Origin of the sequence: uncultured Campylobacter sp. (assembly GCF_938045345.1) — a bacterium.
Lineage (GTDB): Bacteria > Campylobacterota > Campylobacteria > Campylobacterales > Campylobacteraceae > Campylobacter_B.
This window is the reverse complement of the sequence record NZ_CALIMS010000025.1, coordinates 1-41,094: the sequence shown is the minus strand read 5'-3', so window position 1 is coordinate 41,094 and position 41,094 is coordinate 1. Positions and strand designations below refer to the sequence as shown.

Below are 41,094 nucleotides of genomic sequence, written 5' to 3'. Positions count from 1 at the left end.
GCGCGGACGAAGGAGCTCTTTGACGAGGCGATCAAATTTCAAAAAATGGGCGGCTACATCGACATCACGAGCGGCGGAAGTAAATTTGCCCCGCTTCACGAAGCTATCGCCTATGGTCTTGAAAACGGCTTAAATTTAGAGCGTCTAACGATGAGCTCGGACGGCAACGGCAGCGTGCCTAGATTTGACGAAAACGGCGCGCTAGTGGGCTACGGCTGCGCTTCGTGCGAGACGAATTTAGAGGTCATTCAGGCCTGCGTCAAAAATAAAATCCTAACCATCCCGCAAGCTCTAAGTATGATGGGCAAAAACGTCGCAAAATACCTAAATCTAAGCGGCAAGGGCGAGATAAAAGTAGGCTTTGACGCCGATTTTGCGGTATTTGACGAAGCCCTAAACCTAGATAGCGTGATCGCAAAAGGGGAGTTTTGCGTAAAAGAGGGCGAGCTCGTGAAAAAGGGATTTTTTGAGTGAATTTTAGAGCAAATTTGCCGTTTTTTAAATTTAATGAGTTTAAATTTGATAAATAATCTTGCTCGCGACCTTTGCTAGCGTCTCATCTTTACGGCACAAAATTTAACCGCGCAGGGGCCTGGATTATATTAAATTTAGCTTTAATTTAGCTATTTTTAAATATAATCCCACCTTCAATTCACACACACCAATCCTAAAATTTGGTTGCGTTTGTTAAAAACAAATGTTAACGGGTGTGGAGGAGAAACCTAAATTTCGGGGAAACCCACAAGGAGAAAACTCATGGTAACAATGAGAGATTTGCTAGAGTGCGGCGTTCATTTCGGACACCAAACGCGCAGATGGAATCCGAAGATGAAAAAATTCATTTTCGGCGAGAGAAAAGGTATCTACATCATAGATCTACAAAAAACTATCCGCTACTTCCGCTACACTTATAATATCGTACGCGACGCGGCTGCAGAGGGCAAGACGATACTTTTCGTAGGCACCAAAAAACAAGCCGGCGCGACGCTAAAAGAGTACGCCGAGAAGTGCGGCATGCCTTATGTGAGCCACAGATGGCTAGGCGGCATGCTAACGAATTTTTCCACTATCAAGCAATCGATCCGCAAGCTCGAAGTAATCGAGACCATGGAAGAGGATGGCTCGATAAATTTACTAACCAAAAAAGAGGCGCTAATGCTTCGCCGCAAAAAAGAGAAGCTCGAGCTTTATCTAGGCGGCATTCGCAATATGAAGGGTCTTCCTGATATGATCTTCGTCATTGACGTAGTTAAAGAAAAGATCGCCGTAGCGGAAGCTAACCGCTTAAAAATGCCGGTTATTGCGCCTTTGGATACAAACTGCGATCCGGACGTAGTCGATTTCCCGATCCCTGGCAACGACGATGCGATCCGCTCGGTTCAGCTTTTCTGCCAAGAGATGGCTGAGGCGATCAACGAGGGCAAGGCGCTTCGCGATCAAGATGCGAGCGAGGATGGCGAGCAGAGCGAAGCTGTCAGCGACGAGGAGAAAGAGGAAGTCGTAGCCGAGGCGATGAGCGAAGAGGATTTTGACGTAAGCGAGGACGAAGAGTAATGGAAATCAGCGCGCAAATGGTAAAAGAGCTCCGCGAAAGCACCGGAGCGGGGATGATGGACTGCAAGAAGGCTTTAGTTGAAACAGACGGCGATATGGATAAAGCCGTCGATCTGCTTCGCGAAAAGGGTCTCGGAAAGGCTGCTAAAAAAGCCGACCGCCTAGCTAGCGAGGGCCTAGTGAGCGTCGAAGTGGGCGCGGATCACAAAATCGCCACCATAAGCGAGATAAATTCCGAAACCGACTTCGTAGCTAAAAATCAAAATTTTATAAATTTAGTTAAAAATACCACTCTACATATCCAAAGTAAAGGCATTAGCAGCATTGATGAGCTAAATTCCAGCATCATTGACGGCGTTAAATTTGACGAGCATCTAAAGAGTCAGATCGCTACGATTGGCGAAAATTTGGTCGTTAGAAGATTTGAAACGATTAAGGCGGGCGCAAACGGCGTGGTAAACGGCTACCTACACTCAAACGGTCGCGTAGGCGTCATCATCGCCGCAGCTTGCGACAGTGAGCGGACTGCAGAGGGTGCGAAGGAGCTTATAAAAAATCTCTGCATGCACGCAGCTGCTATGAAACCGCAGGTTATCAGCTATAAAGAGCTTGATCCCGATTTTATCGAGAAGGAATTTTTAGCTCTTAAAGGCGAGTTTGAGAAGGAAAATGAGGAGTTCGTGCGCTTGGGCAAACCGCTTCATAGGATCCCGCAGTTCGGCTCGCGCGCGCATCTAACGGACGAAATTTTAGCCAAAGAGATCGAAGTTTTAAAAGACGAGCTTCGCAAGCAAAATAAGCCTGAAAAAATTTGGGATAAAATTTTACCGGGCCAGATCGATCGCTTCATCGCCGATAATACTCAAATCGATCAGCGCCTCACGCTGCTAGGGCAATTTTATGTAATGGACGATAAAAAAACCGTCGAGCAGGTGATCGAGGAAGAAGCTAAAAAACTAGGCGGTAAGATCGAGATCGTAAAATACGTCCGCTTCGAAGTGGGCGAAGGCCTAGAGAAAAAGAGCGAAGACTTCGCAGCTGAAGTAGCGGCTCAAATCGGCTAAATATGGAACTTCTAAAGGGCGTAAATCTTACTCACGCGTATGATTATACGCTCTTTGAAAATGTAAGCTTAAGCGTTCAAGGGGGCGAGAGCATCGCTATTTTGGGCGTTAGCGGCTGCGGCAAATCAACTCTGCTTCATATCTTATGCACGCTTTTAAAACCGAACTCGGGCGAAGTGATCTACGGCGGGCGCAGTATTTACGAGCTAAGCTCCGATGAGAGGCTTAAAATTCGCCGCAACGACTTCGGCATAATATTTCAATCTCACTACCTTTTTAAGGGTTTTTCCTCCGGCGAAAATATCGAACTCGTCGCCAAACTTACGAATAACGCGATAGATCAGAAAATTTTAAAAAAGCTTAAGATAGAAAACACGCTTGCTCAAGGCGTGGGCGAGCTTAGCGGCGGACAGCAACAGCGCGTGAGCATTGCCCGCATACTTTGCAAAAAGCCGCGCATAATCTTTGCCGACGAGCCTACTGGAAATTTAGACAAGGATACCGCAAACGAGGTCATGGACGTGATTTTTGATTACGTAAAATCCAGTCGTGGCGCGCTCGTGCTCGTGACCCACGATGAGAATTTAGCGCAAAAATGCTGCAAAGTTTATCGCCTAAATAACCGAAATTTAGCGCAAATATAAGCAATTAATAACCAAAAATATCTTACAATAGCCCAAATTCTTTCTAAAAGGTCATAAATGAAAATTCTACTTGACAATCACAATGAGCAGGTTGCAAGTGTCGTAAATATTTGCTGCGAGCGCATCGGTGCGGATCTGGTAGCATATAGTGCGGACGAGAGTGAATATGATTTGACGATAAAAAATTATGAAGATGGCGATGATATTTCAAAATTTGATCTTAATAAGACGCTGTTTCTGACGCCTAAGAATGTCTCGGCGCCAGGAGCGCGATACACCCTTACCAAGCCTTTTTCACCGCTTGAGCTCATCACGTTTATCAGCGAGTTTTCGGTTCAAAATATGAGCGTGCAGGCGAAAGAAAAAATGGCGAAAGAATTTGCCGATGCAAGCTCTGTGATGAAAGAGATCGATGCGATTGATCAGGCAAATTCCTCTTCGGGTAGTAATTTTGAAGAGCTTGTGGATAGCTTTTATGACTCCGGCAAGGATATACCGCTTTCGCAGCTGGCAAACGATATAGCGCCCGAGATTGCAGATGATGTGCCGCTTTCGCAGTTGGTAGGCGATATGCCGCGCACGGACGAGATCGCAGATGATATTCCGCTCTCGCAGCTTGCAGATGAAGCAGCTCTTGCGGACACTATCGCCGATGATACGCCGCTTAACGCCGTTGCAGAAAAGATTGCGGATAATATCGCAGACGATATGCCTCTAAACTTAGCTGCTAGCGATATCCCTGAGGATGTGCCGTTAAATAGTATCGGCACAAGCGAACCCGCCGAAAGTAATCACGCGCCTCAAGATGAAATTCCACTCGCAAAGGATGACGCTCCGATAGCTTTAGCAGCTCTAGACGATGAAAATCCTAAGAATTTCAAAACAAATAAATCGCAGACAGAAGATGAAATTCTGGTCGCACAGGCAAGCGAAACTTTACCGCTTGCGCAGCAAGACGAGCCGCAAAGAGCTGGCAGCTCTAATGAAACTACTGTTGAAAAAAAGACAGACGCTGCGCCTAATCTAGAGGAAGCGAAAGACTCTGCGGACGTTACGCTTAAACAGCATGAATCAGACGGCTCATTTGCCTATAAAACAGATGAAAAAAATTCTGCTTCGCAAGTAGTGCAAGATGCAGCTGGCGCGTCTGTTAACAGCGGATTTGATATGGATTTTTCCAGGCTTTTCGATAGTGCCGGCATGCCCGTGGAGGAGTTTGGCGGATATGATAATTTTGCCGCGGCTGCGTTTGCTTCCGATGAAAAAGAGGAGAAAAGATCTGCGCATGATAAAAATAAAACGGCTACGGATTTTCAAAAAACGCAAATTTCGTCTCAATACGAGGTCGCTTCAGATATGCCGATTGCGTTAGCGGGTGCGGGCGATATACCTCGCGAAAATCTTTATAACGCCGTTCCGTTTCAAAGTATGGAATTTACTGGTGGACTTGCACAGAATACGCCTATGTCTGCTCATAATGAAGCGGGGGATTCAATTGGCGCAAATTTCGCAGCTTCTGCAAATTCTAGCAATACCGGGATTATAAATTCTACTCCTGCGCCAAATTTTTCGGAGCTAAACTTGCCGCACATATTAGATGCCTCAGATTTACCGAAGCAAAGCGAGCAATCTGATAGCGTTGCTGGCGGGTTTGCGGACGGATTTTTGCGCGCTATGGAGGGCGATTTTGCAAACTCGTTTGCCGCAAACTCTGCGGATAACGAGCAATTTAAATCCGGTAAGCCCGCAAAGAGCGCCGCGCAGCAGATAAAATTTAATGCTTCAAAGCCTATATTAAAGGCTTCGGAGCGCACCGAATTTAAAGCGCATAAATTTGGTGCGCCCGAGCAGGCAAATGAGATGAAATTTGGCGCACAAGCTATGCCGAATGAGCTTGCTGCTTCGGCTGCGGCGGAGTTTGCCAGCCTTATGGCAAGCGAGTTGGAGCCCAGCGCCAAAAGCGAGCCACTGCGTAACGAGCATAGCAAAAAACCGAGCGCCGAGGAGCTGAAAACCAAACTGCGCGATGATCTGGAAGCGGGCATCGCAAGTACAATCGAGAGATTTGCGGGCAGCAAGGACGCCAAAGACGCGCTGAAAGACTTTAAGATCAATATCGACATATCGTTTGGAGATAGATAGTGAAAGGCAAAATTTTGCTCGTCTCCGGTCCTAGCGGTAGCGGCAAAAGCACGCTTATAAAGCGTCTTATCGCAGAATTTGGCGAGCAGATATACTTCTCGATCTCCTCTACGACGCGCGAAATGCGTGCGGGTGAAGCGGATGGCGTGAATTATCACTTCATAAGCGAGAGCGAGTTTCGCGCAGGCATCGAGCGCGGGGAGTTTTTAGAGTGGGCGTTGGTCCACGGCAAATACTACGGTACTTCGCTAAAAGCCGCTACGAGCGAGCTTGAGCGGGGTAAGATCGTGATTTTTGACATTGATGTGCAAGGATATGAGATCGTGCGTAGCAAAGTGCCTAAAAGCGAGCTTACTAGCGTATTTATTACTACGCCGAGCTTGTCGGAGCTTAGAGATAGGTTGCGCGCTCGTGGCGATAATGATCCCGCCGATATTGCTTTACGCCTGCAAAACGCGCAAGAGGAGATGGAGCGCCTAGGCGAGTATGATTATTTCATAATAAACGACCGCCTGGAAGCGGCGTATGAAAATTTAAGATCAATCTACAAAACTATCAAACTAGAAACGGCAAGCCGCGACATAGGCAAGCTAATCGAAATTTGGAAAATTTAAAGGAGAAAAAATGGGCGTAAGCGTTCAACAACTGCTAATTATCTTAGCGATTATCGTGTTACTTTTCGGAGCTAAAAAAATCCCCGAGCTTGCAAAGGGCGTAGGTAAGGGCATTAAGACCTTCAAAAAAGAGATGGAGGACGACACACCTGAAAAGGTCGAGAAAAAGGCCGAGGAAGAGGTTAGAGACGCCGAAATTAGCGATAATAAGAAGGCGTAAAGGATTTGAAAAATTTAGTTTTAAACGAAATTTTTAAAATTTTATCTCGCAAAGTCGTTTTAGAAAGACCCAAAGATAAAAGTTTGGCTCATTACGCTTCGCCCGAGGCTTTTGCGCTGGCTAAGGAGCTGCGAAAGGCGCCTAAGCTCATCGCCGAGGAGCTTGCGGCTAAATTTAAAGACAGCGAAATTCTAAGCGCCACGGCGGTGAACGGCTATCTAAATTTTCACCTAAAGCCTGCTGTGTTGGGCGCACTTGCTGAAAATGCTCTTAGCTTGGGTCGTGATTTTGCAAAAAACGACGCGAAGCTCGGAGCCGGAATTTTACCGGCTTCGGAAAGGATTTGCGCGAGTGAGCCTGCTAGCAAAGGCTTCGCTGCAAATCTGGCTGCGAGCGGCAATGACACCGCCAAATCGCAAAATTCCGCCACTAGGCAAAATTTTATTTCGCAGAATTCCGAGGCGGCGTCAAATTCCGTCGTAGCATCAAATTGCGATGAAGCGCAGAATTCTGCCGCTATGCCGCAAAAAATTTTGCTTGAATACATCAGCGCCAATCCGACCGGTCCGCTTCATATCGGGCACGTGCGCGGCGCCGTTTACGGCGATACATTCGCGCGCATCGGGCGCTATCTGGGGCACCGCGTCGATACCGAGTACTACATCAACGACGCGGGCAATCAGATCGAACTTTTGGGCACTTCGATCGCGCTTCGTGCGCGCGAGCTTGCGGGCGAGGACGTGAGCTACCCCGAGAAATACTACCGCGGCGAGTATATCGACGAGATCATCCCTCTTGCGCGCGCCCAATTTGGCGATGAAATTTTCCGTGACGAATCGCGCGTTTTGATCCTTGCGGAGTTTGCTAAAGATGAAGTGCTAAAGATCATCCAAAAAGATCTCGCAGACGCGGGCATCCATATACAAAACTGGGCTAGCGAAAAGAGCCTCTACGGCGAGCTTGAACCAACGATTAGGAAGCTTGAGCGCAGCGGCAAGATGTATGAGCAGGAGGGCAAAATTTGGATCCGCTCATCGCAGCTCGGCGACGAAAAAGATCGCGTCGTCATCCGCGAGGATGCGCGTCCGACCTATCTTGCGGGCGACATCGTTTATCACAACAACAAATTTGAGCGCGGATATGAGCGCTGCATCAACATCTGGGGCGCCGATCACCACGGCTACATCGCGCGTCTAAAGGCTGCCGTGCATTTTCTGGGCTATGACGAAAGCAGGCTCGAGATCATCCTAATGCAGATGGTAAATTTGCTCAAAGACGGGCAGACCTACAAGATGAGCAAGCGCGCGGGCAACGCGATCTTGATGAGCGACGTGCTCGCCGCGATCGGCAGAGACGCTATGCGATTTATCTTCATCAGCAAAAAGGGCGAGACGCCGCTTGAGTTCGACGTGGACGAGCTCGCGCGCGAGGACAGCAGCAACCCGATCTTCTACATCAACTACGCCCACGCGCGGGTCAATCAAATTTTTACCAAAGCGGGCAAGCGCGAGGCGGACGTCCTAGGCGCGGACTTCTGCACGCTGGATGAAGCGGGGCTCGGCCTAGCTTTTGCGGCGCTTGGCTTGAATGAAATTTTAAACGACGCCTTTAACTCTCGCGGCTTGCAGAAGCTGCCCGATTTCCTAAAGGCGCTCGCGGCGGACTTTCACAAATACTACAACGAAAACCGCGTCGTAGGCAGCGAGAACGAGGATGCGAAGCTCAAGCTGTTCGCGCTCGTGGCGCTTAGTATCCGCACGGCGTTTGCCCTGATGGGCCTAAGCGCGAAAGAAAAAATGTAGCCGCACAGGCTACATTCGCGCCGATAGCCTAAATCTCACGAACGAAATTTTATGATTTAAAATACAAAGCGAAATTTTACTTCTATGAAATTTTAAGGCTAGTTCTAAATTTACAGCTCGTAAAATTTCGATTTTAGAATTTTACGAGCAGTTCGCGATATTGCTACTGCGCCGTTCGTAAAATTTAAAATTCGATCGTAAATTTACCGCTTGCGGAATTTCAAAATTTCAAAATTTTAAAATTTTACGGCGTGGAAGTTCGAAGTAAAATTTTAAAACAAGGCTTGAGGTACTAAAATTTTTGTGCAGATTAAATTTCATACGAGGAAATTTAATTCGTAAAATTCTCCTTGGCGGGATTCGCCTGGAAGAGTACTCCTTAAGTCCCGCGGCGCATCGCCGCAAAAAGGATAGATATTAGAAAGATCATCGACATAGCGGCGCTTTCTATCGCCGTTTGCGTCTTGGTTATGGTGCTTTTTTGCCGTCACCCGTTTTGTCGTTTAAATGCTACCGCGGCGATGGCGTAAGCTGCGCACAGCTGGGGCGCGACAAGCTCTCCCGCGGAGATTACGAAGGCGCCAGGCTCGCTCTTGCTAAGGCTTGCGAGGCGGGTGAGAAAGATAGCTGCTTTGATCTGGGAGCCCTATACGACGGCGAGGGCAATGCGACGCAAGCGGGCGTATTTTATGACGTAGCGTGCGATAAAAACGTCGCCGTAGCCTGCCACAAGCTAGGCAACCTGTATCAAAGGGGACGGCTGAGTAGGGACTTCTCCGCGGCAGCTCGGCATTATATCAAGGCCTGCGATTTGGGCTACGCCAAGAGCTGTCATAATGCGGCCGTGGTCTATTTCACGGGCGGTTTTGGGCTCGCGGCGGATCCGGCAAAGGCAGTGAGCTTTTTCGAGCGAGGTTGCGACGGCGGGCTAGTGGATAGCTGCTATAACGCCGGCGTTGCGTATGATAAGGGTCTCAGCGCGCCGCAGGATCGCGACAAGGCGGAGAAGCTTTACACTAAATCCTGCGAGCTGGGCTACGGCGATGCCTGCAATAATTTAGGCTATTTGTATGTGATCAAGGGGGATCTGCGCGGATTTTCCAAGGGGCTCGGATGCGTCAAAAAGGGCTGCGACGCGGGCAATAAAAAATCCTGCCAGCTCTACGAATTCATGAAAGAGCAAATTTTAAAGAAGTAGGCGCTTGGTAGCCCGGCGCACGTTTGTTGGTTTGCACTGCCTGCCGTGCGCCGTCTGTTTTGTATTGCTCGCCGTGCGCCGTTCGTCGCAAGGCGTCTGTCGTGCGCTGTCTGCCTTGCGCCGCTTGTCGCGCGGTATTAATTTTGCGGTGGCTTGATTGGGATACTACCACGGCGGGTTTGTGAGCTTTTATAGCGCGCGGAATTTCGCCGCGATTTTGCGACGTGCGAAATTCGGCAAGGCATAGATACCCCATGCATGCGGCTTGCTAAATTTAGCATCGGAGCTTTACTTGAAATTCTATCGCTATGAAATTTTAAGGCTTAGCTCTAAATTCAGGGCTTGCAGAATCTCAACTTTAAAATTTTACGGACGGCGCTGCAAGCAAGGTATAAATTTAGATTTTAAAATTTTACGGCGCGGAATTTAGCGCGAAAGCAAAGTGCAAAGCTGTGTTTGAGGAGGTAAATTGGAATATGAGATCACGGGCGAGGTTCGAAATCTCCGCGTCCACGCTGCAAGAGGAAATAGCAAAATTTGGGTATTTTTCGAGATAGACGGCGTGAAGCTGCGCGGCGAGTTTAACGATATCCCAGTGGAGGAGGGCGAGCTTGCGCGCGCGTATTTCATCCGCGGAGGATACGCGGGCAGCTACGTGATTACGCGGGTTCAGGTAGCGCGCAAACCAAGCCCCCTGCGCCGCAAGCTGGGGATCGCGACCGCCGTGTGCATGCTTGGCTTCGGCGCGGCGCTGTGGATTGTAGGCTTTAGGATTTTAAACGTCGGCGGGAGGGGCTCGCTAATTAATTTTGTCTGTATTGCCGCGGCAGGATTTGGGGTGTTAAAAGAGGGCGCAGACAATCTGGGAGCGCGGCTAAATCAGCGCACGTCCGAGTAGATCGCCGCTGCGGCGTAAATTTTATAAATTTAATCCGCCGAATAAAATTTACTCGCGCCGCCGTATCTTTGCGGCGTAAATTTTGCTAAAATTCGCTCCAGGCGCGAAATCCGCTGCGTAAATTTAGAAAAAGGTAAAATTTTGAATATAAACGAAGCAATAGTTGCCACCGCCAAAAAGCAAAAAGAGTGCCGGCTAGCATTTATAAAGTATCTGTTTTTAGGAATTTTATTTATAATAGCGCTGCCCGTAGGCGGCGGATTTGCCGTATGGCATCTTTTTGAAAATCGCCTTGCACCGCTATTTTTCATCATTATCTATATTCCGTTTTTTCAAGCCGCACTAATGGCTAACGCGAGCCGAGTGACCAGCGAGCTGGGAGATTACAAAGCGTTTTATAAAGACGTTTTCGTCCGCGCCGCTATTCACGAGGTAGATCCAAATTTTAGCTACGATCCGTTTGCCGGCATCAGCCGTAAAGAATTTCGCAAAATCGGCATCTATTCGCCCGATGAGTTTCGCGCCGAAGATCAAATCGGAGGCATTTATAACGGCGTCAAATTTAGCCTCAGCGAAGCGATCCGCATCCCAAACGGCGCGACGCTGGAGCTAAGCGACTCGGCGGCGCTAAATTTGCTATCCGCAATAATTTTTGCATGGGAGGCCATGAAGGATATGCAGGCGTTCAGCGGCTCGGTCTTGGTCTGCGAGTTTTACAAGAAATTTAGCGGGCAAACGATAGTGGCAAGTCGCACGTTAAATACTAAATTTATAGGCGAAAAAGAGCAGATGGACGACGTGTTTTTTAGTAAAGAATTTCGGGTCTTTGCGGACGATAAGGTTGAGGCGAGGTATCTTTTGACGCCCGCATTTATGGAGCGCCTGCGAGAGCTAAAGGAAAAATTCGCGGGGAAAATGGGGCTGAGCGCGGCGTTTATGGATGATAAGCTTTATCTATTTTTAAACGGAGCGAAAAACAAGTTTGAAACAACGCTTTTTTCGCCGCCGCCGAGCTTAGAGGACGCCGCGCAGATAAAAAAGGAAATTTCAGAGCTTTTATCTATCATAGACGAGCTAAATTTAAACCCGGATTTAAGCGGGGCGGCGATTTTGGCTGATTAAACGTGCGCCGCTATTTGGCGGATAAAATCAACTTGCGCTGCAGCTAGGATCGCCGCTATTCTCCGCTGCCGACCGAGATCCGCTACGGATCGGATCGCTCATTTTTGCTACCGGCGGGGGCGTGCTTAAGTAGCTCCTGTTCTCGAGCGAATAATCTGCAAAATTTTTCCCAGTCGTGCAGATATACGAGCCTGTGCTCTTTGCCATTTTCGTCTATATAGATACCTTGCGTCGAGCATAGGCTCATCTTTTGCCAGTAGTCGAAAAACGGCAGTGCCTCGATGTCCTCTTGCAGCACGCCTCGCATCATGCCGTTATCGTAAATTTTTAGATCGTAGTAGGTCCTTTTCATTTTAACCTTTCTAAATTTTATCGCGACGGAATTTTATCGTGGTGGAATTCTTAAATTTGCATCGCGATAAAATTCCATCTTTTAGAATTTTGCCCGCCGCGAAATTTACCGCAAATCCCGCCCCTTTAAATTTTGTGGCGTCAATCCTCGATAAAATTCTGTAGAATTTCACCGCAAGTAAAATTTAGCCTGCCAGCGCCTTTAGCTGCTCGGCGTTTAGCCCATCCACCAAAATATAGCTTGCATCGATGAAGCGGTAGTTTTGCTTCGGCAGGCGCGCGATAAACTCGTCGTATTCCAGCTCGGCGATTGCATGGTAGTTATCGGCGTCGTTTTCGTCGCCCTCTATGCCTATGAGCGCGATCTGCCAGCGCGCGACGTCGTTATTTTTCAGCATCTCCGCGTTTTGCCACTCCACAAACGGCTTGTAAGGCAGGATAGTGGGCAGGTCCTGCGTGAGCGCGTATGAGCCCATTATCGTGCCGTCATCTCCATTTCGGTAAAACCTCTGGTGCGCGCTGTAAGCGTCAAGATATTGCACTTCGGTCAGCCGCTTGCTAAACTCGGCGGTGGGGTTATACGAGGCTAAAATTTCATCCATCATCGCGCGGTTTATCGCAAAAGGCCTCTGCACCCCGTAGCAAAAATTTACCTCCGTATCACCGTTTAAGTGTTGATCTATCGAATGTAGCCCCGCCGCTATATCGCGCTCGTAGTCGAATTGTTCTATCCTGTCGTGAGCGTAAATTTCGCCGTTTTCATCCGCGATCTCGCCCCCCCCAGCTGCTTAGATAGCGCCTGCAGATATGAGATCGCCAAAACCCAATCAAAGACCGTCGCGGGCGTATTTACGCGCACGGCGTAGCTTTGCTGATCCTCATCGTAGCTAAGCTCCATTCCGCGCCCGCTCTTGCCCCGCACGCCCAAAATCAAACACTCATACTCGCTCAAAGGCGATTTTAAAAACGCCCTCTCGTCAAAGTCCTCGGCGCTCTCGTCTATGCCAAATACCGATAGATCGGGCAGGAGATCCAATGCCTTGCTAACGCTCATGGCGTCCGAATACCCCATAAATAGCGGTCGCTTTTTATTTTTAACGCGGAATTCTACGCTCATCGTTTTCTCCTTTGCTAAATTAGCAAAATTATAGCGAAATTTTACCCGCCGCGGCGAGCTAAATTTACGCTCGCAAGCCCGTATTGCTGGTTGTACGAGCGTGCGCCGCAGCCCGCACAAAACTCACTAATAATCGCAAAATCTTACGCGCCGACCGCGTCTTTTAGGCTCTGTGCGCACAAGCCTGCACTCTTGAGCTCGCGCAAAATTTCACTCATCAGCTCCTCTTTGAAAACGTCAAGTATCATCGCGTCCGCGTCCAGCTCAGCATAGCGCAGGGCGGGCTCGCTGAAGTTTTTAAGCTCTTTAAACCGCCGCTCGCCCCGCCTGGCAAATCCGAGCCGAACCTCGTTCGGGCTAAGGCTCAGCACGCCGCCCTCGCGAGCGAAATTATACACGCTAAAGCCGTAAAGCTGCGGATCGGCAGCTTTAGCTCGCACGCCCAAAATTTCCTCCAGCCGCGCCTTCGTGCCGTCTAGATCGAGCTTTGTTTGCAGCGCGATCTTGCCGCCCGTGTCGAGCCGCAAAAGCGCCAAAAACGAAGCAAAATCCTGCGCGATGATGCTTTGCTCATCGCATTCGACATCGATGTAGGCGACCGCAGGCTCCTCGCTCGCGCGATAGTCCAGGCACAGATACCAATGCCCGTCGCCGCTGAAGGGTACCAGTCCGTCAAGCTCGAAGCTCACGCACTCGCGCTCCTCGCCCCAGCTAAAGCGCGTAAGCGACGGATGCGCCTCACCGATGCCGCTGACGGCGTCCAGCGGGTAGCCCTCTAGCTCGTAGCGCAGGTAGCCGCCATTTTGGATGCTTAGCATCATGACTAGTTCGCGCGGCAGGGCGTGCCCCAGCTCCTCTTCTGCGGCCATCAGTGCCTCGGGCGTGAGCGGATCTTGCAGATATGGCAGGTAGATCGGCTTGCGCCAGATGTTTGCAAGCTCGTTTGCGTTCATTTTCGCTCCTTTAAATTTACGGGTTAAAATTTCAAACGCGCCTTAAATTCCAAGCTCGAAGCCGAAATCTCGGGCTATAAAATTTTAAAATTTTGCGGCGCCGAATTTTTCACAGCCCGCTCGCTGTATTCGGCTCACCTGCATCTATTCGGCTCGCTTCTTGGCGGCTTAAATTTAACCTAGATCGGGTGCCGTCTAAATTTAATCCGCGCCGAGCGAGCTCAAGGCTGCACGCCGATAAAATTTCATCATAAATTTACTCGCTCCCGGCGTCTGTTTGAAGCGGCGGAATTTTGCAAGCGAGCTAAATTTATCTTCGCACGCCTAATCGAAATCATAATACAGGCTCCACGCACCGCTTTGCGGGTTTTTAGCAAACATCAAGCTGCCGCCGTCAATGACGTTAAAGCCCGCTTTTTCGTCTGAAGAGACCTGAAAAACGAACTGATAGCCCTCGCCGAAGCTCACTCCTGACTGGCAAAAGGAGGGGTAGCCGCCGAGCTTCGTGCAGTTGTGATACTCCAGTCCAGCCGTGACGTCGGAATAATAGAGCCCGACCGACCTTTTAAGCTCTAAAATTTCATGCACGACGTCAGGCTCCAGCCCGCCGTCGTCCCAAACGGGCGTATCGTCCACGGCAAATTTGGGCTGCAAAGGAAAGGGTCTTATCTGTGAGCGCGGATTTGCAAGCTCCTTTATGACGAGCTCGCTTACGTCGCTATACTCGCGGATCGCCCACAGGCCGTCCATATTCTCATCAAATTTGCCGATGAGATCGTGCGAGATGAAGACCGCAAGCAGCTTGACGCCGTCCAAGACCTGCGGCACGTAGGGTAGCGCGGGCAGGTAAAACTGCGCCAGAGGGAGCATCGGCACGCCGTTTTGATCCACAGGCAGCTCCTCGTCCGCCGCGTAAGCGAGCACGCGACCGATCCAGCACTCATCGATAGCGCCTCGCGGCCTCACGCCGCCCGTCTGAAAATAGGTGATTTCGCGCGCGATCTTGCGCTGCAGCTCCTTAATCTTTTCTTGCAGATCCGTTTGCATTTGCGTCCTTTTCGGTTGGAATTTTAGCGCTTTTGTGAAATTATAGCGTAAATTTTACCCGCCGCCGCGAGCTAAATTTGCAGCGCAAGGAGTTGCGAAAAGTAAGCTTAAAGCTTTTTGAGAGTAAAATTTAGACAGACCCATGTAGGCGGCAAATTTAATCAAAGGAGCGAAAATGACGAAAGATCAGTGCTGCGTCCTAAAGCATTTGACGGCAGGCGAGACGGGCGGTTTTGAGAAAACGGGCGAGATGAATGACGGCGAGTTTTTGAACGCGCTTATCGCAAAAGGGCTTGTTTGGATGCTTGACTGGGTCGGCGAGGACGAGACGGGCGATGTAGGCAAATTTATCAGCTCTAGGCTTGATGCGCTGCAAAGCGGCGTGTCACTAGACTGCGATAAAATTTACGCAAGGCTCGAAAAAGAAGCGAAAAAAGAGGGTTTCGAGCGCGGCGATGCGAGCCTATTTTTGATGAACGAGTTTCAAAAGGCGCTGAAGAAGAGCGATTTTAGGCTTTTTACTTTGGAGCTTCATAGCGACGCTTATTATCTATTTATCGCGCACAAGAACGCCGAGCGGGATTTTAAGAAAATGGCAAAGCACGAGGAGCCGTTTTGGGATATCGCGCCGTGGGGCAAGCGCCGCAAAAGGCAGATCCTTTACGTCATAAACTGCAAGTGCGGCGAGATGTTCGCGTGGCAGCTGGACGCGGACGAGCCCTCTCCTAGGAACGAGGTTTGCGAGGTCTGCGGGCGGGTGCTTTTTGACGCCGAGGGCAACGCGATGCAGCCTTTGGAGAAGGAATTTATCTGATCTTTTTGCTTATCGCGGCTTTGCGTGCGAAGCTTCGGCCGGATGAAAAGTTAAATTTTATTGCGCAGCTCGGCAGGATTTGGCGCACAGGTTTGGTTTGTAGCTCGGCGGCGAAACGCGGTTTAAATTTAAGGCTCGTTCGGGCGGCGGAATGTGTTTTGATTTGCAGCTTGCTCTGGTAGTAAAATACGCTTCGGTGCGGCTTGATTTGCTGCTCACATGAGCGGCGAAATTTTGCAGTTTGCGTTTGTGTCTTAATAAGACTGCGGCGCAAGACGCACTATTTTAGCTTTTACGTTCTTGCTTCTCAAGTTCGCAGTCGTGAGTGCATCTACCTATGCTGCGCTAAATTTTGATTTTAATGGTCACAGACATCAAGCCTATTTAGTTAAAATCAAAATTTCGCCCTGCTGCGAGCGCTAAATTTATAATCCTGCAAATTTAGAATTTTAAGAGCGAAATTTTGAATTAAAATTTCCCAAAATCTCTAAATTTTAAAATTTTAAATGCAATACGAGCTTGCCGGCTCGTTTACCATAAGGTTCGTAAATTTCGCCGCAGCCGCAAGCTCGTTTGATTTAAAGATAAGACAAAATTTAGCTAGCGTGCCCGCACAGAATTCCGATATTAGCGCGAACGCAAACGCGCTATGTTTGAAATCCGAAACCGACGAGGTGCGGCGAGGCTAACTGCGAGCTTTGGCGATGCACGCCTCGATCGCCGCCATCACCGCTGCGCGAAACCCAGCCGCCTCCAGTGCCGCGAGCCCCTCTATCGTCGTGCCCGCGGGCGAGCAGACGGCGTCTTTGAGCTCCGATGGGCGCCTGCCGCTTTGCAGCAGGCGCGCCGTGCCCTCTACCGCCGCCGCCACCGCGTCGTAGCACAGCGCCCGCGGCAGTCCGCCCCGCACGCCCGCATCCGCCGCAGCCTCGATAAAGGCGCACACATACGCAGGCAGACTCCCTGCGATTCCAGTAAATGCGGCAAAGCTAGCCTCGTCTATCTCGTAGAATTTACCGATTTTTGCGGCTAGCGCTCGCACGATCTCCCGACTGGCCTCATCAAAATACTCGCCGTAGCACAGCGCCGTAGCCGACGCGCCGATGCCCGCAGCGACGTTTGGCATCGCGCGGGCCACGAAAACGTCCGCACCTACGATATTTTGGGCGCACTCCAGCTTGAAATTCGGCGCCAAAAGAAGCAGGATTTTGCCCGCGAGCTCGGGCGCGATCAGGTGCAAAATCCCCTCGTAGCTGGCGGGCTTGGTCGCAAGCACGATAATATCCGCCGCGTGCGCCAGCTGCGTCTCGCCTTGCAAAATCTGCACGCCGTAGCGCTTACGCAAGGTTTCGTTTTTGCTTCTAGCATAAGCTAGGACTTGAAGCTTCGTATCGGAGGCGGGCTGCGCGCAGGCGGAATCACATTCGCGGCTCGCAAAATTCTGCTCTAAATTTGCGGAATTCTGCCCGCAAGCCGCAAAGCTTTGAGTATCTGGCATAAAATTTTGCCCGTCGTGCGCGGAATTTTCTCTGCTCGCCGTGCAATTTTCTTTATTCTCTGTAAAATTTTCTCCACCCGCTGCGCAATCTCGCCCGCCGGCTCTGCAAAGTGCGGCAATCATCGCCTCGCCCATATTTCCGCCGCCGATAAATCCCACTTTCATTTTCGCTCCTTTTAAAGCTAAATTATGCCTCAATGATAGCTCAAAATTTCTTTATCCGCCCTTGCGGCGCGCGGTTTATCTACGTAAAAGCAAATTTTAGCTACAATCTCGCCTAAATTTTTAAAAAAAAGGATGCGTTATGGCAATAAACGTTTTTTACGACAAAGATTGCGATTTGGGCTTGATTAAGGCTAAAAAGGTCGCTATGATCGGCTTCGGCTCGCAGGGGCACGCTCACGCCGAAAATTTGCGCGATAGCGGCGTAGAGGTCATTGTGGGTCTAAAAAAGGGCGGCGCGAGCTGGAGCAAGGCCGAGGCGAAGGGCTTTAAAGTAATGAGCGTCGGCGAAGCTACGAAGGCCGCAGACGTCGTAATGATCCTAACGCCTGATGAGTTTCAAAGCGACATTTTCAAAGCGGAGATCGAGCCGAGCTTAAGCGAGGGCGACGCGATCGCGTTCGCGCACGGCTTTAATATCCACTTCGGACAGATCGTCCCTCCAAAGGGCATCGATTGCATTATGATCGCTCCGAAAGCCCCGGGCCACACCGTCCGCAATGAGTTTGTAAGCGGCGGCGGAGTGCCGATGCTGATCGCCGTTTCGCAAAACGAAAGCGGCAGAGCCAAAGAGCTTGCTCTAAGCTATGCAAGCGCGATCGGCGGCGGTCGCACCGGCATCATCGAAACGACCTTCAAAGCAGAGACTGAGACCGATCTTTTCGGCGAACAGGCTGTACTTTGCGGCGGACTTTGCGCGCTCATCAACGCAGGCTTTGAGACCCTTGTAGAGGCTGGATATGAGCCTGAGATGGCGTATTTTGAGTGCCAGCACGAGATGAAGCTGATCGTGGATCTCATCTATCAAGGCGGCATGGCCGATATGCGCTACTCGATCTCAAACACCGCAGAATACGGCGATTACGTAAGCGGCAACCGCGTCGTAAACGAAAGCAGCAAAGCGGCGATGAAAGAGGTGCTAAAGGAGATCCAAAACGGCAAATTTGCAAAAGACTTCATCCTCGAGCGCAAAGCTGGCTACGTGCGAATGAATGCCGAGCGCAACATCACGGCAAATAGCTTGCTTAGCAAAACCGGCGAGAAGCTTCGCGCGATGATGCCGTGGATCGCCAAGGGTAAGCTCATAAACAAAGATAAAAACTGATTTCGGCTGAGCTTTGGCTAATACAAATCCACGTGGGCGCCGCAAAAAGCGCCCGATCAATTACATAGCGATCGCCTTTGTCGTAATCTTATGCTTTTTAAGCGGTGCGGTTACCTACGCGGTTTTGGATCTCGTATTTTCGGGTAATAAAGCCGCGTTGCAGCAAAGCTCGCGCAAACAAGCTCCCGAAAGCCCTTCCGATCCTCGCGGTAAAAAGCCTCGTTTAAGCGCTGCACAGAAGGAAGCGCTGATTCAAAAGGAGCTCGATAAGATCGCCGAGCAAAACATAACCGCACCGAAGCTTCCCGTAGAGCCTGCCTCGCAAAATTCCGCAAGACAAAATTCTGCAAGCGGCGATTCGCAAAATTCCGTAAATTCTATGGCTTCCGCAAATTCCGCCGCTGCAAATTCAGCGAGCGGCGGATCGGACGTAAATTTTACCGCGGCAAATTCCGCTTCAAAAAATTCCATAAATTCTACCGCGCAAAGCCACGCTTCCGGCAGCGCAGACGATCTTTCTAAATCGCCGCGCAAGGCTTTGCCGGCAGGCTCTCGCGCAAAGCTAGCGATCATTATCGACGACGTAGGCACCGGCGAGCAGGCGCAAAAGATCGCCGCTCTGCCCGTGCGCGTGACGCCGTCCATCTTTCCACCCGAATATCAGCGCAAGGACACGAGCTCGCTCGCTCGCGGCTTTGAGCATTATGCGATCCACCTGCCGATGGAGGCAAGCTCTGCTAAAAATAATTCCGCGACGCTGCGAGCTTCGGATAATTACGAGAAGCTGCGCGGCGTCATAGCCAAGCTGCGCGCGGACTTTCCGAACGCTAAATTTATAAATAACCACACAGGTTCTAAATTTACCGCCGACGAGCGCGCGATGCAAAACCTACTGCGCGCGATGAACGAGCATGGATTTTTATTTATCGACTCGCGCACGAGCCCCGCTACCAAGGCTAAGGCGGCGATGAATGAGCTTGGCATGCGATACGTGCATCGCGATGTATTTTTGGATAATCAAAACAGCGTCGCCGCGGTGCGCAAAAAGCTGCGCGAAGCCGTCGCGCTTGCTAAAAAGCAGGGTTACGCCATCGCTATCGGCCATCCCAAAAGCTCTACTCTGCGCGCGCTTGCAAACAGCGCCGACATCCTAGGCGAGGTCGATTTAGTGTATTTGGACGAAATTTATGAGTACTACGAGTGAGCTCGGTTTTAAAATTCAAAGCCTAGCAAGGCTCGGTGCGAGCGAGCCCGCGCAGCTGTATTTTAGGGGCGAGCCGGCGCTACTGCAAAAGCGCCGCATCTCGATCGTGGGCTCGCGCAAGATGAGCGTTTATAGTAAAAATTTGATCCTGCGCCTTGCGCGCGCTTTGAGCGATGCGGACTTTTGCGTCGTAAGCGGCGCGGCGATCGGCTGCGACATAGCCGCGCACGAAGGGGCGTTTCCAAACACGATTGCGGTTTTTGGAAACGGTCTTGATCAAATTTATCCCGCGCAAAACGCCACCATGATCGGCAAAATTTATGAGCGTAGCCTCGCGCTTAGCGAGTATGAGGACGGCGTGAGCGCGCGCGGATTTCAGTTTTTGCAGCGCAACCGCATCGTCGTGGCGCTGTCCGAAGCTCTGATTATCGCTCAAGCCGAGCCTCGCAGCGGCTCGCTGCAAAGCGCGCGCCTGGCTCGTGAGATGGGCGTGCCCGTGTACGTGCTGCCGCACCGAATGGACGAGAGCGCGGGCACGAATGATCTGCTCGCAAAATCTCAGGCGCGGCTGATCGCGGATTTTGGCGAATTCGTCGCCTCTTTGGCTCCGCAGACGCCGCAAAACACTGAGCACGCACGGGATGAGGTGATGGAATTTTTAGCGCTAAATTCCGATTTGCAAGCGGCGATCGAGCGCTTCGGCGATAAAATTTACGAATATGAGCTAGAAGGTAGGATCGAAATTTTAGGCGCAAAGATCGTGGCAAAGTAGCCGGCGGCAGGCGTTTGCTCACCGTAGTTTGATCGGCGCCGTCCGCCCGCACGGCTTGTTTGCACGGCGCGTAGTCTGCGCGGTCGGTGTTTAAATTTAGAAAAAGGCGGCTCGGTAAAATTTTACTTTCCGCAAGTAGCACTTGAGCTTAAAACAAACCCGCGCGGCTTGCCGAAGCCGAACTAAAAAGGATGAAATTTGATAGTTGCGATCGATATTGGGCTTAAACGTATCGGCGTGGCGGCGGCACCGGATGATAAGACGCCGCTTCCGTGCGAGCCGATCCTGCGCAAAAACCGCACCCAAGCTGCGCGAGAGCTAAGCGAGCTGCTGCGCGAAAAGGGCGCCAGCGTGCTAGTGCTGGGCGTGCCGCGCGGCGGGGCGAGCGAGGATGAGATGAGCAGGCGCATACGGCACTTCGCTTCTCTGCTGGATTTTGACGGCGAGATAAAATTTCAAGACGAGAGCTTTTCGAGCGCCGAAGCGGCGGAGCTTGCGAGCAAAGGCGCTAAGGGGGGCGGCAAGGACGCGCGCTTTGATAGCATCGCCGCGACGATAATTTTGCAGAGGTTTTTGGCGAGCAGGGGCTAGGCGCGTGCGCAGCAACGTAATTTGCGCTCGGCTGCGCAAGAGGAAATCGCCGCTCGTCTGTTTTGCCGACCACTTAATGCTTGCAAAATTCTATCTTGCCTAGTAAAACGGATAGAACTTATGCGCGCCGAAAGTCGGTAAAATTTCATCGCCCGCTAAAGCCTGGCGAAATTTTGCTTTGCCTAAAAAGAGTCTCTAGAATTTATTTCGGAGCATCCGTAAATGACGCTTTAGGTGGTTAAACCGAGTGAGATTGACGGCGGTTTGAGCTTTAGTAGTGAGGCTTATGCATTTTGGCGATTTGTGCTCGCGCGCACGGCTGCTATTTAAGTTTTTTCAAGGTCTATTTAGACGCAAAGAATGCTAAGCAAAATTGCAAAAACGTGGATGCATCATAGAATAGGGCGCAAATTTTGTGATAAATTTCATTTAGGGAGCGGTTATGTTTAAGATCACGATGTTAGTAAAAAGGGCACCGGGTATCACGCAGCAAGAGTTTGTGGCGCACTGGGCGGCGCATTCACAAAAGGTTTTAGCTAATCAAAAGGCACTAAATATCGTCCGCTATGCAAAAACCATGCCCGTTTTCCCCGAGGGGCAGAGCACCGAGCGCGAGACGGCGACGTTTGGCTACGACGCGATGGGCGAGCTGTGGTATGAGAGCGTGCAGGCGTTTGCGGATGCGCGAAACAGTGAGGCGGCGCGAGCGGTGCTAGCGGAGCTGATGGCAGATGAGGCGAGGTTTTGCGATATCAAAAATTCCGTGATGTGGTTCGGCGAGGAGGAGGCTGTGATAGAGTTTGAGCGCTAGGGAGAGCGGCTTGCGCTTTGCAGCGAATAAAATTTTGAAGTAAAGCTCTTTAAATAGATAGAATTCTACGTGGCATTTGGGTTTTAAAACTATCAGAATTTTACGAGCTGGGCTTGCGCGGCTGAAATCGTAATCGCAGTCTACATAGATGAAATTTACATGCGTGATACAGATACTGCGCGACCTTGATTATTTTCAGGCTCAACATATATAAGCGGTGCGATATAATCTAATAAGCCTGGGTATCGGAGCAAAAAATGCCTAAAGGTGCATTACGCCTGCAGTTTTGGCATAGGCAAGCCAATTTCTAAGATAAATTTAAAGGCTAGTGGCATAAAATTTTTTAAAATTTTTAAGCAGCAATGCGAAATTTTCAAAAGTTTTCTATGGCACGGCAAGATGCTTACCACGGGCTTGGTATATGGCAAAATATTTTACACACTAGATTATCGCTCTGATAAATCACCATTGCAGAGGCTGTAGGTGTTTCAGACCTCAGGATTAAATGCTTTATTATAAATACTGCAGGCGCCGTGGATGCCGCATAGACGTGCGAGTAAAAATTGAGGCAAGCCAGCCATAAAAATAATCTTGCAAGTAAAATTTTAATTTGTCTTTTTGAAATTCAGCTCAAAGCTCCGTTTAAAATTTTATTTAAAATTTTGCTTGGGATTTTGATAGGAATTTTGCAAGAATTCGCCGTAAATTTCACAGCTATTATCAAAAATTAAAATTTTATCCCTCGCTTTTTGCTATAATTATTTTTAAAATTTAAAAGGAGCAAAAATGAAAATTTTAGCGTCGATTGCCGCACTAATCGTAGCAGCCTACTTGCTCGCGCAGATATTTTTCCCGCAAGGGGTCTCGTTTGTCGGATGCGGCGTCGGTAGGGCTAATTCGTGCGAAGACTATGGAGCGTATTTGCTTGAGGAGCGCGATTATGAGGAAGCAAAAAAGCCGTTTGAAAAAGCTTGTGAAGCGGGGCTGGAAAATAGCTGTGCTATCGCGGGAGATTTATATTACGACGAGCAAAATTTATATAAAACTACGAAGGATAAGGACAAGTCCGCGCGGTTTTATTCCAAAGCGTGCGAGCTGGGAGCTGCCAAAGCTTGCTACAATGCCGCGATAATCTCTTATAAAAATGCCGATAAGAAAAATACGTTCGCGTTTTTTGCCAAATCATGCGATTTGGGATTAGGCGAGGGCTGCTTAAACGCTGCGGTCGCTAGCTATGAAGAAAAAGACTATCAGGGCGCTCTTAAGTTTTTCCTAAAATCTTGCGATGCTGCTTTGGCGGAGGGATGCCAAAGGGTTGGACTAGCGTATTCAAAGAAGGAATTTGGCGAGCCGGATCTGGATAAGGCGATGATCTACTACGACAAGGCTTGCAAACTGGGAGCGGAGTTTAGCTGCAACGTAGTAGCCGCGATGAATAAAATAAATGCAAGCGAGGCTAATGCGACCAAATAGATGGCAGGGCTAGCTAGATAATACGGCGAGATCGAAATTAGTATAGAAATTTTGCGGAGCTTTATGGGATTTTATGAAATTTCGCGGAATTTCGTCTTTAAATTTTATTGCTGAAATTCCACATATTGCGATAATGGCGATGGATAGTGATTTTAAAATTTCAGTATCTTAGAAGTTTAGAATTTAATCTATGCTGTGGATTTTATTGACAGAATTTTAACTTATCATAGACTTATCCATCGCGATATAGGGATTTCATCATAATAATAGTGCTAAATTATATATCGTTGAAAGAGAAAAAATTGCGCAAACTAGCGAGTAGCTATGCAATCACAGCTGATATGGCAAAAATATCCGAAGAAGATCGCATGAAGTAATCAATCTGCGAAGTAAATAAAATCAATTCACAATTGTATAGAATCTATCAATAAACAAGTAAAATTATTCATCGCAAAGCAAGCAAAATCGATCTGTAAATGGGTAGATCAAGCTTAAAACTAACTCGAAGTAGCCTGTAAATAAGCTAAATTGCAAGCAAGATAAATTTTAAGTAGGCATATTGTAAGAAAGTAAAATTTTAGATGAGATAAGTGGGATAAATCGATTTCAAATCACCGTAGAAGTTGGATGACGATCCTAATTTAAAGCCCCATTTTTCCGGGATTTAAGATGCCTTTTGGATCGAAAGCCCTTTTGATTGCGCGAAATAGCTCCATCTCTGCCGCGCTAAAAGCTAGTGGCATAAATTCCGCCTTACTTAGTCCGATGCCGTGCTCGCCGCTGAGCGTACCGCCAAGATCAACTGCAGCTTTGAAAATTTCGGTGATTGCGTCATGTCCGCGTCGCACCTGAGCTTCATCTTTTTTGTCGGCGACCATGACGTTGGTGTGGACATTGCCATCGCCCGTGTGCCCGAAGCAGGGCACGCGCACGCCGTATTTATCGCCGATGCGCGCGATATGGCGCAGTAGCTCGGGCAGCTGCGAGCGCGGGACGGTGATGTCCTCATTTAGCTTAAGCGTGCCGTAGATATTGATCGCCTGCGAGCAGTTGCGTCTCGCAAACCAAATGCCCGCACGCTCCTCTTCGCTTTCTGCGATGCGAAAGTCGCTCGCGCCGTTTTGAACGAAAATTTCTTTTATGAGCGCTAGCTCCTCCAAAAGCATTGCTTCTAAATTGCCGTCGGTTTCGCAGATCAAAATCGCGCCCGCATCCCTTGGCAAGCCTTTATGAAATTTCTCCTCGACCGCGGCTATGCACAGTGCGTCTAAAAATTCCATCGCCACGGGCGTGATACCGGCTGCCATTGTTTTATACACGGCATTCATTGCTGCATCTACGCTAGGAAAGACGCCCATCGCGGTCTTTTTAAGCTTTGGCATCGGGATTAGTTTGAGCGTGATTTCGGTGATGACGGCAAGCGCGCCTTCGCTTGCGATTAAAATTCCTGCCACGTTGAAGCCTGCGACGTCTTTGATAGTGCGTTTGCCTGCTCGGATCACCTCTCCATTAGGCAGTACCGCACGCAGTGCCATTACATAGTCTTTGGTGATGCCGTATTTTGCGGCGCGCATACCGCCGGAGTTTTCGGCGACATTGCCTCCTAGCGTGGAATAATCCTGGCTTGCGGGATCGGGCGGATAAAAAAGCCCGCGCGCTGCGGCTGCTTTTTGCAGATCGATATTTATGCAGCCGGGTTGGACTACGGCGAGTAGATTTTGCATGTCGATTTCTAGAATTTTATTCATATGTTTTTCAAATGCCAAAATCACTCCGCCGTTTGCGGCTAAAGATCCACCAGTAAAACCGCTACCTGCGCCTCTTGGAACTATGGGGATTAAATTTTCGTTGCAGAATTTTAAAATTTGACTGACATCGTCCTCGCTTCGCGGGAAAAGTACGCCGTCCGGCAGGCAGCGTCTTTTCGTCGCGTCGTAGCAGTATGCCGTGCGATGAGCCTCGTCAAAATAGGCATTATCCGCGCCTAATAGATTTATAAAAAACGCTTGCGCAGCGCTATTTGTCGCCATCTAAGCCCAGCAAATAGCGGTAGTGTTTGTCGTAATCGCTGATTGGGCCGTTAGTAAAGTCCCAAATGACGGTCTTTATCTCGCCCACGCGTGAGTAAAATGGCAGCTGATAATAAGCCACGCTGCCGCTAGCGAACGTGCGCAAAGGCTTGAAGCTGCCGCAGTCGGCAAATACGCCCTGTTTATCCATCGCGATAAAAATCAGTCCGGCGCTGTTTTGCGCGCAAATTTTACGAAAATCGTCACGGCTGGGATTTGGCTTGTGGTTGTAGCTAAGATAGGCGCCGCCAAGATCTGGGTGGATAAAATTTATATTTGGAAAAGCCTTGATAACCTGCTCGTAAATTTCAGCGTTAGGCGCGACGATTATGGCGCGGTCATAGAGGAAATTTAAGATCACTTTATCGCCGCTTGAGGGTAAAATTTTAGGCAGTGGCAGTGCCTCTTGAGCTAACATATCAAAGACCTCAAATCGCACCTTTGCCTTGCCTGCGCTTTTTTGCGTCACGACTGCGCGCGCGATGATGGAGCTCGCGCCGCTACCGAAATTATGCATCACCACTCCACTGCTGCCTACGGCAATCGTAGGGCTATCTGTGATCTCGCCCGAACCATCCTTTACGCTAAGTAGGGCGGTTTCGTATCGCGGCATGTTAAATTCCGCCCCTATCGCCGCACTTAAAAATAGACCTAAAATAAGTAAAGCTTTTTTCAAAATTCTGCTCCTGAATAAAATTTCGGCTAATTATACATAAAACTTTGAAATTAGCGATAAAATTCCGCGGTATTTACGAAATATAAGCGTTTTTTCGTTACAATCCCGCCTTAAAATAATATTTCAAAGCGGTTTTATATGACTAGAATTTTTATATTGCTTTTTCTGTGGATAGGCGTAGTTTTTGCGAACAACCCCAGCGTAGAGAAGTTTGCCTGGCCCGATGGCGTGAGTCTGCTGCAATTTATGGAAACCGCGGGCATCCCCGCATCTGTATATTACGACCTAGATAAAGAGGATCAGGAGCTTGCCGCTGAGGTGCGAGCGGGCGTGGAGTGTCAAATTTTGCGTGATCCAGCAGGTCGCGTCTCCCAGCTGCTAATTCCCGTCAGTGAGGAGCTTCAGATCCACATATACCGCGATAAATTCGGCACTTTTAGATTCGTTTATACTCCGATAGTTTATGAGGAAAACAGCTACTCTTTAGGAATTCAGATCGAAAGCTCGCCCTATCAAGACATCATCAAAGCTACGGGCAATGCGGCTTTAGCGAATGAGTTTATGCTTGTTTTTAAAAACGAGGTAAATTTTAAAAAGCTGCAAAAGGGCGATCGGCTCGTGATCCTATACGAGCAAAAAACGCGCCTTGGCAAGCCTTTTGGCGGAGTAAATATCACCGCAGGAATGATCGAGGAAAATAAAAAGCCCAAATCGCTATATTTTTTCGATGATAAATACTACGACCGAAGCGGCAAAAAGGTCGAATCTTTTCTGCTAATTACACCGCTTGTTTATACTAGAATTTCATCGTATTTTACCCCTAAAAGATTTCATCCGATTTTAAAGCGATATCGCGCGCACTTAGGCGTAGATTATGCAGCCCCCAAAGGCACTAGAGTAAATGCCGCAGGGGCGGGCAAGATTAGCTTTGTAGGGCGTAAAAACGGCTACGGCAACACCGTAGAGATCAACCATGGCGGCGGTATCAGTACGCTTTATGCACATCTTAGCGGCTTTGCTAGCGGCACAAAAGCAGGCGTTAGCGTCAAGCAAGGTCAATTAATCGCTTATGTGGGCTCGACCGGGCTTAGTTCGGGACCGCATCTGCACTTCGGACTTTATAAAAATAAGCAGGCTATAGATCCGCTTAAGGTAGTCAAGATTGAAAAAACTAACGTCATAAGTGCCGAAGAGCTTAAATTTAAAGCTCTCGTCAAAGATATGGACGCTAGAATGGCTGCGGCTAAAGACGGCTCGAAAAACCCTATTAAATTTGAAAACTACGAGTCGCTTATCACGATAAATTAAGGCTGAAAATGGAAAATAAAGAGCAGCTGGACGACGTCGAGGAAGCTAAGGCGCTTCTTGATGCGCATCTAGGCGATACGCTTGAGCATGAGCTGAGTGCCGCCGATCTTACGGAGCATTTAAAAACTCTAAAAAAGCACGACGAAGAAAAATACGTAGAATTCTTAAAAAAGCTAGATCCTGAGGATCTTGCCGATGCTGCGCTTGAGATGCCCGAGCATATGCTCGAAGATGTCATCGAAACTCTGCCTCACGAAAAGATCGTAAAAGCGATCGAGGAGCTCGAAAGCGACGATCAAGCGGAGCTTTTGCAAAACATCGGCGAGATTGACGAGGACAAGGCCGAGCAGATTTTCTATGGGCTTGACGAGGACGATCGCCACGACATTCTTACTATCTCCAAATATAGCGAAGATGAGGCGGGCGCGTATATGCAGACTGAGGTCTTTAGCGCGAGGCAGGATCAGACCCTGGGGCAGGCGGTTGAGATGCTGCGCGTTATGCGCGAAAAGGACGAGATCGAGAATGTCTTTCAGCTCTTCGTGCTCGATAAAAAGGGGCATCTGCTTACTACCTTTTCGACGTCCGATCTGATTTTATATGATTTCTCGCTCACGCTGGAGCAAATTTCACAAAAATTCGGCGCCGAAAACAAAATCCACTTCGCCACCGATACCGATAAGATCGACGATGTGATCAAGGATTTTGAGGAGTTCGACCTTAACGTCATCCCCGTAGTCGATGCTAACGGCGTGCTCATCGGGCGTATCACCGCCGACGATATCCACGATCTCATCCAAGAGCGCGCCACCGAGCAAATTTACAACCTCGCGGGCGTCGATGACGAAGCCGAAGACGATGAGACTACGATCTTTAAGGCGGGACGCGCGCGCGCTGTGTGGCTAGCGGTAAATTTATGCACGGCGATCGTAAGCTCCACGATCATCGGACTTTTTGACGCCACTATCGAAAAGCTGGTAGCACTTGCCGTGCTTATGCCGATAGTCGCCTCCATGGGCGGCAACACCGGCACGCAGGCGCTTACGGTAACCGTGCGCCGCCTAGCCCTGGGCGAGATAGCGTTTAAAGACAAAAAGCAGGTTCTCTTTCGCGAGATCACGATCGCTTTCATAAACGGCCTCATTTTTGCCACGCTGATGGGGTTTGTGGCGTATTTTTGGTTCGGCATTAAGCTTTTGGGGCTGGTGATTGCGATGTCGATGGTGCTAAATTTAACGCTCGCAGGGCTTTTTGGCGCCGTCATTCCAATCACGCTTAAAAAATTAAATATCGATCCCGCCGTCGGCAGCTCCGTGCTGCTTACCACGGTAACGGATATCGTTGGATTTTTTAGCTTTTTAGGACTTGCGACATGGATACTACTATAAAAAATTTTAAAATTTCCGAGCTTAAAAGCTCAAATTTTGTTAAACCCTTTCGCTTAAATTTCGAAATGGATGGCGTAGCGCGCGCGTGGGACTGCGTAAAGGTGCACGATAGCGTCTCGATTTTGCTCTACCATACGCAGCACGACGCGCTTTTGCTAGTCAAGCAATTTCGCCCCAGCGTGTGGTTTTATCAAGAGGAAAATTTGATAAATTCGCCCGAAAAAGGCTACACCTATGAGCTTTGCGCTGGCATTTTAGACAAGGGCATCAGCGAGGAGCAAACGGCGATCGAAGAGGTGCTTGAGGAGACGGGTTATGCCGTGAAGGATCTGAAATTTATCACGAGCTACTACAGCGCCCTGGGCTTTGCGGCGAACCGTCAAATTTTATACTTCGCGTGCATCGACGAATCGATGAAGATCGGTAGCGGCGGCGGCGTGGACGGCGAGAAGATCGAGCTTTTCTACCTGCCTGCGGCCAAGGCGCGGGAGTTTATGTTTGACGAAAAGATCGTGCGCGCGCCGGGGCTGATCTTAGCGTTTCAGTGGTTTTTGAGCGAGTTTAAAGCTTAGCTGTGAGACGGATTCGTGTGCCATCGCGCGTTTTTGCGTCTCGGCTTTAAATTTAAAGGACGGCGATGAGGGTTTTACTTAGGCTGTGCGTCATCGCGGCGTGTGTTTATGTCTGCGTGCTAGCGGGACTTTATATCTTTCAAGAACGGCTGATATTTTTGGGCGAGCCGCTGGATAAAAACTTCAAATTTAGCTTTGAAAATTCCGAATTTACTGGACTTGTGAACGCGCCCGAGAGCGGCGCACATTTAGATACGCCGTCGTCCGCTACGCAAAATGGTGCGGCGACAAACGGCGCTGCGGACGAAAGCGCTTCCGCAGCAAGCGACACAAAAGAAAGCGGCGCCGCAGCGGGCGAGATCAAAAACGAAAGCGCTCAAACTAGCGGCGAGCATATTGGCGAAAATACTTCTCAGGACATCGCAGCGGGCAATAAGACAAACGCCGCTGCGATAAAATTTCAAGAGATCAATATCCCGTTTGGGGGCGGGTTTATAAACGGGCTGAAATTTAGCGCGGCAGAGCCTAAAGGCGCGATTTTGTTCTTTCACGGCAACTTCGGCGACGTGAGCGGCTGGGGCGCATACGGCGCGGATTTTGCGGCTTTGGGATACGATTTTTATATTTTCGATTACCCGGGTTACGGCAAATCGGACGGTAAAATTTCATCGCAGCAGCAGCTTTTTGCGAGCGCCGATACGATGAGCTGCTACGTTTTAACGCAGCATTCGCCAAGAAAGCTCGCGATGATCGGCTACTCGATCGGAAGCGGCATTGCCGCGCAGCAGGCTGCGAAGTGGGATGCGGCGCGGCTGATTTTGCTCGCGCCATATTTTAGCTTCGAGCGGCTTGCGCACGAAAAAATCCCCTTCGTGCCGAAATTTTTGATCCGATACAAGATTCCGACCGCGAAATTTTTGCAAGCGGCGCGCGGCACGCAGATCACGCTCATCCACGGCGCCGCCGACGAGCTGATACCGGTGCATCACTCGTATGATCTTGCGGGATCTCTTAAGGCGGGCGATCTATTTTATGAAATAGCCGCCGCGCCACATAATGGACTGCTGGCAATGCCCGGCATTTGGAAAATTTTAAAAGAGAGGCTGCGCTAATCTAGCGGAGCTCGGCGTAAAATTTCACGCAAAATTCGACCGCTAAATTTTAAAATTTTACGTAGAATTCCGCGCGGATTAGGTCATCGTAAAATAAGATGAAATTTTATAGCGGCAAAACACGGCGCCAAAAATAGGGCGCAATTTCAAATCAAAATTTGCGCACCGTTAGCGTAAGCATAGAGCCGATTTTGTAACGTTAAATTCTTTCTAGCGCACAGGTGCCATAAATTTAAAGCTAAAATTTGCGCTAGGCCGCAACGCCGTATGCTTTAGCTGCGATAAAATTTTATGAAATTTTATGAAATTTTATCCCGCGGGCATTTATAAATTTCAAGAAATTTCAAGTCCAAATTTTATATTTATGCCAAAGCGGCGCCGTATTTTAGCCGCTTAAAATTCTGCCATATGAAATTCTATCTCGTAGAATTTTAATTCACCGCGCTCAAATTTTATCCGCCGCTCTGAAATTTATATCGCCGCGTCTAAATTTCTCCAGCCCGTCGCGCTTTACCCAAATTTATATTTAGTTGTTGTAAAATGCGTTTTTAAAAGGATTTTAGCGGTTTGTGATATGAGTATTTTAGAGTTTACGGAGTGCGTAGGCATCGCTTCGGCGGCGCTTAGCGGGTTTTTATTCGGCGTAAAGAAGGGCTGCGATTGGCTTGGGATCTTTATCGCGGCGTTTTTGACGGCGCTTGGCGGCGGGATCATGCGCGATACCTTAGTAAGCCGCGAGATCTACTCATTCACGCACTACGCGCCCGTAACCATCGTGCTTGCGGTAAGCGCCGTAGCTATTTTTGCCAAACTTTACGAGAATCGCGATTTGGAGGGTAAATTTTTATTTATTCTAACCGATGCGATCGACGTCGTAAGCTTTTCGATCGTAGGGGCGATAGTTGCGCTAAGCTACAATCATAACGTTTTTGGTGTGGTGCTGATCGCGTTTTGCAACGGCGTGGGCGGCGGCATCTTGCGCGACGTGCTGCTGAACGAAGTGCCGTGGTTTTTGCGCACCGGGCTTTACGGTACGATAAGTATGGGCGTAGGTTTGATATATTTCGTGCTTGATGGGTTGGGGCTTAGCGGCGCCTTTTCGGTGATTATTTTGCTGGTTTTGGGGGTTGCGTTTCGCATGGTGGCTTATTACAAATCTTGGCATCTGCCTAAAGTGGAGTATAAAAAATGAACTATTTGATGGATAATTTCGCGCGCGTAAACGTGGCGCTGGTAAGAGGCGAGGGCTCAATAGTCTATGATGAAGCGGGCAAGGACTACGTGGATTTCGGCGCAGGCATCGGCGTAAACTGCCTGGGGCACGCAAATGAAATCGTGCTGGAAGCGATCGGCACGCAAGCCGCGCAGATCATCCACGGCTCGAATATCTATAGAATTCTGCCTCAAGAAGCCCTGGCTCAAAAGATTAGCGAGCTTTTGGGGTATCGCAGCTACGCGGTGTTTTCTAACTCCGGCGCGGAGGCGAACGAGGCGGCGATCAAAATGGCGCGCAAGTACGGCACCGTAAATTTCCCTAATAAAAAATTTGAAATTCTAACTCTGCGAAATTCCTTTCACGGTCGCACGCTAGCGACGCTACAAGCTACGGGGCAGGAGAAATTTCATCCGGAAATTTTCGCGCCCTATATGCCCGGGTTTAAATTTTTCGACGATATCGAAGAGATCATCGCGCATATCGATGAAAACAGCGTCGCCGTGATGATTGAGCTCGTTCAGGGCGAGGGCGGCATTAAGCCTCTGGATAAGGCTAGCGTGCAAAAGCTGGCGGCTGTTTTAAAAGAGAGAAAGTTGCTTTTGATCACCGACGAGGTGCAGTGCGGCGTATATCGCACGGGCGAGTTCGCGACGTCGCAAATTTACGGCATCCGCCCCGACATCATCACCTTTGCCAAAGGTCTTGCGGGCGGCGTGCCGATCGGCGCGTGCGTGGCGCAGCAAAATATTTTTGCTCCGGGCGAGCACGGCAGCACCTTCGGCGGTAACTTTTTGGCGACCTCTACGGCGCTTGCGGTGCTTTCGCAACTTCAGTTTTTAAAAGCGAGCGGCAAGCTTGATAAGACTATAAAAAGATTTATCAAAAAACTGGACGGGCTCGCCGCAGACTATCCTAGCCTGATCGAAAAGCGCGTGGGGCTCGGTCTGATGCAAGGCCTCGTGCTGCGCGATGAAAAAAATCTGGGCGAGATCTTTAACAAAGCCCTGCAAAACGGACTTTTGATCCTAAAATCCGGCAAGCGCACCCTTAGATTTTTGCCTGCGCTAAATATCAAAAAACCGGAGATCAAAGAGGGCTTTGCGCGCCTACGCAAGAGCTTGGATGAGATAGTGCGGGCGTGAAATTTAGCGATTTTTTTGAGAGTTGGCTAAACGAGAGATACTACGCAAATGCCGCTAAAATCGGCAAGAGCGGCGATTTTTACACTGCCGTGAGCGTAGGGAGCTTCTTTGGGATCTGCATCGCGCGCGAAATTTTACGCCTAAGCGCGGATTTTTGCGCAACGCAAGAGTTAAGCTTAGATGCAGCGGCAAGCTCGGGCGCATCGCGGCAAGGCCTTGAGGCGGCATGCGAGCTAAATTCAGATGCTGTGCTCACAGAAAAATCGAAAAATAGCGCTAAAATCGCTATCGTAGAGATCGGCTCGCACGACGGGCGGTTGCTTTGCGACATAGCGCAAGCTATCTTTACGCTGGGCGGTGCGGCGGCGCTTGATAGATTTAGCTTTGTGATTATCGAGCCGCACGAGCGCCTGCGCGAGCTACAGCGAGCGAGCTTTGCGGAGAGCTTCGGCGGCGAAATCGCGCTAAAGCACTTTACAAGCGCGCGCGAGGCGAAATTTAAAGATGCGATCTTTGTGGCAAATGAGCTTTTCGACGCCTTTAAATGCGAGGCGGTGGACGGCGAAAATATGCTTTTTATCGAAAGCGGCGCGGCAAAATTTGCTCCCATAAAAGAACGTGAAATTTTAACCCTCGCGCGCAGATTCGGCATCTCGCGCGGCGAAATCCCGGTCGGATACTTTCGCTTCGCGCGCGAAATTTGCGCCAGCGCGCAGCGGTTTTATTTCATAGCCTTCGATTACGGACAGATGGGCGCTAGCGGCGATTTTAGCCTGCGGATTTACCGAAATCATGAAGTTTTTAGCTTCTTTGAGGTGCAAAACTTGAGCGATTTTTACGGCAAAAGCGATCTTACCTACGACGTAAATTTTGAAATTTTACGCGCGGCGTTTGAGGACGTGGGCGCCATGACGGCGGATTTTAAAAGACAGATTGCAGCTTTGATGGACTTCGGCGCGGTCCAGCTTTTAGAGCTTTTTATGCAAAAAAGTGGCGAGAAGGGCTACCTAAACGCGCTTTTGCAGTTCAATCACCTGCGCGCGGAGTTTGGCGAGAAGTTTAAGATGATAAAATTTAAAAAGGGGCTTTGATGAAAGCTTTTATCGATTGCGACTGCGAAATTTTACAAAAGACGCTGGAGCTGTTTTTGAAGGACTGCGCTGCAAGTGCGCAGGATTGCGACTTTGTGATAAGCGATGAGCCGCAAAGCTCGGCAAAACCGCTATTTTTGATCGGCGAGGGCGGAGATTTGACGCTGCCGTTTTCAAAGAATACCTTGTTATCGAAGCTGGAGGATTTTCAAGGCTCGCTAAAGCGGGATCTTAGCGAATACGACGCGGCGGAAGAGGAAATTTGCGCTCTATTTGATGAGTTTAAGGCAAGAATCATCGAAATTTTAAGAAGGCAAAATGGCTAAATTTTCTAAACCCGACGGCACGTTCTTTACACAAATTTCAAGCGGTATTTATAGGGGTAAAAAGCTCGCTCTGCCCGCGCTTTCGAGTACGCGCAGCACGAAAAGCATCGTAAAGGGCTCGTTTTTCGATACTTGGCGGGCGGAGTTGCGCGGCGCGGCGTTTATCGAGTGCTTCGGCGGTAGCGGCGCTATGGCGCTTGAAGCGCTAAGTAACGGCGCAAAAAACGTTTATGCGATCGAAAAGGACGCCGCCGCGCATAAGATCATGCGGAAAAATTTCGAGCTTTTCGGGCTCGGCGCAAATGCGATTTTGGGCAATTGTTTCGAACGACTGCCCGAAATTTTACACGAGCTGCAAGTGGGCACGAACGGATGCTCGGGCGGGAATTCGCCAAATTTAAGCGGCAAAAATTTCAAAAACTATGCCGCCGCCTACTGCGAAAATTTAGACGGCGAAAAAGAGGGCTGCCGCAAAAGCTTTAGTGGCGTAGAGCAGGGCGAGAACGGATACCGCGCCGCGCAAAGCGTAGAAGCGGAAGGTGGCACGCAAAGTGGCGTGAAAGATTTGGCAAAATGCGGCACGCGAAGCAGTGTGCCTGACAGCGCGCAAAATGGCGTGCAGAGCGGCGTAAATGGCGATTATGTGGGAGATGAGAGCTTTGGCGGTTGTGCCCAGATTGGCGATTATGCGGGTGCTTCTAGTATAAAATACTGCGTGAATTCGCTAGCTGCGGACGCTGTGAGCTTTAGCGAAAGGTTTGACGATAACTGCGCTTCGCAATACGACGCGAGCGGCACCGAGACCGTTAATTGCAACGTAAATTTAAGCTCAAAATGCGGCGAGAGCTCTAATTTTGACGCAAATCGCGGTACGGGCTTAGGCGCGAGCTGTGAAGAGAAAGAAAGCTTAAATTTGAGCGAAAATTTTGACGCGGGTTGTGGAGAAAATTTACATTCAAGCATAAATTTAACCCACGATTCAAGAAAAAATTTCGCCGCTAATTCCCACGAAAATTTTGTCTGCAGTTTAGGTGAAAGTGCTGCCGCAAATGGTTTAAGCGAAAGCCCTGCTGAAAATTCTAGCGAAAGCCATACCGCAAATTCCAAAGAAAATTCCATCTCCGATCCCGCGCGCAGAGTGTTTGTATATCTAGACCCGCCGTTTGCGATCAGGCAGGGTTTTGGCGAGATTTACGAGCGCGTGTTGGCGCTGATAGCGCGCCTAGGCTCCGCGCAGTGTGAGCTGCTAATCGCGATCGAGCATATGAGCGAGCTTGAGCTGCCGCCGAAAATCGGCGATTTCACGCTGCTTAAATCGCGCAAATTCGGCGCTACGACGATGAGCTACTACGCAAAATGAAAAGCTTAAAGCAAATTTTAGATTATTACGCTGATTTAAAAAATTGCGACGCGGATCTTTTCGGCGCGCCCGATCCGCTGCAGGTCGCAAAGGGACATCGAAACGACGTCGTAGCGCTTATCTGCGCGCTGTTTGCTTACGGGAGCGCAGCTCAAATTTTAAAATTCCTCCACTCGCTTGATTTTTCGCTTTTAGACGGGAGCGATGAGCGCATTGGCGCGGAGCTTGCGGGCAAAAAATATAGATTTCAAAGCCCGCGCGACGTCGCTGAAATTTTTATAACTTTAAAGCGGCTTAAAAATAGCCTTAGCATCGAGGAGAGCGTGCTTTGCGGCATGCAAAAAAGCGGACGGATCGAGGATGGGATAAATTTTTTAATCGGCGAGATTTACAAATTAAATCCTTATCGCAGCCCAGGATATGAGTTTTTTTTCGGGCGCGGCTTCGCGCAAAAGCCCACGTCGCCGTATAAGCGCTACAATCTTTTCCTGCGCTGGGCGGTGCGCGACAGCGACATCGATCTGGGGCTGTACAAAAAGATCGAAAAATCGCGCCTCCTCATCCCGCTCGATACCCATACGCATAAAGTTTCGCTTAAGCTTGGGCTGATCGATCGCAAGAGTTACGATTTTGAGGCGGTTTTACAGCTTACGCAAAGCTTAGGACGCTTCGATCCGAGTGACCCTATCAAATACGACTTCGCGCTGTATCGCCTCGGACAGAGCGGCGAGATAGATAAAATTTTACCTTCACTGCTTGATTAATTCTAGCTTTAATTGCACATACCGAATGGACCAAAACACTCAGAGAATAATCTATTCTTTTGAATTATATTTTCTCCTGGATAGATAATAATTTCGTGTCCTTGCTTTTGCCAGATTTGTCCATTTTTTGCGCTTATGGTAGATACATCTAAGTGAGCTGTTGAGCCATAGACTAAATATATTTTATCAAATATATCACTATAGCCTAGATAATGAAAAAACGGCGCCGCAAACGTGATTTTTTTGAATTCCGTTAGATTGCTATCTTGAGCGACACAATTGGATTTATTGGAGGGTTTGTAGCCGTTTTCAATGAGTTTTTTTTCTGCTATGCCGTTAGTAGAATTTAACTTTACGTAATGAACATAGCAGATTTCATCTAGACTATCTGCGGCATTTGGTTGAATTTTTCTACGATACAAAAGTAATCCATCCATATCTGCATTGTCTGTTAAAATATTCAATTCTTCAAAATTATTGCTCTTTACGTTCCAAAAATCATTATATGGTTTTAAATAAATTGACGCAATAATAAATGCTATTATTAATATGATGATTGCCCCTAAAATAGATACGCTTATGATGAAAATTTTTAAAATCAGATCTATGATTTTTTTGAAACTATTCATTTTTATCCTTATTTTTTACTATTATAGCATACGATTTGCTATTGCGATGTACGGCGGTTAAAATTTAAGTTCACCTTTTGTAAAATATTGGAAATTAAAAAGGGACAAAAATGGAGCTTGAGCTTTGGCAGTTTGCGGTGCTTTTTGCGGCGGCGTTTTTCGGCGGATTTATCGACTCGATCGCGGGCGGCGGTGGGTTGATTTCGCTGCCTGCGCTGCTTGCCGTGGGCATCCCGCCGCATGTAGCGATCGCTACAAATAGATTTCAAGGCAGCTTCGGAAGCTTCACCGCCGCTTTAAATTTCATCCGCAAGGGCTATGTCGATGCTGCGGAGATCTTGCGCGGCGTGATTTTTACGTTCATAGGCGGACTCGTCGGCGCTTATGTCCTGCTTCTAATCGATGCGAAATTCCTAAACTACCTCATTCCGATCCTGCTGCTGGCGCTTTTCTTTTATATGATTTTTTCGCCAAACCTAGGCGAAGCGCCCGCCAAACCCAAGATGTCAAAAAATAGCTTTTACGCGATTTTTGGGCTTGTTTTGGGCTTTTACGACGGGTTTTTCGGTCCCGGTACAGGCTCGTTTTGGACGTTTGCGCTCGTAGGAATTTTAGGGCTTTATATGAAAAAGGCGGTCGCGCACACGAAGGTTTTAAATTTCACCTCAAACATCGTCTCTTTGGGCGTTTTTATCATCGGTGGGCAAATTTTATGGCTCGTCGGAGCGGTGATGGCGGTCGGACAGATCGCGGGCAGCTTCGCAGGCTCAAGCTTGGTGATGCGATGCGACGTAAAATTCGTGCGCAAGATGCTTCTGTTCGTCGTTGCCGCGACGATTTTAAAGCTACTTTACGGACTGATCGCAAGCTGAATACAGGACTGATTGGCGGGCTGATCGCAAGTTAATTACAGACTGGTTGAGGGCCGATCATAGGCCAATCTAAAGTCAAAATCATAGAATTTTATACAGGATTTCGTATAAAATTTCGCGTAAAATTTTATGAACCCTCGCCGATATGTTTTGATGACGCTGATCTTACTGCCGCGGCAGTGCTGATTTTGCTGCTGCGGCGTCGATTTTGCCGCAGTATCGCACCAAACTTACTGCGACACTGCAAATTTTAATTGTAGTGTCGATTTTATCGTAGTGTTACGCTGATCTTGTCACGACTACGCTAATTTCCCGCTGCTGCGATGTTGATTCTGTTGCCGTTGCGTCGGAGGCCTCGCTTATCGCGAGGTCTTTGATTTTATTATTTTAGTGGCGCTGATTTTACTCTGCTACATCGACAACTTCGTTACCGCGCTTGCTACTGCGAGGATTTTAGTTGCGTTGCGCGGTGTCGCACTGATTTTTTATGACGGCGCTGTTTTTTCTGCTGCGATGGTAGCGATTTTGGCTCTGCTTTTACCGCCCCGCCGCCCGTATCACTACCGTGGGGGGCTTGGTTTTGCTGTCGCGATATCGCGATCTTGATGGTGCAAGGATTTGATTTACTGCACAACGATGCCGATGAAGTTTCGTCCATTCGCATCAGTCAAATTTAGCCACACTGCCCGTATCTATTTCGTCGTATCGCCATGCATTCATTCGGTGCCGCTGATAGAGTCGTTGTATTGCCGAGCGCGCGGCGTTATCGTGCCCGTGCTATGAAATTTTATATGTTTATGCCCACGAAATTTTAAAATACCCTCCATAGATCATTTCGCCATGCCGCCCGTACGTACTACCAAATCCACTCGCAGCGATTAAATTTAGCCGCACCGCTGTGCCTGCCGCTTCATTCTGCTATCATAGGCGAAATTTTGCTTATCCATACCATTTAAATTTGCCGTATAGCTGCGTATCTGTTTCGCCTCGCCCGTCGAAATTTAGCCAATCTCTCGCGTCAATTAAATTTCATCGTACCCGCCGCGCCCGCAATCTTAGCCGCCCATCCGCAAAATTCCGCCGCCTAAAGCAATGCTAAAATATTTTGCGATAAAATGGACGAAATTTTTCACAAAGGATTTAGTATGCAGATCATTTCGACTCCCGATGCGGCACAGGCCATCGGGCCGTACTCTCAGGCGATCAAGGCGGGCGGGCTCATCTTTACCTCGGGGCAGATCGCGCTTAAGCCGGACGGCGAGTTCGTCGCGGGCGGCGTGGAGGCGCAGAGCAGGCAGGTTTTGCAAAACCTCGCCGCGATCCTGAAAGAAGCGGGCGCGACGCTGCAAGATGCCGTCAAAACTACGATTTTCCTAGCCGATATGGGCGATTTTGCCGCGGTGAACGAGATATACGCGGCGGCGTTCGGCGCGCACAAGCCCGCTCGCAGCACGGTGCAGGTCGCCAAACTCCCCAAGGGCGCGCTTGTGGAGATCGAAGTAATAGCGCTGGCTAAGTAGCGCTAAATTTAGATCGCAGGAATACTACCGTTCGTGTTTGCGGTTAAAATTTAGACGCGGGCTGCTGAAATTTTAAACGGCTCGCTTTGGTTTTAAAGCTACGCGTGCTTTTAAATTTAGATTTTCAAAGCCGCGCCAAACGCCCGTGGTTTTATGCAAACAGCGCGTCCGGTGCGCTAGGGCGTTAAAATTTCTCGCTCGAAACGGGATCAAAACGATAGAAAAACTTATTCAAAAATCTAAAAATATCACGGTCTCGGGGCGCAGCGACATAAAGCCCGCGTGGATCGCGTAGGCACAGCGGCGGCTCGGTTTCGCGCTGCCTGTGAGCTACAAGCAGATGCTACTAAGATACGCTAGCGTGAGCGCGGCGGGGACGGAACTAAAAACGATCGCGCCGCCAGAGTTTGCGGATAGTGCCGATGCCGACATCTGCTACACGTATGAGATAAATCTGAAAAATGGGCTATTCGCCGCGGATTAGCTTGTGTTTTTGCAGCTCGAGGACGAAGAGTATTATTTTAAAATTTCGCCCGCAAGCGACATAGCGGACGGCTCGCCGAATACGGCGTGCGGCAAGACGGCGGAGAGCACGAGCGGCGAAGCTGCGGGCGCGACGGTGCGCGATGCGGTCGTCGACGGTGCGGAAAATAGAGCATCGAACGACGAAGCACGCGTGGAGAGATCACTGGATGCGGCGCGCGATATGAGTGCCGAAGCGGCAGATGAAACGACGTGTAAAACGGCGGGCGCCACAATGAGCGAGGCGGCAGACGAGGCAACAAGTGGAGCGACGAAAGAGATAGCAAGCGAGCGGGCAGACGATGCGCCGTGCGAATACAAGGTCTATGTACGCGACTACGTGCAGGGCGAAGATAGGCTTTTCGCAGATGATTTTTACGGGTTTTTGGAAAAATTTTAAAACGAAATTTAACGCAAAATCAGGAGCGATAAAATGGGACTGTTTGGCATTTTTAAAAAGGATAAATTTGACGTCGACGTGCGTGCGGACGGCGTTTTCATCGGCGGCGTAAACTGCGAATTTGATCTGGCTAAGCTTAACGAAGCCTTGGGGCGGCCGCGCGTGATCGATGACGGGGAGGGCAAAAGCCGCTATTTTTGGGATGAGGCGGGGATTTTCGCCTTCGTGCGCGCAGGCGAGTTCGCAGAGCCGAAGCTTACCGAGATGATTTTGATGCTTGAGGTCGTAAAGGGCGTGCAGCACGAGGTTCCGCGCAAGCTCTACGGCGGCGAGTTCACGCTTGAGGGCAGACCGCCGCTTGAGGCCGTGCCAGAGCAGGAGCTGCGCGGCGCATATATATTTTTGGAGCTTAGCCTAGGCAAATTCGAAGTCTCGCTAGCTCTCGCAGAGGCCGTGCAGGAGCGCATAGGCGCGATGGATTTTGCTGAGCGCTTCGCTAAGCGCGACACCGACGAGATCACAGAGATCGTGCGAGCTGCGAAAATGCCGATAGGACGCGTCTGCATAAATCAAAAAGAGAAAAAGCTAAAGCGCAAGCCGAGTGATAAATTTAAGCTTCCGCGCGCGGCTGGCGAGACGCTAGCGTTTAAAAATTTCAATTTCAAAATCGCCGTGATGAACGAGCTGATGTATGAAAAAGCCCTGCTGGAGCCTAAATTTGACGTGTTTGAGTACTGCGAGGAGCGCGGCATCGATCCGTATGCGGACTTCGGCGCGCTGCCGCAAGCCAAAAAGTGGTTTAAGGACTATCCGGTTCCTGCGGATTTGGCGGAGCAGGTGAGCGAGCTCTATCTTGACGGCGGGAACGAAATTTACCTGCAAATCGCGCCTGATTGGGACGGCGAGGACGA

The 41,094-nt window shown here is 49.3% G+C and carries 45 protein-coding genes; 34 read left to right on the top strand and 11 right to left on the bottom strand.

Translation table 11 applies throughout. From position 1 onward, the window contains the following. The 9 genes from Q0144_RS05575 to Q0144_RS05535 all read left to right on the top strand — a co-directional run. Nucleotides 1-474: amidohydrolase family protein (locus tag Q0144_RS05575; RefSeq protein ID WP_298062463.1), on the top strand; the 474-nt coding region annotated here is incomplete at its 5' end. A 282-nt stretch (nucleotides 475-756) separates the two neighbouring features. Continuing rightward, nucleotides 757-1,554 carry a 30S ribosomal protein S2 gene (rpsB, locus tag Q0144_RS05570; RefSeq protein WP_297896475.1) on the top strand — a complete coding sequence of 266 codons (798 nt, stop codon included), beginning with the start codon at nucleotides 757-759 and terminating at the stop codon, nucleotides 1,552-1,554. After that, the gene (gene tsf / locus Q0144_RS05565; protein ID WP_298062461.1) at nucleotides 1,554-2,618 is read left to right on the top strand and encodes a translation elongation factor Ts; all 1,065 of its coding nucleotides are present in this window, start codon (nucleotides 1,554-1,556) and stop codon (nucleotides 2,616-2,618) included. Before rpsB ends, tsf begins: the two co-directional genes overlap by 1 nt. A gap of 2 nt (nucleotides 2,619-2,620) precedes the next feature. Continuing rightward, the gene (locus Q0144_RS05560; protein WP_298062459.1) at nucleotides 2,621-3,262 is read left to right on the top strand and encodes an ATP-binding cassette domain-containing protein; all 642 of its coding nucleotides are present in this window, start codon (nucleotides 2,621-2,623) and stop codon (nucleotides 3,260-3,262) included. A 57-nt stretch (nucleotides 3,263-3,319) separates the two neighbouring features. Continuing rightward, entirely contained in the window at nucleotides 3,320-5,404 is a 2,085-nt protein-coding gene (locus Q0144_RS05555) for a hypothetical protein (RefSeq protein ID WP_298062457.1), read from the top strand. Next, nucleotides 5,404-6,018, top strand: a complete 615-nt coding sequence (gmk, locus tag Q0144_RS05550; protein WP_291936305.1) for a guanylate kinase — start codon at nucleotides 5,404-5,406, stop codon at nucleotides 6,016-6,018. The genes Q0144_RS05555 and gmk overlap by 1 nt, the downstream gene beginning before the upstream one ends. A gap of 10 nt (nucleotides 6,019-6,028) precedes the next feature. Next, on the top strand, nucleotides 6,029-6,238 hold the full coding sequence (locus tag Q0144_RS05545) for a twin-arginine translocase TatA/TatE family subunit (protein WP_298062455.1): 210 nt from the start codon (nucleotides 6,029-6,031) through the stop codon (nucleotides 6,236-6,238). 5 nt (nucleotides 6,239-6,243) lie between these two features. Next, on the top strand, nucleotides 6,244-8,040 hold the full coding sequence (argS, locus tag Q0144_RS05540; protein ID WP_298062453.1) for an arginine--tRNA ligase: 1,797 nt from the start codon (nucleotides 6,244-6,246) through the stop codon (nucleotides 8,038-8,040). A 481-nt stretch (nucleotides 8,041-8,521) separates the two neighbouring features. Continuing rightward, entirely contained in the window at nucleotides 8,522-9,238 is a 717-nt protein-coding gene (locus Q0144_RS05535) for a tetratricopeptide repeat protein (RefSeq protein ID WP_298062451.1), read from the top strand. Here the strand turns inward: Q0144_RS05535 and Q0144_RS05530 are convergent. Continuing rightward, nucleotides 9,210-9,494 carry a hypothetical protein gene (locus tag Q0144_RS05530; RefSeq protein ID WP_298062450.1) on the bottom strand — a complete coding sequence of 95 codons (285 nt, stop codon included), beginning with the start codon at nucleotides 9,492-9,494 and terminating at the stop codon, nucleotides 9,210-9,212. The genes Q0144_RS05535 and Q0144_RS05530 overlap by 29 nt on opposite strands. Before the next feature lie 213 nt (nucleotides 9,495-9,707). Between Q0144_RS05530 and Q0144_RS05525 the strand changes: the two genes are divergently transcribed. Both Q0144_RS05525 and Q0144_RS05520 read left to right on the top strand, forming a co-directional pair. Beyond that, on the top strand, nucleotides 9,708-10,136 hold the full coding sequence (locus Q0144_RS05525; protein ID WP_298062447.1) for a hypothetical protein: 429 nt from the start codon (nucleotides 9,708-9,710) through the stop codon (nucleotides 10,134-10,136). 141 nt (nucleotides 10,137-10,277) lie between these two features. Next, nucleotides 10,278-11,258: a DUF3137 domain-containing protein gene (locus Q0144_RS05520; RefSeq protein WP_298062445.1), complete on the top strand. Its 981-nt coding sequence runs from the start codon at nucleotides 10,278-10,280 to the stop codon at nucleotides 11,256-11,258. Nucleotides 11,259-11,340: 82 nt separating this feature from the next. On the opposite strand, the gene Q0144_RS05515 is transcribed toward Q0144_RS05520, so the two are convergent. From Q0144_RS05515 to Q0144_RS05490, 6 genes are all read right to left on the bottom strand, one after another. Beyond that, nucleotides 11,341-11,610: a hypothetical protein gene (locus Q0144_RS05515; protein ID WP_298062443.1), complete on the bottom strand. Its 270-nt coding sequence runs from the start codon at nucleotides 11,608-11,610 to the stop codon at nucleotides 11,341-11,343. A 10-nt stretch (nucleotides 11,611-11,620) separates the two neighbouring features. Then, nucleotides 11,621-11,782 (bottom strand): hypothetical protein, encoded by a 162-nt coding sequence (locus Q0144_RS05510; RefSeq protein WP_298062441.1) that lies wholly within the window; start codon nucleotides 11,780-11,782, stop codon nucleotides 11,621-11,623. Between the two features lie 12 nt (nucleotides 11,783-11,794). Continuing rightward, nucleotides 11,795-12,340, bottom strand: coding sequence for a DUF4299 family protein (locus Q0144_RS05505; RefSeq protein ID WP_298062464.1), 546 nt, complete (start codon nucleotides 12,338-12,340; stop codon nucleotides 11,795-11,797). Further along, nucleotides 12,337-12,726, bottom strand: a complete 390-nt coding sequence (locus Q0144_RS05500; protein ID WP_298062439.1) for a DUF4299 family protein — start codon at nucleotides 12,724-12,726, stop codon at nucleotides 12,337-12,339. Before Q0144_RS05500 ends, Q0144_RS05505 begins: the two co-directional genes overlap by 4 nt. A 143-nt stretch (nucleotides 12,727-12,869) precedes the next feature. After that, nucleotides 12,870-13,679, bottom strand: a complete 810-nt coding sequence (locus Q0144_RS05495) for an SMI1/KNR4 family protein (protein ID WP_298062437.1) — start codon at nucleotides 13,677-13,679, stop codon at nucleotides 12,870-12,872. 324 nt (nucleotides 13,680-14,003) lie between these two features. Continuing rightward, complete coding sequence (locus tag Q0144_RS05490; protein ID WP_298062435.1) at nucleotides 14,004-14,726, bottom strand: DUF1963 domain-containing protein; 723 nt, start codon at nucleotides 14,724-14,726, stop codon at nucleotides 14,004-14,006. 175 nt (nucleotides 14,727-14,901) lie between these two features. On the opposite strand from Q0144_RS05490, the gene Q0144_RS05485 reads away from it, so the two are divergent. Together Q0144_RS05485 and Q0144_RS05480 are read left to right on the top strand one after the other, a co-directional pair. Then, entirely contained in the window at nucleotides 14,902-15,540 is a 639-nt protein-coding gene (locus Q0144_RS05485) for a hypothetical protein (RefSeq protein ID WP_298062433.1), read from the top strand. A gap of 506 nt (nucleotides 15,541-16,046) precedes the next feature. After that, on the top strand, nucleotides 16,047-16,229 hold the full coding sequence (locus tag Q0144_RS05480) for a hypothetical protein (RefSeq protein WP_298062431.1): 183 nt from the start codon (nucleotides 16,047-16,049) through the stop codon (nucleotides 16,227-16,229). On the opposite strand, the gene proC is transcribed toward Q0144_RS05480, so the two are convergent. Further along, on the bottom strand, nucleotides 16,226-17,203 hold the full coding sequence (gene proC / locus Q0144_RS05475; protein WP_298062429.1) for a pyrroline-5-carboxylate reductase: 978 nt from the start codon (nucleotides 17,201-17,203) through the stop codon (nucleotides 16,226-16,228). The genes Q0144_RS05480 and proC overlap by 4 nt on opposite strands. A gap of 139 nt (nucleotides 17,204-17,342) precedes the next feature. On the opposite strand from proC, the gene ilvC reads away from it, so the two are divergent. From ilvC to Q0144_RS05445, 6 genes are all read left to right on the top strand, one after another. Further along, on the top strand, nucleotides 17,343-18,365 hold the full coding sequence (ilvC, locus tag Q0144_RS05470) for a ketol-acid reductoisomerase (protein WP_298062427.1): 1,023 nt from the start codon (nucleotides 17,343-17,345) through the stop codon (nucleotides 18,363-18,365). 13 nt (nucleotides 18,366-18,378) lie between these two features. Next, nucleotides 18,379-19,569, top strand: a complete 1,191-nt coding sequence (locus tag Q0144_RS05465; RefSeq protein WP_298062425.1) for a divergent polysaccharide deacetylase family protein — start codon at nucleotides 18,379-18,381, stop codon at nucleotides 19,567-19,569. Then, entirely contained in the window at nucleotides 19,553-20,341 is a 789-nt protein-coding gene (locus Q0144_RS05460) for a DNA-processing protein DprA (RefSeq protein ID WP_298062423.1), read from the top strand. Before Q0144_RS05465 ends, Q0144_RS05460 begins: the two co-directional genes overlap by 17 nt. Before the next feature lie 198 nt (nucleotides 20,342-20,539). Then, nucleotides 20,540-20,932, top strand: a complete 393-nt coding sequence (gene ruvX, locus Q0144_RS05455) for a Holliday junction resolvase RuvX (protein ID WP_298062421.1) — start codon at nucleotides 20,540-20,542, stop codon at nucleotides 20,930-20,932. Nucleotides 20,933-21,374: 442 nt separating this feature from the next. Beyond that, the gene (locus tag Q0144_RS05450; RefSeq protein WP_298062419.1) at nucleotides 21,375-21,743 is read left to right on the top strand and encodes an EthD domain-containing protein; all 369 of its coding nucleotides are present in this window, start codon (nucleotides 21,375-21,377) and stop codon (nucleotides 21,741-21,743) included. 786 nt (nucleotides 21,744-22,529) lie between these two features. Continuing rightward, entirely contained in the window at nucleotides 22,530-23,216 is a 687-nt protein-coding gene (locus tag Q0144_RS05445; RefSeq protein WP_298062417.1) for a tetratricopeptide repeat protein, read from the top strand. A gap of 641 nt (nucleotides 23,217-23,857) precedes the next feature. Here Q0144_RS05445 and Q0144_RS05440 read toward each other — a convergent pair. Both Q0144_RS05440 and Q0144_RS05435 read right to left on the bottom strand, forming a co-directional pair. Further along, the gene (locus Q0144_RS05440) at nucleotides 23,858-25,246 is read right to left on the bottom strand and encodes an FAD-linked oxidase C-terminal domain-containing protein (protein WP_297989816.1); all 1,389 of its coding nucleotides are present in this window, start codon (nucleotides 25,244-25,246) and stop codon (nucleotides 23,858-23,860) included. Continuing rightward, complete coding sequence (locus Q0144_RS05435) at nucleotides 25,233-25,961, bottom strand: plasminogen-binding N-terminal domain-containing protein (RefSeq protein WP_297989814.1); 729 nt, start codon at nucleotides 25,959-25,961, stop codon at nucleotides 25,233-25,235. Before Q0144_RS05435 ends, Q0144_RS05440 begins: the two co-directional genes overlap by 14 nt. 138 nt (nucleotides 25,962-26,099) lie before the next feature. On the opposite strand from Q0144_RS05435, the gene Q0144_RS05430 reads away from it, so the two are divergent. The 10 genes from Q0144_RS05430 (at nucleotide 26,100) to Q0144_RS05385 (ending at nucleotide 36,240) form a co-directional block, all read left to right on the top strand. Continuing rightward, on the top strand, nucleotides 26,100-27,269 hold the full coding sequence (locus tag Q0144_RS05430; RefSeq protein WP_298062415.1) for a peptidoglycan DD-metalloendopeptidase family protein: 1,170 nt from the start codon (nucleotides 26,100-26,102) through the stop codon (nucleotides 27,267-27,269). Between the two features lie 8 nt (nucleotides 27,270-27,277). Then, on the top strand, nucleotides 27,278-28,657 hold the full coding sequence (mgtE, locus tag Q0144_RS05425) for a magnesium transporter (RefSeq protein ID WP_297881046.1): 1,380 nt from the start codon (nucleotides 27,278-27,280) through the stop codon (nucleotides 28,655-28,657). Beyond that, nucleotides 28,642-29,229 (top strand): NUDIX hydrolase, encoded by a 588-nt coding sequence (locus Q0144_RS05420; protein ID WP_298062413.1) that lies wholly within the window; start codon nucleotides 28,642-28,644, stop codon nucleotides 29,227-29,229. Before mgtE ends, Q0144_RS05420 begins: the two co-directional genes overlap by 16 nt. Before the next feature lie 65 nt (nucleotides 29,230-29,294). After that, nucleotides 29,295-30,341 carry an alpha/beta fold hydrolase gene (locus Q0144_RS05415; protein ID WP_298062411.1) on the top strand — a complete coding sequence of 349 codons (1,047 nt, stop codon included), beginning with the start codon at nucleotides 29,295-29,297 and terminating at the stop codon, nucleotides 30,339-30,341. A 574-nt stretch (nucleotides 30,342-30,915) separates the two neighbouring features. Continuing rightward, nucleotides 30,916-31,533: a TRIC cation channel family protein gene (locus Q0144_RS05410; protein WP_298062410.1), complete on the top strand. Its 618-nt coding sequence runs from the start codon at nucleotides 30,916-30,918 to the stop codon at nucleotides 31,531-31,533. Next, nucleotides 31,530-32,699 carry an acetylornithine transaminase gene (locus Q0144_RS05405; RefSeq protein ID WP_298062408.1) on the top strand — a complete coding sequence of 390 codons (1,170 nt, stop codon included), beginning with the start codon at nucleotides 31,530-31,532 and terminating at the stop codon, nucleotides 32,697-32,699. The genes Q0144_RS05410 and Q0144_RS05405 overlap by 4 nt, the downstream gene beginning before the upstream one ends. Beyond that, entirely contained in the window at nucleotides 32,696-33,790 is a 1,095-nt protein-coding gene (locus Q0144_RS05400; protein WP_298062406.1) for an SAM-dependent methyltransferase, read from the top strand. The genes Q0144_RS05405 and Q0144_RS05400 overlap by 4 nt, the downstream gene beginning before the upstream one ends. Next, nucleotides 33,790-34,116, top strand: coding sequence for a hypothetical protein (locus Q0144_RS05395; RefSeq protein WP_298062404.1), 327 nt, complete (start codon nucleotides 33,790-33,792; stop codon nucleotides 34,114-34,116). The genes Q0144_RS05400 and Q0144_RS05395 overlap by 1 nt, the downstream gene beginning before the upstream one ends. Further along, on the top strand, nucleotides 34,109-35,476 hold the full coding sequence (locus Q0144_RS05390) for an RsmD family RNA methyltransferase (RefSeq protein ID WP_298062402.1): 1,368 nt from the start codon (nucleotides 34,109-34,111) through the stop codon (nucleotides 35,474-35,476). Before Q0144_RS05395 ends, Q0144_RS05390 begins: the two co-directional genes overlap by 8 nt. Beyond that, a complete protein-coding gene (locus tag Q0144_RS05385; protein ID WP_298062400.1) occupies nucleotides 35,473-36,240 on the top strand; it encodes a TIGR02757 family protein in 768 nt (255 codons plus the stop codon). Before Q0144_RS05390 ends, Q0144_RS05385 begins: the two co-directional genes overlap by 4 nt. Nucleotides 36,241-36,248: 8 nt before the next feature. On the opposite strand, the gene Q0144_RS05380 is transcribed toward Q0144_RS05385, so the two are convergent. Continuing rightward, nucleotides 36,249-36,869: a hypothetical protein gene (locus tag Q0144_RS05380; RefSeq protein WP_297920886.1), complete on the bottom strand. Its 621-nt coding sequence runs from the start codon at nucleotides 36,867-36,869 to the stop codon at nucleotides 36,249-36,251. A 110-nt stretch (nucleotides 36,870-36,979) separates the two neighbouring features. Here Q0144_RS05380 and Q0144_RS05375 point away from each other — a divergent pair, with 110 nt between their 5' ends. The 5 genes from Q0144_RS05375 to Q0144_RS05355 form a co-directional block, all read left to right on the top strand. Further along, nucleotides 36,980-37,741, top strand: a complete 762-nt coding sequence (locus Q0144_RS05375; protein WP_298051810.1) for a TSUP family transporter — start codon at nucleotides 36,980-36,982, stop codon at nucleotides 37,739-37,741. Nucleotides 37,742-38,886: 1,145 nt separating this feature from the next. Continuing rightward, nucleotides 38,887-39,261, top strand: coding sequence for a RidA family protein (locus Q0144_RS05370; protein ID WP_298062397.1), 375 nt, complete (start codon nucleotides 38,887-38,889; stop codon nucleotides 39,259-39,261). Between the two features lie 340 nt (nucleotides 39,262-39,601). Further along, on the top strand, nucleotides 39,602-39,745 hold the full coding sequence (locus Q0144_RS05365; RefSeq protein WP_297897428.1) for a hypothetical protein: 144 nt from the start codon (nucleotides 39,602-39,604) through the stop codon (nucleotides 39,743-39,745). Nucleotides 39,746-39,748: 3 nt separating this feature from the next. Further along, entirely contained in the window at nucleotides 39,749-40,183 is a 435-nt protein-coding gene (locus Q0144_RS05360; RefSeq protein ID WP_298062394.1) for a hypothetical protein, read from the top strand. A 33-nt stretch (nucleotides 40,184-40,216) separates the two neighbouring features. Continuing rightward, on the top strand, nucleotides 40,217-41,094 hold an 878-nt coding region (locus Q0144_RS05355; protein WP_298062393.1), incomplete at its 3' end, for a hypothetical protein.

Coding starts and splice junctions, on each gene's coding strand:
- rpsB (WP_297896475.1), top strand. CDS start 757: ATGGTAACAATGAGAGATTTGCTAGAGTGCGGCGTTCATTTCGGACAC.
- tsf (WP_298062461.1), top strand. CDS start 1,554: ATGGAAATCAGCGCGCAAATGGTAAAAGAGCTCCGCGAAAGCACCGGA.
- Q0144_RS05560 (WP_298062459.1), top strand. CDS start 2,621: ATGGAACTTCTAAAGGGCGTAAATCTTACTCACGCGTATGATTATACG.
- Q0144_RS05555 (WP_298062457.1), top strand. CDS start 3,320: ATGAAAATTCTACTTGACAATCACAATGAGCAGGTTGCAAGTGTCGTA.
- Q0144_RS05545 (WP_298062455.1), top strand. CDS start 6,029: ATGGGCGTAAGCGTTCAACAACTGCTAATTATCTTAGCGATTATCGTG.
- Q0144_RS05530 (WP_298062450.1), bottom strand. CDS start 9,494: ATGGGGTATCTATGCCTTGCCGAATTTCGCACGTCGCAAAATCGCGGC.
- Q0144_RS05515 (WP_298062443.1), bottom strand. CDS start 11,610: ATGAAAAGGACCTACTACGATCTAAAAATTTACGATAACGGCATGATG.
- Q0144_RS05500 (WP_298062439.1), bottom strand. CDS start 12,726: ATGAGCGTAGAATTCCGCGTTAAAAATAAAAAGCGACCGCTATTTATG.
- Q0144_RS05495 (WP_298062437.1), bottom strand. CDS start 13,679: ATGAACGCAAACGAGCTTGCAAACATCTGGCGCAAGCCGATCTACCTG.
- Q0144_RS05490 (WP_298062435.1), bottom strand. CDS start 14,726: ATGCAAACGGATCTGCAAGAAAAGATTAAGGAGCTGCAGCGCAAGATC.
- Q0144_RS05485 (WP_298062433.1), top strand. CDS start 14,902: ATGACGAAAGATCAGTGCTGCGTCCTAAAGCATTTGACGGCAGGCGAG.
- Q0144_RS05480 (WP_298062431.1), top strand. CDS start 16,047: ATGCAATACGAGCTTGCCGGCTCGTTTACCATAAGGTTCGTAAATTTC.
- proC (WP_298062429.1), bottom strand. CDS start 17,203: ATGAAAGTGGGATTTATCGGCGGCGGAAATATGGGCGAGGCGATGATT.
- ilvC (WP_298062427.1), top strand. CDS start 17,343: ATGGCAATAAACGTTTTTTACGACAAAGATTGCGATTTGGGCTTGATT.
- Q0144_RS05460 (WP_298062423.1), top strand. CDS start 19,553: ATGAGTACTACGAGTGAGCTCGGTTTTAAAATTCAAAGCCTAGCAAGG.
- Q0144_RS05450 (WP_298062419.1), top strand. CDS start 21,375: ATGTTTAAGATCACGATGTTAGTAAAAAGGGCACCGGGTATCACGCAG.
- Q0144_RS05445 (WP_298062417.1), top strand. CDS start 22,530: ATGAAAATTTTAGCGTCGATTGCCGCACTAATCGTAGCAGCCTACTTG.
- Q0144_RS05440 (WP_297989816.1), bottom strand. CDS start 25,246: ATGGCGACAAATAGCGCTGCGCAAGCGTTTTTTATAAATCTATTAGGC.
- Q0144_RS05430 (WP_298062415.1), top strand. CDS start 26,100: ATGACTAGAATTTTTATATTGCTTTTTCTGTGGATAGGCGTAGTTTTT.
- mgtE (WP_297881046.1), top strand. CDS start 27,278: ATGGAAAATAAAGAGCAGCTGGACGACGTCGAGGAAGCTAAGGCGCTT.
- Q0144_RS05420 (WP_298062413.1), top strand. CDS start 28,642: ATGGATACTACTATAAAAAATTTTAAAATTTCCGAGCTTAAAAGCTCA.
- Q0144_RS05415 (WP_298062411.1), top strand. CDS start 29,295: ATGAGGGTTTTACTTAGGCTGTGCGTCATCGCGGCGTGTGTTTATGTC.
- Q0144_RS05410 (WP_298062410.1), top strand. CDS start 30,916: ATGAGTATTTTAGAGTTTACGGAGTGCGTAGGCATCGCTTCGGCGGCG.
- Q0144_RS05405 (WP_298062408.1), top strand. CDS start 31,530: ATGAACTATTTGATGGATAATTTCGCGCGCGTAAACGTGGCGCTGGTA.
- Q0144_RS05395 (WP_298062404.1), top strand. CDS start 33,790: ATGAAAGCTTTTATCGATTGCGACTGCGAAATTTTACAAAAGACGCTG.
- Q0144_RS05390 (WP_298062402.1), top strand. CDS start 34,109: ATGGCTAAATTTTCTAAACCCGACGGCACGTTCTTTACACAAATTTCA.
- Q0144_RS05385 (WP_298062400.1), top strand. CDS start 35,473: ATGAAAAGCTTAAAGCAAATTTTAGATTATTACGCTGATTTAAAAAAT.
- Q0144_RS05380 (WP_297920886.1), bottom strand. CDS start 36,869: ATGAATAGTTTCAAAAAAATCATAGATCTGATTTTAAAAATTTTCATC.
- Q0144_RS05375 (WP_298051810.1), top strand. CDS start 36,980: ATGGAGCTTGAGCTTTGGCAGTTTGCGGTGCTTTTTGCGGCGGCGTTT.
- Q0144_RS05370 (WP_298062397.1), top strand. CDS start 38,887: ATGCAGATCATTTCGACTCCCGATGCGGCACAGGCCATCGGGCCGTAC.
- Q0144_RS05365 (WP_297897428.1), top strand. CDS start 39,602: ATGCTACTAAGATACGCTAGCGTGAGCGCGGCGGGGACGGAACTAAAA.